The sequence below is a fragment of the Paludibacter propionicigenes WB4 genome (genome assembly GCF_000183135.1).
GTDB classification, from domain to species: Bacteria; Bacteroidota; Bacteroidia; order Bacteroidales; family Paludibacteraceae; genus Paludibacter; species Paludibacter propionicigenes.
Genome location: NC_014734.1, coordinates 980,415 through 1,038,085, shown reverse-complemented (window position 1 = coordinate 1,038,085; position 57,671 = coordinate 980,415). Strand labels below are relative to the sequence as shown.

Sequence of the window (57,671 nt, the reverse complement as noted above, 5' to 3'; positions counted from 1 at the left end):
CATTGCTGATTAAAGTAAATCCCGTTGGACCGGTTTGTCACACAGGCACCGATACCTGCTGGGGTGAAAAGAATGATGGAGACGTGGCTTTCCTCAAATATTTGCAAGATTTTATAACCGTTCGCTACAAAGAGATGCCCGAAGGATCTTACACTACGTCTCTTTTCAAAAAGGGTATAAACCGTATGGCTCAGAAAGTAGGTGAGGAGGCTGTAGAAACCGTTATTGAGGCAACCAACGGAACCGAAGAGGGTTTTATTTACGAAGCATCAGACTTGGTTTATCACCTTATCGTATTGCTTACTTCTAAGGGATACTCGCTCGACGATCTGGCTCGCGAACTGAAAAAAAGACATAAATAATTACAGTTTAATCAACAACAGATAACTACCACCAACTGAAAAACTGATATTTCCCATGGAAAATAAATTATTAATCAAATACGTGGACGTAGATATTTACCAGCAGGATTTGTTGGTGCTTAAAGATGTACAGCTTGAAATTCATTCCGGCGAATTTGTTTATTTGCTCGGTAAAGTAGGTAGTGGTAAGACATCATTGTTGAAATCCATTTATTCTGAGCTTCCTATAGAATCGGGCGTTGCAGGTGTATTGGGTTACGATTTACGCGATCTGAAAATGAACGATGCTCCATTTTTGCGTCGTAAGATTGGTATTGTTTTTCAGGATTTCCAATTGCTTACCGACCGCAGTGTGTATCAAAATCTTGATTTTGTTTTGCGTGCAACAGGTTGGAAAGAACAAGCCAATATTGAGGAGCAAATTGCCAATGTGCTTAATCAGGTTGGAATGTATGCCAAGCGTCATAAAATGCCGCACCAACTCTCCGGAGGCGAGCAACAACGTATTGTTATTGCCCGTGCGTTGCTCAATTCTCCCGAAATGATTCTGGCTGATGAGCCGACAGGAAATCTTGATCCTGAAACAGGAAACGAATTGATTGAATTGCTTTATAATATCCGTTTGTCAGGCACTACGGTGGTTATGGCTACTCATAATTTGGGTTGGCTTGATAAATTCCCGGGACGTGTTTTTAGATGCGATAATGAAAGTCTGGTGGAGTTGAAAAATAATCAGCCTGTCACACCCGAGACCGTAGATGCAGAGAGCGGTAACTAAAGATAATTTGTCATGAAAAATCTAAAATGTCCTCAGTGCGAGATTCATCGTTTCTTTGTCAAAAATGAAAAGGGTGAAACTGTATTGGTGACTATCAATGACCAATATGAAGTTGTGAAAGTGCATCCTGATGATTCGCTGGAAGGCTTCGATTTAACCATGCTTTACTGCTTGGGTTGTTCATGGTCAGGTTCTCCTAAATCGCTCCGAAATGGAGCTCATAAAAGGCGTTAAGGACAGCTAAACGCATGTATAATAAAAATCCCCACTACAAATTTGCAGTGGGGATTTTTTATATCCTAGGTAAACGCTAGATTTTATACACCCAACGAAGCGCGTACAGCTTCAATTTTTTTATTGGCAGCAGCATCGGCAGCATCGTAGTCGGCACGGCTTGTCATTGCACCACGCACCTCTATATAGAACTTAATCTTAGGCTCGGTTCCCGAAGGTCGAACTGATATTTTTGTTCCATCTTCTGTGAAATATTGCAATACATTGGATGTTGCAGGCATAATCAAGTCGCTCACTTTTCCACTATCAAGATCGGTCATTTTCAGTGAATCGTAGTCTTTTACTACTTTTACCTTAGAACCGGCAATTTCTTTCGGAGGATTGCTGCGGAAATCACGCATCATTTGTGCAATTTCTTCTGCACCGCTCTTACCTTTACGAACCACAGAAATTCCTTTTTCTTTTCCGTAACCATATTCCACGTAAATATCTTGCAGTAATTCGAATAATGTTTTTCCATTGTCTTTTGCCCAGGCTGCAATTTCGGCCATTACTGTACACGATGAAACAGCATCTTTGTCACGCGCAAACTCTTCGGGCAAAAAGCCGTAGCTTTCTTCTCCACCACCAATGTATTCCTTTTTACCTTCGTTTTCGCGAATCACGGCTGCAATCCATTTAAATCCGGTGAAGCAATCGAACATTTCCACACCGTTGCGTTCAGCAATTTGCTTGATAATTTCTGTTGTAACAATGGTTTTTACTATGTATTGGTTGCCATTCAGTTTGCCCAGCTCTTTCCAACGACGGATGAGGTAGTAAATAAACAGCAGGGCAGTTTGGTTACCATTTACCAGTATCCATTCACCCTTATCATTTTTTACGGCTATTCCAAGTCGGTCAGCATCAGGGTCGGAAGCCATAACAATATCCGCATCGGTTTCGATTGCCTTTTTTACAGCCATATCCAATGCTGCAGGTTCTTCAGGGTTTGGCGAAACAACGGTCGGGAAGTTTCCGCTCACTACGTTTTGCTCAGGTACGGCAATAATGTTGGTAAAACCGTATTCTTTCAGAGCGCGAGGAATCAGTTTTACTCCGGTTCCGTGAATAGGGGTATAAACTATTTTTAAATTGCTGTTGCGCTTGATAGATTCGGGCGAAAGCGAAAGCTTTTTGATATTCTCAATGAATAATTTATCAATTTCTTCTCCAATGATTTCGATAAGAGCCGGATTGCCTTCAAATTTAATATCGTCAACACTCGCAATTTTGTTTACTTCGGTAATCACATTTTCATCGTGAGGAGCTACCATTTGAGCACCGTCATTCCAGTAAGCTTTGTAACCGTTATACTCTTTCGGATTATGCGAAGCTGTGAGGATTATACCACTCTGACAGCCTAAATGACGGATGGCAAACGAAGCTTCAGGGGTGGGACGGAGGTCTTCGAATAAATATACCTTAATGCCGTTAGCCGAAAAAATATTCGCCGAAATTTCTGAGAAAAGTCGACTGTTATTGCGGCAGTCATGACCAATCACTACACTTAGTTGGGGTACGTCCGGAAACTGCGCTTTCAGATAATTACTCAAACCCTGAGTGGCAGCGCCTACAGTGTAGATATTCATTCGATTGGTTCCTACGCCCATAATACCACGTAATCCGCCGGTACCAAATTCTAAATCACGATAAAATGATTCAATCAGCTCACTTTTGTCCTCGGCTTCCAGCAATCGGCGAACCTCTTTTTTTGTTTCCTCGTTATAATTTCCATCAAGCCAGATTTGTGCTTTGGCTATCACTTCGTTAAGTAAAGTATTGTTATCCATATAATTTGTTATTTTTATATTCAGACTCAGAACAGAGCGCTAAAATACATAATTTTTTTGAAAAAACGGGTTGTTGATATGCATGTTCTTTCCATCTACAAGAACTTTTTTGCTTAGAATTTCAACTTTAAATTCAATTAATCCAACGTCTTATCACTCTATAAAGTTCGAGTGCCATCGTTGAAATTAAAATCTAAGCATTGATAAAAAAAGCCACCTTGCATTTTGTTGATGTAAAGTGGCTTTTATATTTTGAATTTATTGATTACTCAATTACATTGGGTTGTTCCAGTCCATAGCCTTTCTTTTTGTCTTCAGCCTTTAGCAAATAAGCAAAACCTATCGCCAAAACGCCGAAGCAGGCAAATATGAGCATCGGAATGGTGTAGTTATACTGAGTCAGCTGCTCCTGCTTTCCATCAATCACTCTGGTTATTGTTCCTATGATGCAGTATTTATCGAGAACCCAGCCAATCAACAAAGGAACCAGCATTAATCCCCAGTTTTGTACCCAAAAAGTCATTGCATAAGCTGTCCCAAGTTTACTCTCAGGTATAATTTTAGCGATAGCCGGCCACATCGCCGAAGGCACCAACGAAAAGGCAATTCCCAGTACCACAACCAGTCCTATAGCAATGGGGAAGCTATTAAGCGAAGGTATAGCAAATAATAAATGAACACAAACCAGCAAGATAGAGCCGAGGATCATGATTGAAGCGCCTTTTCCTTTTTTATCGGATATTCCACCGAACAGAGGTGTAAGTAAAAGTGCACTAAAAGGCAGCAAGGCCGGGATATAACCGGCAAAAGTATCGGTTACCGAGAACTTCTGTACAATCAGATTGGTGGCAAATTTGATAAAAGGGAAAACTGCCGAGTAAAACAATACACAAAGGATAGATATATACCAAAATGCCCTGTTTCTGGCTATGTCTGCTATGTCTGAAAATTTAAATTCTTCATCACTGGCAATTCCGGCATCCGATTCTTCTTTGTCTAATCGTTTGTCGATGACGTTAAAGAATAAATAAACAAGCAAACCTAAGCATAGCAATACGATGGACAATAAAACAGGTGCGCTTACATCTTTTGTCAGGTTGTACAATGGTTGAGGTGTAAACATGGCTAATGCGGTACCGATACGCCCTGTAGAGGTATTCAGTCCAATGGCCAAAGCCATTTCTTTTCCTCTGAACCAACGTACTACAGCTTTATTTGCTGCAATACCAAACATTTCACTACCAACTCCAAAAAGTGCAAACCCCAATCCTGCTACAACCGCCGATTTTGGTGTAAGCCCCAATACTTGCCACGAACCGATTGTCAGCTCATAGGTACCGTCAACATGTCCGGCTATAGCCCAATATTTAATTCCGGCACCTGCCAGCATAATTCCGATAGCTAAAACTCCGGTAAATCTTGTTCCTAATTTATCGAGTATCATCCCGCTGAAAACCATCATCAACAAGAATACATTAAACCAACCGTAACCACTGGTGAATAATCCGTAATCTGTTGCAGACCAATGGAGTTTGCTTTGAAGGTTTTGCTGTAAAGGCGCCATTGCATCGGGCAGGTAATACATGCACATCATGGTAAACGATACAAGTATCAGGACAACCCAGCGCGCTGATTTTGATTCGCGGAGTGAAGAAATTTTCTCAGCCATAAACTTTTTGATTAATAGAATTGTTTTTTACTTAAATGTGAATTTTGTTTTTTTAGCCTGCAAATCTACTCAAAAAAATCATTTCAATAGCTAAACTGCCATAATTACCGATAAATATGTAGTTTTATTTTCGGTACTATTTTTGAGCTATTTATTTCGGAAAATTCAATAAATCATTTTTAAATCCAAATCACGAATTGACCATTATTTACTATATTTGTCAAATCAAAACAAAGGAGAACCAAAAATATGTCAGTAAATTATTCAGAACAATTGCACAATGTGCTGTTATATAGCTCCCAAGAGGCCGAGCGTCTAGGAAATAATTACGTAGGGCCGGAGCATCTGCTTTTGGGAATCCTTCGAAACGGAAGCGGAAAGGCTATTGATATTTTAAATGTTTCACACATCAATATACTGAAGGTGAAACAAATTATCGAAAGTCAGATTCGCACAGACCTGGAACCTACGGGTGCAGAAATTCCAAACTTGAAAAGTACGGAGCGTATAAAAAAAATTATGGAGTTGGAAACCAAATCTTTATCGGCCGAAACTGCCGATACGGAACATCTTCTGCTAGCCATATTGAAAGAAAAAAATAATTTGGCAGGTGATATTTTACTTGCCGAACACCTTACCTACGAACAGGCGAAAGCCTTTATCGAAGCACCTAAAGATGTACCTATGATGGGCTCAAGCTTTCAGGATGAAGACGATGATGATGAAGATCCACGCCAAAAAAAGAGAGCAAATCCCTCGGCAGGTGCGAAGCAAAGTGACACACCTGCTTTGGATACATTTGGAACAGATATAACCAAAGCGGCTTTGGAAAACCGACTTGATCCTATTGTTGGGCGTACTAATGAAATAGAACGTTTGGCACAGATTTTAAGTCGTAGGAAGAAAAATAATCCGGTGCTTATCGGTGACCCGGGAGTAGGTAAATCGGCTATTGTAGAAGGTTTGGCGTTGCGTATCATTCAACGTCGTGTTTCACGTGTTTTGTTCGACAAGCGAGTTGTTTCGCTGGATATGGCATCTATTGTTGCCGGAACTAAATATCGCGGACAGTTTGAGGAACGCATCAAAGCCATTTTGAATGAATTATCAAAGAATCCGGATGTGATTTTGTTTATTGACGAGATTCATACGATTGTTGGAGCCGGTGGAGCTCCGGGTTCGTTGGATGCTGCCAATATGCTGAAACCTGCATTGGCTCGTGGCGAAATACAGTGTGTTGGAGCTACCACGCTCGATGAATATCGCCAAAGTATTGAAAAAGATGGAGCTTTGGAACGTCGTTTCCAGAAAGTAATGGTCGACCCAACTACGGCTGACGAAACTTTGCAAATTCTGGAAAATATTCAGGATCGTTATGAATATCATCACAATGTTCGTTATACCCCGGATGCCATTAAAGCTTGTGTGCGGTTAACGGACAGATATATTACCGATCGTTGTTTTCCTGATAAAGCTATTGATGCTTTGGATGAAGCAGGTTCGCGTGTTCATATCGGAACTGTTTCTGTGCCTGCAGAAATTGAGGAGTTGGAAAAGAAAATAGAAGAATTAAAGAAAGATAAACTGAAAGTACTTTCAGAACAAAAATATGAACTGGCCGGCCCAATCCGCGATCAGGAAAAACAATTGCAATATCAACTTGAAGATGCTGTAAAACGATGGGAAGAGGATGCTCAGAAACATCCGGAGACTGTTGATGAGGAACAAGTTGCCGAGGTAGTTGCCATGATGTCGGGGATACCGGTACAACGAATAGCACAGGCTGAAGGACTTAAACTTCGTCAAATGAAAGATGCTTTGCAAGGCAAGGTTATTGGTCAGGACGAAGCGGTCAATAAGATTGTAAAAGCTATTCAGCGTAACCGGATTGGGTTGAAGGACCCAAGCAAACCGATTGGTTCATTTATTTTTATTGGCCCTACAGGTGTTGGTAAAACACACCTTGCTAAAATATTGGCTGAATTTATGTTCGACAGTTCCGATGCGTTGATTCGTGTAGATATGAGCGAATATATGGAAAAATTCAGTGTTTCGCGCTTGATTGGAGCGCCTCCGGGATATGTTGGATACGAAGAAGGCGGACAATTGACTGAAAAAGTACGACGTAAACCTTATTCAATCATTCTGCTAGATGAAATTGAAAAAGCGCATCCCGATGTGTTCAACCTGTTGCTTCAAGTAATGGACGAAGGTCGGTTGACAGACAGTTTAGGTCGTCGTATTGACTTCAAAAACACTATTATCATTATGACTTCAAACGTGGGAACACGTCAGCTGAAGGACTTTGGTAAAGGAGTCGGGTTTAATACGCCTGCCGAAACGGCGATGGATGCGGAATTTTCGCGTGGTGTTATTCAAAAAGCCTTGAATAGAGCATTTGCACCTGAATTTCTAAACCGCGTGGACGATGTGATTATGTTTGACCAGTTAAGTAAAGACTCTATCAAATCTATTATTGATCTGGAACTGAAAGGTATTTTTGGACGTGTAACAGCTTTAGGATACAAGTTGGAGCTTACCCCCGAAACAAAAGATTATATTGCCGACAAAGGTTACGATGTTCAGTTTGGTGCCCGTCCGTTGAAACGTGCTATACAGAAATACCTTGAAGATGAACTGGCAGACGTAGTGTTGTCCGGTGAGTTAGAACCAGGTGATACTATTTTGATGGAGTTGGAACCGGAAACAAAAGTAATTAAAGCACGGATTGTGAAACCTACGATTGCCTTAATGGAATAAGCAATCCCTATAATTCAATGAAAAAAAGGCTGTTACAGAAATTAATCTGTAGCAGCCTTTTCTTTTAGCTTTTCCCGTATTTCGATTAGTTGGGCTAGTATTTTTTTCATTTTGGGCTCTAATGGCTCATTATCGTCGGAATGAATTATAAAATCAGCCATTTGTAGCTTCTTTTCTTCCGAAATTTGATGAGACATACGCGCTTTGACATGCTCGTGACTGATGCCATCTCTTTTTACCACCCGCTCTATGCGAATATCTTCAGATGCTGTGATAAGTATCACTTTATCAACCAACTTGTCGAAATTACTTTCGTATAATATAGCCGATTCGATAAACAGTATCTTTTTTGGATATCTGTTGGTAACCCAATTTTCAAAATCATCTCTGACAAATGGATGAACCACAGCACTAAGTTTGGCCAATAATTCAGGTTTTCCAAATACGATTTTCCCTAAAGCCGGACGATTTAGCCCCTGATCATCATATATTTCTTTTCCAAACAGGTCTTTCAGTTTTCGTCGCATCACTGAATGCTCATTCTGCAACCTTCTTGCCTCCAAATCAGTATCGTAAACCGAATAACCTTCAGCACGAAGCATGCGCGACAAGGTAGATTTTCCACTGCCAATTCCGCCGGTAATTCCTACTATCAAAGGTTTGTGCATGTGTATGAATGTTTGTGTGTTTTAATCATCTCTTTTCAATCATGAACAAAAAAACGAACAAAACAGTTCAATAGAAAAATTGTCAGACTTAAATTATCAGAAAGCTCAATTAAAATCCAAGACTAAAACCGATTGTTACAGTTGTATTTTTTCCTTGTAAAAAATCCGGAGTAAATAAATCCAGATAACCCTGAGCCGTTTTACGCACTTCGCCTACAATCGGCGTAGAAGTCACGTTATATCCTTGTATATTGCTGTAGGCCACATTTACAATAGCATAAGCATGGCTAAAAATTTCATATTGGGCATTAAACGTCAAAGTTTTATTGCTCCATGTTATATCACCTAACGAAGGTTGACTGATAATTTTATCTACCGCATGACCATCACGTACATAATTATACTCATTTCCGTGCTTAGCATTTACGTATGACAGATTTAAGTCTAGTCCGCGAACGGGTTTGTAACGCATTGCAAGATAAGTTTCTTTGGAATTGTCACCAAGGTAATTTCCTAAATTATAGCCGTTTGATGCCCAGGTAAGCGCCGGGATTGAGTGTTTATAATTGATGATATTTGTATTCGTAAATTCTGCAATTACGGATAGATTTTCTATCGGGAAATTACTGACATCAGCACCAATTTTATAGGAAATAGGATTTCTTTGTTCACTTTTTGGTGCAAATCTTCCCCAGCTAATTTCGTCGGCATATACTGAGGTAAAAAGATGCAGGTGTTTGATATTTCTTGAACTGAAATTTAAAAATACCTGAGAATTTTGATTTTCGAGGTTCAATCCTTTTGTAAGTGTATGATCTATTGATTTATAGAATGCAATAGGAATAAAATAACCCAGCTGTACGTTGTCTTCGGCATAAATGATTGAATTTCCAATCGACAGGTTCAATTTTTCGACAGGCGTAAAAGTAAACATATTGGCAGCGATGAATTTGTTTTTCATCCTATAATGTTTAGCTCCCAGATTATCCATATAATAACGGGTTGAATCTATTATATCGGAAACCAGCCAACCATGGAAGTATTGCATTTCGAACCATTTTGTCGGTTTCAAATGCAATGTCAGCATTGGAAATGATGGTGCCCTGCCCGATAGAATGTTTGATCCGTGATAATTATCTCCCCACATTACATTGTCTTTCACCAATCCGATGGAACCCCACTTCCAGGCGTACTTAATGCCACCGCGTGAATCGCTGAAATCACCACCGGAAGCAGATTCTTTATATTCATAACCCGGAAAGTCATTCAAATAGCCCGGACGTGCTAAAAGTGGTCCATCAACAGAGATATCGCGGAGACTTCCATAAACACTTAAATGCTCTCCAAACATTGCCTGAAACTCGGCTCCATACCACCGTTTAGTAATCGATCCGTTTGAATTTCGGGTAATGTGCATACCCAATAAAGGAGTTATCTTTACTCTGAATAAGCTGTCGCGATAGCTCAAACCCGGTTGAATGCCTGCAAAAGTTAGGTTTTCATTCCGACTGATGGTTAGGCTTGTAGATGGTAGCTTGTCTTGCTCCAATGCATATTCATTCAGAAAAAATCGCAATTCATCACGCTGTCTTTTATTCAGTTTGTCTTTTTTACTTTGCGCCTGTAAAAGTTTTTCTGCAATAAATGTTCTGGAATAGGGTTTGGCTACTGAATTCAGTTCGATGATATTATCGGTAGCTAACTCATCAAGATAATCATAAATTCTTGTATACGATATATGTTCGGGTATATCCTGAGCCGACAGAAATATGAAACCTAAGCAGAATAATATAGATAGAATCGTTTTTTTCATAAAATGAAGTTTGATTGGATTAAATTTTCATTGTAGATAAAAATTATCTCACATACATAATACTGGCCGACGAAGGTGCTACAATAAATGTGGTATTATCAAGCTGTGCGATACCGTTCAGATTGATTTTTCCATCGTGACACACCAAATTCCACTCTCCTTCAGGTATCTGAACAAGCACAGGTTTACGATTGCCGTTGTAAATTACGAGAATATCCTTCCAAACTTCGTCATTCACATGATTGGATAGCATAAATGCAACAACATTAGGTGTTTTCATATTGATAAACTTCAAATGCTGCTGAACCATTTCCTGTGTGGGCATACGAAATGCTGAATGGGCTTTACGCAATGCAATCAACCCTTTATAATATTCAAAAATGTCTTTGTGGGCAGTTTTTGAATCCCAGTTAATCTGATTGATTGAGTCAGGCAACTGGAAGGTGTTGTGTATTCCTTTTTTGGTACGGTAAAGTTCTTCTCCTGCATAAATAAACGGCACACCCTGCGACGTAAATACCACGGTTTGAGCTAATTTATTGAATCGAACGAGCTCTTCGTCGGTTGCGCCTGCTGGTCTTGATTCTTTTAGTTTGTCAACCAGACATAAGTCGTCGTGACACGAAACATAATTGATCGTTTGCGTTGGGTTATTTACATAAGGAGCTTTGGAATACAGTAGACCGGAATAGTTGATACTATCGTGTTGAGTGCCGCCAACTACGCCGAATTTCACGCTTTCTTCCAGGCTGTCAACTCCTGATACGAACCCGGGAATCAATGCATTTTTCCAGCTTCCTTTCAATGCGTCACGAATATCATCGCTAAATACTGCGATGTTGTCAAGCTTCTTAGCATTCTTCTTAACGGCGCGCTTAGCTTCTTCAAGCGGCGAATTTGCTGCTGTCCAACCTTCGCCATACATAAATATCGTTTTGTCTATTTTATCCAGCGCTGTGCGGACTGCATTCATGGTTTCGATATCGTGTATTCCCATTAAATCGAACCGAAATCCATCAACATGATATTCTGTCGCCCAATAAACCACCGATTCAACAATAAATTTACGCATCATACCACGTTCGGAGGCAGTTTCGTTTCCACAGCCGGACGCATTGGACCATGTGCTGTCTGGATTTTGTCGGTAAAAATAACCGGGAGCCAATAAGTCCAAATGAGAATTTTTCCCCATGGCTGTGTGATTATACACCACATCCATTACCACTCTGATTCCTGCTTTGTGGAGCGACTGAACCATTTCTTTGAATTCGCGAATGCGACAGGCAGGATCTTTGGGATTTGTGGAGTAACTACCTTCCGGAACGTTGTAGTTCAACGGGTCATATCCCCAATTGTATTTATTTTCAGCCGGTTTTGTTTCGTCTACAGAGGCAAAGTCAAATGAAGGTAACAAGTGAACATGGGTGATACCCAGTTCTTTCAAATGATCAATACCAGTCGATTCGCCAGCCGAATTTTTTGTACCTCTTTCAGTAAATGCCAAAAATTTCCCTTTGTGTTTCATTCCTGAATTCGGCGAAACAGAGAAGTCACGAACGTGAACCTCGTACAGCATGATGTCCGTAAAGTTTTTCAACGGTGGACGAACATCGTTTTCCCAGCCCGCCGGGTTGGTTTCGGCTAGGTCGATAATAGCAGCACGTTTGCCATTAACTCCGGTAGCTTTAACCCACATACCAGGAGTTTCGGCAAGCCAACGTTCGTTTATTTTGACCTGAAAAGTGTAAAATTTTCCTTTTAAATCCTCATCGATTTTTAATGTCCACGTTCCTTTTTCCGAGCGCTTCATATCATGAGTCTGATATGCTCCACCATCGTATCCGTTATCGTAAAGCAATAGCTTAACCTCAGAAGCTGTAGGAGCCCAAACTCTGAACTTAGATGACTGTGCCGAGTAGATTAGCTCCAAATCCGAACCTTCGTAAACAGGGTAATCATTAAAGCTTGCATAATGTGGTGTAGAATTGCATGCACACAACAATCCTGAAATCAGTAACATGATGAATGAGTTAGCTTTCATAAATACAAATAATAGAATTAGAATATGCTAAAAAAGCATTGTTTTTTGAAATCGATGAGACGGATATTTATTTTTTTACAATACCATTTCTTTTCAGCAAAGCATCAATAGTTGGCTCCTGTCCACGAAAACGCTTATAAAGTACCATAGGATGCTCGGTTCCTCCTTTTTCCAAAATATTTTTGCGGAATAAATCGGCTGTTTTTTTGTTGAATATTCCATTTTTTTCAAATACAGAGAATGCATCGGCATCGAGCACTTCAGCCCATTTGTAGCTGTAATATCCTGCGGCATAACCTCCTGAGAAAATATGACTGAAAGTCGTGCTCATAGCGGCATTCGGTATTACAGGGAATATCTGTGTTGATTCCATGGCTTGTTTTTCATACACCACTACATCACCTTCAAACGGCTTCTCAATTGTGTGCCAAGCCATATCAAGATACCCAAAGCTCAACTGACGCAGGCAGGCATAAGCTACATTATAGTTTTCAGAATCAATGATTTTCTGAATTAATTCGGCAGGTATTTTTTCACCGGTTTTATAATGAACGGCAAATCCATCCAAAAATTCTTTTTTAGAAGCCCAATTTTCCATTAGCTGCGAAGGTAACTCAACGAAGTCGCGATAAACGTTGGTTCCCGAAAGGGATTTATAGGTACACTTTGTAAGCATTCCGTGCAGCGAGTGTCCGAATTCGTGCAAAAGAGTGGTTACCTCATCAAACGTAAGTAAAGCCGGTTTTGAATCGGTGGGGCGTGTAAAATTCATTACGATGGTGACATGCGGGCGACTATCGGTTTTTCCTTCCATCCATTGAGGTTTGAAATCGCTCATCCAGGCTCCGGCACGTTTTCCATCACGTGGATGAAAATCTGTGTAAAGAACTGCTATGAAATTGCCTTTTTCGTCAGTTACGTCGTATGCATCAACTTCAGGGTGATAAACAGGTATATTGGTATTTTTCTTAAACTTGATACCGTATAGTTTTGTTGCCAGGCCAAAAACTCCTTTCTTCACATTTTCCAGTTCAAAGTAGGGTTTCAACATTTCGTCGTTAACGGAGTATTTCTCGTCTTTCAACTTTTCGGCGTAGTATGCCCAATCCCAGGCTTGCAATGTAAAGTAAGCACCATTTTTGTTTGCATAATTCTGAACTTCAGCGTATTCTTTATCGGCTGCAGGTCTGTAAGCGCTCAGCAATTTGCCCAGCAGATCATAAACATTTGCTTTGTTTTCTGCCATACGGTCTACAAGTTCATAGTCCGCGTAGGATTTATATCCCAACAGATTCGCTATTTTCAAGCGCGTGTTGGCTATTTTCTTTACAATTTCACGATTATCAAATTCTCCACCAATCATACATTTAGTGCTGTAGGCCATGTATATTTCGCGGCGAAGGTCTCTGTTGTCGGCATACTTCATAAACGGAACATAGCAAGTTGCTTTCAGGTTGAGCAACCAGCCTTCTTTGCCGGCTTTTTTAGCATTGGCAGCCAGCATTTCAAGTAAATCGGCAGGCAAACCGCTAAGCAAAGCTTTGTTGGTAATCAGTAAGCTGTAGTTATTGGTTTCTTTCAATACATTCTGACCATATTGCAGAGTCAGTAAGTTGAGCTCTTTCGACAATTCACGATAAACGACTTTGTCGGCTTCGGACAAGTTTGCGCCATTGTTGGCAAACTCATCGTATGTCGTTTTCAAAAGCATTTGTTGCTCCGGTGTGAGTTGCAATTTGTCTTTTTGCAAATAAACGGCTTTAATGCGGGCAAACAATTTCTCATTCAATCTAATAGAATTTGAATGTTCGGTCGTAAGCGGCGATATTTTTTCAGCAATATCCTGCAAGGCATCATTGGTTTCTGCACTTAGCAAATTGTAGAATGGTGCACTTACCTTATCAAGCAGCGCACCTGATTTGTCGAGAGCAACGATGGTATTTTCGAAAGTAGGAACTTGCAGGTTGTTGATAATGGCATCTACTTCGATAATATGTTGTTTCATTCCTTCCTGAAAAGCAGGAAAATAGTGCTCGGTTTTAATTTCGTTGAATGGAATGGTTTGATGAGGTGTTTTATATGTTTCAAAAAACGGGTTTCCTGCTAAAGCCGTTGTTGCTACAGAGATTGCTGACATAAGTAGTGTTATTTTATTTTTTTTCATTTTCCTGAATAATGAGATTTGAAAATTGGTTTTGATTGTGTTTACTGATTTCTTTAATTTAGGATAATGGGAATCAACTATTAAGATTAAATTATCCGAAATTTTGTCAAAAATACAGATAATTATTCAATGTTCCAAACTAATATAAAGCAAACCAGCGCAGTGCTATCGCTATGATTTATGAATCATTATTCATGAATAAAAAAAGTAGCACTATCGAAACTGGGACGATAGCGCTACTGAGTTATTAAAGTTTATTATTAACGGTCAAATTTGATGTAACGTGGTTCGCTTGGAACGTAGTCTTCATCATCCCACAATGAACTGGTAATCATTAGGTCTGCACTGTATCGGTTACAGGCAATGGGTACATTGTGAACACGGCATTGACGGAGCAACATCTGAATATCTGCTTCGTGTGGTTGAGCATTTAAGTCGTCGATAAGAAAAACGGCCAGATTTATTTGTTTGCGTACAACCAGTGCTGCAATTTCGGCATCGCCACCAAGTGGTCCGGAATTCATACACACTATTTCCGCTTCTACACCTTTTTCTTCAAATGCTTTTTGAATCAATCCTCCGGTAGTTCCGGTACAAATAAGTTTATGTTTCGATAACATATCGGCATTAAATACAGCCCATTCAACCATATCGGCTTTACGTCTGTCATGGGCAACCAAGGCAATTGTCAGTTGTTTATCCATATTTTCAATTTTTTCTCTGTTCATTTTACAAAGTTACGGTTTTTTCTTATTCAAACAACTGATAAAGCCAAAAGTTCAAGAAAAAACAGTCGTAAGGTTGCTTCATTTGTGAATTTTGTTTACTTTTGTTTTTAAACATTTCAATTTTATGAATAAAAAAATAACCCTTCTTTTTATCCTTTCTCTATGCGTTATGAGCCTTTTTGCTCAGCAGTCAAAACGCGAAATGCGAGCGGTATGGATAGCCACTGTTGCAAATATAGACTGGCCCAGCCAGCGTAATCTGACATCGAAAGCGCAACGCGAAGAAATGCGGGCCATGCTGGATGAGTTTGCAAAGAACAACATGAATGCCATTGTGGTACAGATAAGACCAACGGCCGACGCATTTTATCCTTCAGCACTGGAACCATGGTCGAACTGGTTGACCGGCAAACAGGGCGAAAGACCCAATCCATATTACGATCCGCTGCAATTTATTATTGAAGAGGCTCATAAGCGTTGTATAGAAGTACACGTATGGCTGAATCCGTACAGGGTTCTTAATTCGGATAACCTGGGTATTTTAAACAAGAATCATCTGTTTTACAAAAACAGAGATTTGTTTGTAAAGTATGGGGATAAGTATTACTTTAATCCGGGACTGGATGAAACACGCGAATTTCTGAATAAAGTGGTGGAAGATGTGGTAGAAAGATATGATATTGATGCTGTACATTTTGATGATTACTTTTATCCGTATCGGGTAGCCGGTGAGGAGTTTCCGGATGCTGCCACGTTTAAAAATAACCCACGTGGTTTTGCTCCGAATCAGCGCGACGACTGGCGCAGAAATAACGTAAATATGGTTATAAACGAGCTTCAAAAAACCATCAAAAGCCTAAAACCCTGGGTTGAATTTGGTATCTCGCCTTTTGGTGTGTGGCGCAATGATAATGTAGATCCGAAAGGATCGGCTACGCGCGCCGGAGTTCAGAATTATGATGATTTGTACGCCGACATTCTGAAATGGCTTAAAGAAGGAAGTATCGACTACGTGGCTCCTCAACTTTACTGGGAGATAGGCAAGAAAGTGGCCGATTATGAAATTCTGGCGAAATGGTGGAGTGAGAACTCGTTTGGCAAAAACCTGTATATTGGTCTTTATAACTCTCAGTTGGGTTTACCCGAGGCTAACTCGGCTTGGCGTAAAGGAAATGAATTAGTCAGACAGTTGCGCTTAAATAAAAATTATCCGCAGATAGACGGAGCTGTGTTTTATAGTGCGAAGGCGTTCGTGAAGAATAAGCTGGGATTAAACGATAGCTTGAAAACCAATTTCTATAAATATCCTGCTGTTTGTCCGGTTAACCGGAATATTGAAGGAGAACCTTCGGCTCAACCACAGAACATAAAAGTGTTGCGCGATGGTAAAGACGCTTTTCTGATGTGGGATGAAGTGGAAGAAGAAGGTGGTTGCCAGATAGCATATTACCTGGTTTACGCGTTCAAGGGTAAAAAGGTCGGTGACATGAATGATCCGGCTAATATCTTAATCAGAACAACCGAAAACTGTATAAATCTGCGTGACTTCGAACAAAAATTCAGAGGAAATTACACGTTTGTGGTTACTGCCATCAATCGGTATAAACACGAGAGTGTACCAACACAGGGAGTTACACGACGGATGTGATTCCGGTGTTCTATATAAAAACAGGCTGATTCGCTTTTATGTCGAATCAGCCTGTTTCTTTTTATATGAATCTATTGCTTAGTTGTATGTAGGTAAGCTGGAGTATTCTTTGGAGTAACGCAGGTGTTGATCGATATAGTTTTCGTTGTACGAAATCTTTACGTCGGTAATTTCGCCTTTGGTATTTTTTACCAGTGTATAAACAGGATTGACAAATCCGCGATACGGAGCCAGATTCAGCTTTTTATAACGTTCCAATACTTCGGCATGAAGTGCGTGATTTACTTTTACACCGTAGGTTTCCACCAGATTTTTTCCGCCTTCAAAGTCACCGGTCGATTTGATGCGCTGAATTTCTGCCAATAATTGTCCAAATAAAGTACGCAGTTTCTGGTAATCGTTTACTTTCACAAAAGTTTCTCCATCTCGGGTAACAAACTCAATCACATTTTCGGCTTTTCCCTTCTCAAATGCCCACGAAGCAATGAGTTGACGGTTACGCATGTGAGCTTCTTCAATATCTTTACCGGGTTGGATGCGGGTAAGCTGAGTCATCAAACCATTCATGATGTACGAATAGTATTCGGCTTTGAACGCTTCTTTGTCAGGCAACAGACCCAGTTCAACTATTTTCGGATCAGCCATGTAGTACAAACCAAATAAGTCGGCACGAGCTTCTTCGATGGTGGAACCGTAGGCTTTTAAAGCATCGGGATCAACACCCGGAAGTAATTTGCCGGAACCATGACCCAGACATTCGTGTAAGTCGGTGTGCAGGTTATTGGTGAGCGATGCAAATTCTTTGGCACGTTTGCGTTCCACGTCGCTCAACATAAATTCTTCGGCAAAACCATTACCCAACGATGCTTGATCGTAGGCTTCGGTAATGTTTTCGATGGTTACCGATTTCGAGCCGTATTCGTGACGAATCCAGTTGGAGTTAGGCAGGTTTACGCCAATGGGAGTGGCAGGATAGCAATCGCCGGCTAGGATGGTGGCTGTAATTACTTTGGCCGATACACCTTTTACGGTTTCTTTCTTGAATTTAGCATCAATTGGCGAATGATCTTCGAACCATTGTGCATTGGAACTAATAATTTGTGTGCGCTTCGTAGCCTCAATATTTTTGAAGTTTACGATCGATTCCCAACTGGCTTTCATACCCAGCGGATCGCCGTAGGTTTCAGTAAATCCGTTTACAAAGTCCACTTGTGAAGCCAGGTCTTTTACCCATTTAATGGAATATTCATCGTAGGTTTTCAGACTGCCTGTTTTGTAAAATTCAGTCAAACTGTTGATCACATCTTTTTGTTTATCGTTTTCGGCTACCGTTGCAGCTTTTTCCAGCCAACCTACTATGCGGGCAATGGCTTTACCGTAAAGTCCGCCTACTTTATAGGTTTTTTCTACCAACACCCCTTTTTCTTTTACCAGTTTGCTGTTCAGACCATACGAAACGGGTTCTTTATCGTTGGGGTTTTTCATTTTGTCGTAAAACGCTTCCACTTCGGCTTGGGTGATATTATCGCCGTAATAATTGTTGGCGGAGGTTTTAATCAAATCTACACCGGCTGCCTGATTGGTACGTTTTGGATAAACGGTAGGGTCGAAGAGGACAGGAGTGAGCTTGGTAATAAGCGCATCCACTGTTTCACCTTTCGACAGCGGAAGTTTTTTCGCATCAATACTTTTTACTGCTTTTTTGAAGAAAGCCGCCGTAAATCCGGGAACGAACTTATCTTCGGAATAATGATGATGAATGCCGGTACCCATCCAAACGCGTTTCAGGTAAGTGGTGAATTGCGCAAACTCTTCGGATTTTCGATCGCCTTTGTAGTTGATATACACCGCTTCCAGTGTGCGACGAATACACAGGTTATGCTTGTTGTTCTGATCGTACAGAATATCGTGACCTTCAAGCGCGGCCTGATTCAGAAAATAAATCAGTTCTTTTTGTTTCAGACTCAGGGTTTCGAAATCGGGAACGCGGTAACGCAAGATCTCAATATCGGCGAACTTATCTACCGTGTATTTGAAATTCTCAACAGGAGGCGTCGATGCACTTGTGGTTGCACCGGCCATTAGCATACTTGTCATACAAATTAGGGTTATTTTTTTCATTGTTTTACTATGAATTTAATTTACTAAAACGAATTCGCGAAACTATTGTTTTTGGGAATACAAAAATAGGGTATTTTCTACAATGTTGGTTATTGTACAAAAAAGGACAGGTCGCGACCTGTCCCTATGGATTACTTATTTGATAATTAGTCTTTGTTGATTATTCGTTTTTGCAGGGCTTCGATAATCATCATGGCCGACTGTTCGGGGCCAAAGAGCGAATTATCGAGCGTAAGATGATAGTTGCCCGACTGACCCCACGTGCGGTGTGTATAATGGCGGCAATAGTTCAGTCGTTCTTTATCTGTTTTCTCCATCTCCTTTTCAGCCAAAGCAGCATCGACGCCATACTCGTGGATAATACGGCGCATTCTGTATTCTTTATTGGCATGAATGAATACATTGAAACAGTTGGGATGGCTTTTTAAAACAAAGTCGGCACATCGCCCCACAATAACGCAGGATTCTTTTTGACTGATGTCGCGTATCACTTTACTTTGAACCATAAACAGGGTGTCGAGTAGGGGCATCTCTTCGTTTATGTAGGCATAATTCTGTTCGTACAGATCAAACAGCAGGCCGTTTGCCAGCTTTTGTTCATGCTCTTTTACATATTCGGGGGTGAAGCCCGATGCTGCTGCGGAGAGTTCGATAAGCTTTGTATCGTAAAAAGAGATTCCTAACTTCCGGGCTACTATTTCACCTATTTCATGACCGCCGCTACCATACTCCCGGGCAATGTTTATAATGAGTCGATCCGGTTGATCTGTTACAATGCTGGGTGTCGATCTGGTTTCTGTTGTTGCTTTCGGGGTAAGTAAGTTATCAATAAATGTGAGGTGCTTTCCGTAAAATTTGGCGATACTGCCTACCAGTAGAGCGGCGGCAACGGTTCCTTCGCGTATGCCCTGCAGGTTATGGAGAAAAACAAGGGAGCTCACAATGCCAATAGCTACGAGGGTGCTGTCCAGTCCCACTTTTACTTTTCCGAATTCTTTTTGAAAAGCTTTGGAGATGGCGAGCGACAATCCTTCGCCGGCCAGGTAGGTGACCTTTGCTTTTACTTCCAGAAAAACACCGAAAGCAATGATGACGCAACTAAGCAGACAGAGTATCCATTGCCACAGATAATTTGCAGGTTGAACTCCCGACAGGACAAACATGGCAAAATCGATAAAAAATCCGAAAAAGAAGGCTACCGGGAATTGCAGTAGTTGTATGGGCTGGTAGTTTTTTCGGAGTACCGCCATTTGCAGCAGAATGAGTACCACATTCATCACAATGGAGGCTGCACCTATGGTGATGGGGAATCCGAGACTGTAGACATAGGGAACGCACGATATGGGCGATGTGCCCAGATTAGCTTTTACCGACAGGGCAACTCCAAATGCCATAATAAAAAGCCCTGCTATCAGGGCTATGCTTCTTCTAAAAAGACCTTCTTTTTTCATCAAACTAATTTCCGTAACAGGTCAACCATTTAGGGGTTCTTCTGTTTTTGTTGCTGCAAAGTTAACAAATATCATTTAAACCCGCTGAAATAATGGCTTTATTAACCCTTGTTTTTTGAGGAAAGACTAAAATGCCTTATCGTGTTACAGATAGATTAATAACTATTCAATTATGAACCTTTTAAGCGGGGTCGATGTTAGAAAATAAAAATTGTGTTGTTTCAAAATTGAAATGAATACAATTATCATAAAACAGATACACTATGGATATTAATAAGATAAAACTAGTAATATGGGACCTGGATAACACTTTCTGGTCCGGCAGCATAAAAGAAGGCGGCATACAGTTGATTCCGAAAAATATAGAATTAATAAAATCATTGACTCACAGCGGTATTGTAAATTCTATTTGTTCAAAAAATACCTACGAAGTAGTAGCCGATAAGCTGAATGAAATTGAAATGTTCGATTACTTTGTTTTTCCGTCTATCGACTGGACTTCGAAAGGCCATCGGATGAATGATTTGATTAAAGATATGTCGTTGCGGGCAGAAAACGTACTCTTTATCGACGACGAAGTCACTAACATGGAAGAAGCCAAGCATTATGCTCCCGGCATTATGACTGCAAGTCCAGACGAAATAGAAGAGCTGATAGAGTTGGTGGCTACATTGGAAAAGAAAGATCTGAATCATAATCGGCTGAATCAATATAAGTTGCTTGAGCAGAAAAGAGCAGAGAAAAAAGAGTATAATAGTAACGAAGATTTTCTGTATGCCTGCAATGTTAAGCTCAATATCGTTGAGGACTGTATGCCTGAAATTGGGCGCATTCATGAATTATTGTCCCGATCCAATCAGCTGAATTATACCAAGAAAAGAATTTCTGAAGCAGAGCTCAAAGCCCTGCTCGAAAATCCCGATGCCTCCTGCGCTTACATTACCGTAAACGACAAATTCGGCGATTACGGAATCGTCGGATTTTATGCTCTGATAGCGAATAAGCTAGAACATTATCTTTTCTCCTGCCGTGTTATGGGGCTGGGAGCCGAGCAGTTTGTCTATTCCACGTTGAATTATCCGGCGTTGGAAGTGACAGGCGAAGTGGTGTCGCCACTGACCAAAGCTCCTGCGCCGGCATGGATTAATAATAATTCTATACAGAATCTAAATAAAGCAGTCCAAGCCGCAAATCCTGTTCCGAACGGGGAGAAATTTTTATTTAAAAGTCCGTGCGATTTTTCTCAAACAATTGCTTACCTGACAAATGATAATTTGTTCAGATGTGAATTCGACTATGTAGGCGCTGCCAGAAACAATGTTATTGCCGGTCATAATCATTCGGTGTTTTTGTCTCAGCTAAAAGATTATTCGCCAGCTGAGAAGCAGGAAATCCTTCGCGATTGCATTTTTTATGATGAGGAGATGTTCAACGGAACGATCTATACAGAGAAATATGATATTGTGTTTTTAAGTACATTCAACGATGCATTTGCAGGTATTTACCAAAAGAAAAATTCGAACATTCAGGTTACAGCCGGTTCGTATTTATATCCGCTAACCGATCAGAATTTCTGGCCGGGTCTTATTTCTGGAACGCTTTACAGCGCTAGTAATACATTTACGGAAGAATACCTGAAGGAATTTTCCGAAAAATATGAATTCAAGGGGAAGACTACTCCGGAAGATTATTGCAAGCGAATCAGTAAAATACTGAACGATTTAGATAAGGAAACAATATTGTGTTTAATTTTAGGCGTTGAGTTTCCTTGCGAAAAAAACACCGAACCATTCTATGTCGACAGGCATTTAGCCCATATTGAGCTGAACGAAGCTATTCGTAAGCTGGCAAAAAACAATAAGCGACTGAAATTGCTGGACATGAATGAACTTGTGAAAAGCCAAAACGATCTCACGGTCAATCTGAACGAATTCCCGTCGCGTATAAATTACGATTTATCTAAGAAAGTAATTTCGATAATCAATGAATCGGTACAGGTCGAAATCGGAAGCCGCTCGTCGCTGCTAGTGCACTTCGATGTGCTACTGAACAACGCAAAACAATTGGTAAGGAATATTATTCCAAAGGAAAGCGGTTTGTACGCCGGCATGAAAAATATGTATTTCATACTGAGCCGGAAAAGGCTTTGAAATGCAGTTATTATGTACAAAAATTATGATTACGTGCAGTGCGTTTAATTGCTGGTTGGATTCTGTTTCATGGCGGAGCTTATATAAAATGGAAGAAGCATCTTTAAACCGCCCCTAACCACGTTCGGCTGAGCTCACGTCGAAGCCTAAAGGGGACTTGGATTAGTATCGTCAGGCAACTTGCTTTTTTAAGTCCCCTTTAGGGGATTTAGGGGCGGTTGCTTCTTAAAAGCCAAAAAATGAAGTGGGGTTAGGAGTAAAGCCCCAATATGAAAAGTATTCTATTTTAATAAAGAGTGCGCGATGCAATAATTGTTTTTTCGTTTAACGGTTAAGTTTAATCGGATAATTTCTAAATCGCTATTTAAAGCTTAGGTAATCATTTTATTATGTTGTAAGCTCCGTGCTAATTTCTGGAATCAGCGTAACATGTGTTCAGAAATTAATTATCTTTGCTTCATGTTACAGAATTACATAGCTTCGTGTATACGTGCTCAGCTTCCGTTTGATCCAACCGAGCAGCAAACCCAACTGATAGAAGAACTTGGCGTTTTTTTGATGTCTACGGACAAGGATAAAGCCTTTTTGCTGAAAGGGTATGCCGGAACAGGAAAAACGTCGGTAGTGAGTGCGTTGGTGCGTGCATTCAATGAGCTGAAACAAAAGACCGTGCTGCTGGCACCTACCGGACGTGCTGCTAAAGTTATTTCGGGCTATTCTGGTTTTCCTGCTTTTACCATCCACAAAAAAATATACAGGCAAAAGTCCATGTCGGAGTTCCGCTTTCAACTGGCGGACAACCTGCATACTCACACGCTTTTTATTGTTGATGAGGCTTCCATGATTTCGAATACCGGTAGTGAAACAGCTTTCGGGTCGGGACGGTTGCTGGATGACTTGGTACAATTTGTTTATGGCAGTGATGGTTGCAGTCTGTTGCTCTTGGGCGATACAGCTCAGTTACCGCCCGTTATGCAGCCCCACAGTCCGGCGCTGGAGCGGGATAAGCTGCTGGGCTATGGACTAAAAGTGTACGACTTCACACTGACTCATGTGGTTCGTCAGGCTTTGGAAAGCGGTATTTTGCACAATGCCACCTTACTGCGTCAACAGTTGCTGGATGAACGAACCACGGAATTTCCTCGCTTTGAGCTCGAAGGTTTTTCCGATATCAGAAAACTCAGTGGGATGGAACTGATCGATGAAATTCAGCGGTCGTACGACGGAGTGGGAGTGGAGGATACCATTGTGGTGACACGCTCCAATAAACGCGCAGGTATTTACAATAATGGTATCAGGGCACGGGTAATGATGAAAGAAGACGAGCTGTCGGGAGGTGATTTACTGATGGTGACGCGCAATAATTACTTTTGGAACAAGCCGTATAAAGAGATTGACTTTATTGCCAACGGCGATATTTTGCAAATAGTGCGGGTTGGTAAGCATCATACTATCTACGATTTTCGGTTCGTCGATCTAACGCTTCGCTCGCTGGATTACGAGTGGGAGATTGATGCACGCATCTGGCTGGATGCTTTGCAGGCCGAGTCGCCGGCTGTCATGAACGAAATGACCAATAAACTCTTTGAAGCCGTACTCGAAGATTACCCCGAAATAACCACCAAGCGGGAAAAATATAAAAAAGTACTGGAAAACGAATACTACAATGCCCTGCAGGTAAAATTCGCCTATGCCGTAACCTGCCACAAAGCACAGGGCGGACAGTGGAAAAAAGTATTTGTAGATCCCGGGCAAATAGTCCAAGAGCAGCTTAACAGCGACTTTTACCGCTGGCTTTACACCGCGCTGACCCGTGCCAGTGAAACCGTATATCTGGTCAACTTCCCCGAAACCGCATTTTAAAATAAAATCAATATATTTACGTACTAATATTTTCGAAGAATAATTTCAAAAGCCGTAGTGGTAAAAGCGCATTCACTTGTCATATATAAAAATATGACATGTACATCGTTTCATCTGCTGCTTGTTTTTGTTTCTCGGACAAGTCTGAAACTGTATTAATTTAGAAATCACCAGGTATTGATGAAGCACATTATTGCAGCTCTGATTGTACTCTTTTTAATTGAAGTTTTGAATAATGCTATTCGTGCCCAGCAGGTTAGTACGCTCTATTTTATGGAGAATTCACCCGAACGAAACTATTTAAATCCCGCATTTCAGCCTCTCACCCAATTTTACCTCAGTTTGCCGATAATAGGATTTACCCAACTTGATGTGGGAAATAACTCACTTGCTCTGAAAGATTTTATTTATAGACGAAACGATCAGAACATTACTTTTCTGAATAAGAATGGAGATGTAGGTTCGTTTTACCGAAATATCAGACACAATATGGTTATCCGTACCGATTTGCAAACAAATCTGTTGACATTCGGCCTCCGACACGAGCAGACTTATTGGAATTTCTCCTTGTCCGAAAAAGTCAATGGGATGGCTGCCATCCCCAAAGATGCCTTCAAACTGGCACTCTACGGAACCCCCGATATAAATGCCAACAACTATAACTTCGCCACATTGCAAACCGATATGACTGCATATACCGAGTTGGCGGCTGGCTTTTCCAGACAGGAAGACGAGCAACTGACAATAGGCGCTAAGCTCAAATTGTTGCTGGGGAATGTCAATATTTCCAATACCAATAAAGCTGCACGTTTGTACGCAGGTATCGACAAATGGGTTTTAAATCTGAATGGCTCAGTCAATGTATCGGCTCCGGTAGCGTACAGGGTTGATAGTGGTTATCAATCCGTTTCGGTTTCTTCGAACAACAGAGTTGGCGATTGGTTGAAGCCGGCCGGGGTGGGAGCGGGTGTCGATGTCGGGGCAGTATATCGTCTGAACGACAAACTCACATTGTCGGGTGCTATAACAGATTTGGGATTCATTCGCTGGACAAAAAATACTCAGAATTTCAACTATACTTCCGATTTGACCTACGACGGCATAACTCAGCAAACTGCCAATGGAACTAATTTTCAGAACATAATAGACAAGATTACAACCGGAAATTATGTGTCCGACTCGCTGAATAATGTTCTGCAAACAGCCATTGTAAGCAGACGTAGTAACAATCATTATTTTACGGGAACTACAGCCAAAATTAATCTGGGAGCTGAATACGCCTTGTTCGATAATGCCCTGAGTTTAGGTTTGCTGTCGTTTTCCAGTATTTTCAAACGAACTATTACAGAAGAGCTTACCGCTTCAATCAATTACAGGCCGGCTCACTGGATAAATGCGTCACTCAGTTATTCTGCATTTAATGGGTGCTTTGGGTCGTTGGGTGCAGGATTGGGACTTAAAACCGGATTTATACACTGGCTTGTGGCTGCCGATTATATTCCGGCCGAGAGGGCTACATTTTCCCCATCGTACATCAGTCCGAATTATCCGACTTTTAAAATTTTGGCACCCTACAATATCCCCCGATTTAATCTGGCAATCGGGATGAGTATCGTGATTGACAAAACCGACGGCGAACGGAACAGTTCATCGGGTTTTGGTTCTTACAAGAAGAATAAAGGACCACGCAGCCATCATAAGAAAAGTAATTGTAATTGCGACACGGATTAAATACTTTTTGGCTTTCAATGGTATTGTTTGTAACTATATATTCACATAGCAATGAGTCAAGAAGCTCATTTAAGATAAAGTAATTTTTACCGAATTTATTATTTTAAATTAAAAGTTAAATATGTCGGTTTCAAGAATAAAAGATTGATTTCGAATATAGATTCGAACTATAATAGCTTGATAATTTGAATTTTGCCTCGGTGTTAAATCTTGATTAATTTGATATTTTCATCTATATTTAATTTCTAAACAAAATTTTTCCCGTATATTTGTCTATTTATTTATGAAAAAAGGTATAAATATGTAAAGCTGTTGCATATCGCCTTGCTAACCTGTTAATATAAAACATTAAAATTATAGATTTATGAAAAGGAAGATTGTATTTAGATTTCTTTTTTTTAGTGGAATATTCTTAGGTGTCTTTTCGTCCTGTAAGGAAATTGATTTGACCGGAATTTCCAATGAAGTTGCGATAGATGAATCGCTGGTTTCTCCCGTGGGCGAATCCTCTGTAACGGTCGATGATATTTTGCTGAAATTAGGCAATCAAAGTTACATTGGTACCGAGGGTAATGAAATTTACATTACAAACAAGGAAAGTATCGAATACTCTTTTAGAAATATTGATTTAAACAAGTATGCCCAAAGCAGAGTCATTCCTGTAAATCCTTGGAGCGCATTGCCAAGTCCTCAGTTTGTACCTGGTGGAACTACTATACCCAGTACTCCTATAACAAGCTTAATAGATTTAGGACTTAATAATCCATCGAACACAGGTGAACAAATTCAATCGGCTGAAATTACGACTGCCACTATTGGTCTTAGCCTTAATTTGACAAATGATATTAAGAATAGTATTAAGAACACGGATGTGAAAATTACCATTCAGTTTCCCAATGGGTCTATTACAGATGCACAAGGTAATGCGTATGTAATTCCTCCTTTCATTCCAAGTGCTTACGGAACTGTAAAGAATATTCAGTTGACTAATTTTATTATGAATACTCCCAACGGAGCCACGGGCATTCCGGTTATTGTAACAGTCGATGCTAAAACAACCTCCGGAGCTATGGTAAGTAATACTACGGCTTTTAACTGTACGCTAAGTTTTAATAATATAGCGTTTAAAGTCCTTCGGGGGCATTTTGCACCAGCTACCTATTCTAAAGATTCGCTTCGTGTAGATTTGAACTTACCAACTGCACTTTCAGGCTTGGATTTGAGATTTACTAATCCGGTAGCCACAATTACTGTCAATAATAATGTTGGAGCTAAACTTAGGTTTAATGTTGAATATGTAAAAGCATACGATAAAAATAACGTGGAAATAGCAAAAGCGAATTTTGCACCGGGAGTGGATACTTATAATAACGGTGACTCCCATGTTTTCCATCTGGATAGACCAACAACACCATACACTTCGGCAACATCCGTATTCACGCTTGATAAAGATAATGGCGCTACAAACCGGCTTTTTGCAAGTGGAAAAATACCAAGTGTTTTGGAGTATAAATTTACCTCGGGCGTTGATACAGACCCTGCGCTTGGTTTTCTGACTCCTGATGCTAAGATAACTGCAAATGTAGACGTTAAAATTCCATTGCAGTTAGATCCCGGAAGCTCAGTGGAAATGGTAGATAGTGTAAAAAATGTAGGGGTAAACCTAACATCGTCTATGAAAGATGTAACTATCAAAACCGGAACGTTGGTTTTAAACATTACTAATAGTTTTCCTGTCAACGCAACCTTTGAACTTATTGATTTAAAAGATGAGCAAGGTAATCTGATTTTAAAAGATCTGACAAGGATATATAATATAGATGCACCTGCAGAAGTTAGTGCCGATGGTACTGTGACTAAAACTAAGGTTCAACAATTACTGATTGAACTGAAAGATGGTCAGTTTGATGAGTTTAAAAAACTGAAAAACCTCAAGTTCAAGATTACGTTGGGTGATAAAGCTTCGACGAAATCAATGCACTTTGTTAAGTCGAACTTTATTAAGGTAAAAGCCGGTGTATTTGCAAATGGAACTATATCAGGCAACATTGGATCTACTAAAAACTAAACAGGGCAATTATGAAAAGAAGAAATATATATAAAAAAGCACTTATTCTTTGTGGATTTCTCTCTACACTTACTATCTCGGCTCAACAGGTAAACACCATGTATTTTATGGAAAATGTGCCGGTACGCAATAGTCTGAACCCGGCATTTCAACCGTTGAGCAATTTTTATCTGGGCTTTCCGGTATTGGGTTTTACGCAATATAGTTTAGGAAACAATTCTCTAACGCTCAAAGATTTTGCGTACAATGATGCGAATGGAAAACCGATCTGGTTTTTGAATAAAAATGGAGATAAAAACAAGTTTTTCAATGTGCTGAAGCCTACAACATTGATGCAGACTAATATGCAGCTGAACGTACTTGATTTTGGGTTCCGCACCGGCAGAGCTTACTGGAACTTTTCTATAGCCGAAAAGATGGAAGGACAGGTAGGGTTACCAAAAGATTTAATGAAGCTTTTACTCTATGGAACGCCCGATATGAATAGGAATTCGTATGACTTTACATCCTTCGGAGCTGATATGACCGTTTACACGGAAGTAGGACTGGGATACTCCAGAAAGGCAAATGACAAATGGACATTGGGGGGAAAAGTGAAACTTTTGCTTGGAACCGGAAACGTTTCGGGATCGAGCAGCGACCTGAAGCTAAATGCAGGTATAGATCAATGGAATTTAGTGGGTAATGGTTCTGTAAATTATTCATCGCCTATTGATTTAAATGGTAATAGCTTTCAAAACTTTGATCCGATAACCGACATATCTACCGGACAATGGCTAAAACCATCGGGTATGGGTGCCGGTATTGATTTAGGTGCAACTTATAAGCTTACAAATGACGTAACTTTATCGGCGGCAGTTACCGATCTTGGATTTATCCGTTGGAACAAAAACTTGAAGAAAATGGGTTACAACGTAGATTATAAGTTTACAGGCATTGATGGTTTAAATATTAATGACACTGATGTGAATCACAAGACTGATTCAATATTCACTGATTTTAAGAATGCTATACACGATACGATTACGAATAGCAAAGCATATACCAGCTATACATCTCCAAAGATTAATGTGGGTGTGGAATATGCTTTTTTAAATAATAAAATGAGTGTGGGATTATTGTCGCGCACATTGATTCATAACAAAGTGGCTTACGAAGAATTGACAGGCTCTCTTAATCTTCGTCCAGTCAGTTGGTTTGATTTATCCGGTTCGTATTCTGTATTAAACGGAAGATCAAGTAATATAGGTTTAGGCTTAGGCTTAAGAACCGGATTTATTCACTGGTTTGTATCAGCTGATTATGTGCCTGTGAAATATGCCACTGTTTCATTTAATAATAATTCTAATTCAACAAAAGCGCCTGTTCCTTACAATACTAAAAGTACCAATTTTGCTCTTGGAGTTAATTTTGTGTTTGGAAACAAGAAAGATGCCGATAGAGATGGTGTAAAGGATAGCAAAGATAAATGTCCTGATACTCCACGTGGTGTAAAAGTTGATAAGAACGGTTGTCCGATAGATACTGATGGTGATGGTGTTCCTGATTATCTGGATAAATGCCCTGATACACCAACCGAAGCTTATGGCTCTGTTGATGAACATGGTTGTCCGCTTGATACCGATGGCGACGGTGTACCTGATTATCTGGATAAATGCCCTGATACACCTAAAGAAGCTAAAGGTTTTATAGATAGTAAGGGTTGTCCAATTGATACCGACGGTGACGGAGTACCTGATTATTTGGATAAATGCCCTGATACACCTAAGGAAGCTAAGGGTATGGTAGATAAGAACGGATGCTTGCTTGATTCTGACGGTGATGGCGTTCCCGATTACCTGGATTTATGTCCGAATACACCTGCTGAAGCAAAAGCATTTGTAGATAAAAACGGTTGTACGCTTGATACCGACGGTGATGGTGTTCCCGATTATTTGGATAAATGTCCGAATACACCTATCGAAGCACGTGGAAAAGTTGATCAGAATGGTTGTCCACGTGATACGGACGGTGATGGAATTCCGGATTATCTGGATAAATGTCCTACAATAGCCGGTGTTGCCGAAAATGAAGGATGTCCCGCTATCAAAAAAGAAGTGAAAACACTATTCAAAAAAGCCTTGCAGGGAATTCAGTTCGAAACCGGTAAAGACAAGATTAAACCAAAATCATATCCTATTTTGAATCAGATAGCAGCTGTTATGACAGCTAACCCAACGTATCTTATTGAAGTTCGAGGGCATACCGATAATGTTGGAGATGCAAAACTAAATCAGGTTTTGTCGCAAAAACGTGCTGAATCCGTTCGTAAATATCTGATTGGAAAAGGTATTGATTCCAAACGAATGACAGCCAACGGATATGGCGATACGCTACCGGTTTCGACTAACAGCACGCCTGCCGGCAGAACATTAAATCGCCGCGTAGAATTTGAAATAACATTCGAGGAAGTGTCGGTGCAATAGAACAAATATTTAAATCAAAGGGAGTTGAAATTTCAAACTCCCTTTTTTATTTCAAAAAAAATGAAACAATCGATGGTAGTTTGCGAGTGTTTTAATACTTTTGTGCACCGAAATCGGCACATTGTATCGTGGCGGTATTAATTGCAAAAGCAATACTTGGATAAATATAATCAGAAATAATATAATATGGGAAGAGCGTTTGAATATAGAAAAGCGACTAAAATGAAACGTTGGGGTAATATGGCCCGCGTTTTTACAAAACTAGGTAAACAGATTACTATTGCCGTTCGTGAGGGCGGTTCGGAGCCTGATACAAATCCTCGTTTGAGGGTTTTGATTCAGCAATCCAAGAAAGAGAATATGCCCAAAGAAAATGTGGAACGTGCTATCAAAAAGGCAACATCGAAGGATGAAGCGGATTACAAAGAAATGGTTTACGAGGGGTATGGTCCTAACGGAATTGCGATTGTTATTGAAACTGCTACCGATAATCCAACGCGTACTGTTGCCAATATAAGAAGCTATCTGACCCGTCACGGTGGCTCATTGGGAACTTCGGGTTGTTTGCAGTTTTTATTCGATCATAAATGTGTTTTTAAAATTGCAGCTAAACCGGATGTATCGATGGAAGATTTGGAGCTGGAATTAATTGACTTTGGAGTAGATGAGCTGGTTGAAGACGAGGATGGCGGCATTGTTTTATATGGTGAGTTCCAATCGTATTCTTCTATTCAAAAATATTTGGAAGAAAACGGATTTGAAATTTTTAGCGCTGAGTTTGAGCGTATACCGAATGATATGAAGGAACTGAACGAAGAACAAAAAGCTCAGGTAATGAAATTACTTGATAAGATTGAAGATGACGAAGATGTTCAAAATGTCTTTCATAATATGGTTGAATAGAAACAAAACAACGACCATGTGTAGTAGGGCGTCCAATTAGGCAGCTTTTTGCTAATGTCTGGTATGTGATTGTGCGAAATTTGGAGATAGGTTTTTCTTAGTCAGAATTTCTATTTTTGCTAATACATTTTTTTTGTAAGTAACTTTAAAGTCAGACTATTAGGTCTGACTTTTGTCGTTTAGCCTTGGATTAATTGGTACAAACAAGATATATGGAGCAACGCCATTCGATTTGTTTGAGAATGTGCTATTAATAATTTTCCTCGCACCTATATTTTACAAATAATTACTCATTTTTCATCGATATCGCTTGTCCCAATCTTAATCTGTGTTCAATCTTTTTTTCTGTAGTTTGCCGCATTCTAAAATAAATATCAAAGCGGTTTAAAAATAGTATTTATACCGCTTTGAATTTATTCAGGGTAGGATTTTTTTGTGAAAGATATTTTCTGTGACAGGTTAATATGCTTGTAATTTAAATTACCTTTGCAGTATGAAACGGTTGAATATTTATAGCTTAATTTTACTATTGCTATCTTTAACGGGCTGTTCGCATACCCCAAAAGATTTGCAACGTGCGGAGCTACTTATGGAATCTGCTCCCGACTCGTCGTTACATATTTTGCAACATATTTCGCCGAATAGCTACATGCCGAATTCCAGTAAGGCTCTCTATGGCCTACTTATGTTTCAGGCGTTAGATAAAAACTTTCTCACCCTTACCCCAGACACTCTTATCAATTATTCTATAGATTATTACGAACGTGTCGGGAAAAAATCATCTCTGGCTGCTGCTTATTTGTATAAAGGGCGGATGTATAAATACGCTTTACGCTACGAAGATGCCACTATGTGCTTAATGAAAGCAGTAGATAATGCTGATAAAACCAAAGACTTTGCGTTGTTAGGAAGAATATATTCCGATTTAGGAACCATTTGCTTCAAGCAACAAGATTATATTAAGGCACGGGCGGAGTATAAGTACAAATATGAATATTTTACTAAAGCTAGTTTTAAATTACATGCATTAGAGGGACTATTAGATGTAGGCCGAACTTATTTTGCGGTGCACAAATACGATAGTGCTATGTTATATTACAAGCAAGCTTTATCTCAGGCTACCGATTCCATGTCAAAGGCGAGTTGTATGCAGGAAATTGCCCAAAAATATTATGTGGCAAAACAATATGATTCTACATTGTATTACTTACACCCCATTATTCATTATCCCTATATTGGTAATAATCGTGCTATTCGCTATTACCTGCTTGCTGACGTGTATTTTGATATAAGACAGTTAGATTCTGCCTGGTTTTACGCAACAGAAGCGATGAAATTCAAACCTGATATTAGTATTCGGCAGGGATGTTATCTCATTTTGAGAAATATTGCATTTCGTCAAAGAAAAATGAAGGATTTGGCTCATTATATGAATTTGTATAGTGCTTGTAGCGATTCAATAAAGAAAATTGAATCGCAAACTAAAGTGGCTGTATTAGAAAGGATACATCAGGATAACAAAAAATTAAGATGGGTAAAAGAAGCATTATTATTTTTGCTGGTTTATTCTGCACTGTGTTATTTCTTGGACTTACTATTCAGTATTATCTATACACTCAAAATAAAAAGAATAAGCAACTACACGAAAAGCAAATTCAGCAGGCACATTCTGTGCTGGCTAAGAAGCAAAGTAGCCTTGTTTTGGGTGTGCAACAAGAGATTATTCTTGAAAAACAGAAACTTGCTAATATCTGGAAGAAAACTACGCAGAGTGAGCGTGATGCTATGGTGTTACAAATCTATCAATCAAAACTCCATCTGAATGATTGGGCTGAATTTTCCCGATTAATGAACTATACTTTTAATAATTTAGTGAGTGTATTAGAAAGTTCATATCCCGATATCAAACATGCTGAAATTATTTGGTGTTGTTTACACTTGCTAGATGTAACTCTAGCCGAAAGAATGATTGTGCTCAATGTTTCAGCAAATAGTTTATACAAACTAAAGCAACGTCTGGCATTAAAACTCCAATTGAAAGGAGCTAAAATGCTTGATGAATATCTAAAACAATTTAACGATAAGCTTATTTAATAAGAGCTCAAGATCGAGATTAGTTTGTTGGAAATTAGATATCAATAAAAAGGATGATATATTTATTAATTTCAAACAATATTGCTATTTACGTCCTTATTTTATGTCATTTTATCACATTTTTTTCTTTTTCATTTCCTCTTGTCCAAAAATAATTGCTTTTAAAAATATATTAGTCTGTTTTTTAGCGATATATAGTTTTGCGTTTGTCCAAAAATAATTGACTATAAATTTTACCACTTATTAAATACAGACTAATTTAGTAGTGTAATTAATGAAAATTCAACAGCAGGTCAATTTACGATCTACATAATTTTACTGTCTGCTTAATTACACTCTTATTTATTTCTCTTTCAATCTATAATCTGCTATGCTAATTTTTACCTCACTCTCCATTAAGCAATGGAAAGTGATTGCTGTTTGATGAATTCCTTTGGCTTACATGATAAAATTTTAATGTAAAAGTTACGAGACTTGCTTTTAGATCTACTATAGCTTGATGGATGTGAATTGATTATTTGTTTGCAAAGTAAAAGAAATAAGTTTTGTAAACTATTTACCAATTACAACTGTCTTGCGTAACTTTTTTTAATATTGAGGTATTTGACAAATACGAATTTAAATAAATATATAATTAAAATTAAAAATGACGGTATGAAAAAAAAATGGTTTCTTTTTACAGTAGCTTCTTTGCTTTTAGTATCATGTAAAAGTAGTGATGAAGTAAAACCGGATGACGGAACAGGTACTCCTAGTTGGACTACGTATGAAGTTTTGGATACAAAAGCCGAACTAGGTTTTTATATGCTTGATAGAAATGTTGGAGCGACAGAAAAATACAATTCGAAAGCACCTAGCAAAGCTGCTATTGGCAATTACTACCAATGGGGTAAAAACACTCCGGTTAAGATTAGTGCAGATAGTAGTTCTATCACAAATTATGATAAAGAATGGAATGCACCTTCAGCAAGTGCGAAAGATTGGTCGAAAGCTGAAAATACACCATGTCCATGTGGATGGAGAATTCCGAATTTAGTTGAAATGAAAAAAATAACAGCTGCAGCATGGGCTGATTATGATGGACTGACCGATCAAACAGAGGCAGAGTTTAATGCAGCCAAAGCATTGTATAGTAAATTAGCATTGGCTAGAACCGGATACATTCGTATTGTTGGAGCTGATTCTACTGCTCGTGCAGCGGCTAAAGTCGGAGTTTATCTTCCCAAGGCAGCCTATATTTGGTCAGCAGCTCTTAATCCAGATACTCCAACATCTTCCAGAGCATTCAAGTATGCTTATACTTTAAGTGACAATTATGATATCATGTTGGGAAAGAAAGGTAATGAAAATGAAGTAAACGTTGCCATGCCTATCAGATGTATTAAAGACTAAAACTATTTTAGTCTGATAAATTTGTTGCTATTATATGCCAGACAGCTTTTGAATATCAATTCGAGGCTGTTTGGCTGTTTTTCTTATTATTGTTTCCCCTGATTTTTTACATTTATGAATAAGAACTTTGTCAGCAAACTTTTTCCCCGTTTTCTTCTTTTCTCATATATCATGGTAATTCTTCCATGTACGCTCATGGCTCAAGGCTCTTCAAATTTAAAAATAGCCAATTATAAGGGAGTTGTACTTGAACAAAAAACGAAAGAACCTATTCCGGGTGCAACGGTGAATCTTCCTCAGTATGGGATTTATACCATTACCGATTCAAACGGCATGTTTTTATTGAAACAAGTGCCTGTGGGAGTAACGGATATTAATATTCGTTTTGTTGGAATGATAAGTATTGTAAAGAAAGTGACTATTGGAGCCGAAAATAATTCTGAGTCAAAGTTTTATATGGGCGAAGCTGATTTTACCTTAGAAAAGGTGGTTGTGACAGCAAAAAGTAACCGAATAGGAGCTTCAACTTCTTCGTCTATTTCACGTACAGCTATAGACCATCTTCAAGCCACTAGTCTGACAGATATTATGGAACTTCTTCCGGGTCAGTTGGCTTCCAATCCAACACTTAATTCTCCAGGAAAAGCGTCGTTGCGACAGGTACAGTCAGATGCGCTTAACAGTATGGGAACTTCTATTGTCGTAAATGGATCACCCATTTCAAACAATGCCAATCTGCAAATTGGAAATACCGCAAAGGACGGTTCTTTGAATACCAGTTTCAGTTCGGTGGCAGGTTCGGGCACAGATATGCGACAAATAGCTGTTGACAATATTGAGTCTGTTGATGTGATCAGGGGAATACCTTCAGTAGAATATGGTGATCTGACTTCCGGAGTTATTATTATCAATCCGAAAGCAGGAGTCTATCCTTTACAAACTAAATTTAAAATAAACCCAACTTTGACTCAGGCTTCCATTGGAAAAGGTTTCAATCTTGGTAAAAAGGCCGGAAATATAAGTGTTGATTTTGATTATGCCAAGTCTCTGGTTGATGAGCGACGACCATCTCAAGGTTTTCAGCGGTTTACCGGAAATCTGTTATATTCTAAAAATTTCAAGAATAAATTAACCACAACTACAGGTTTGAGCTTTTATTCGGACTTGGATGCTCAGAAGTTAGACCCTTCCGATACACGATACCAACGTGAGCGTTCGTCAAAGAATACAGGTTATAAGTTCAATACCAATATAGCTTGGAATTGTGATAAGAATTTTTTAAAAGTAGTTCGTTTGAATTTGTCCGCTAATTATGAGGTACAAAAAGGCTATAATCAGGAAATAAAAGGAAATTTTGGATATATGGTTACCTCAGCAATGAAGGATGGAACTATAGCTTCAAATAGAAAAGAAGAAATTTTTGATGCCTTTGGCAATCAAATTACAAATATTGGCGATCATCAAGCCTCAACAAACATACTTCCCTATGAGTTTCTGACAAAAACAACTACTTACGGAAAGCCTCTTAATTTATTTGCAAAACTGACTTCTAGCTATTTTGTTGATTTTTGGAATATTAAGAACCGAATTGTAGCCGGTGCCGAGTGGAAAACAGATGTGAATTTTGGTCGAGGCAAAGTGTTTGATCCATTAATGCCACCTTCTAGTGGAGTTCGGATGAGACCTTACACAGATATTCCTGCTTTGAATCAATTCTCCTTGTTTGTAGAAGACAATGCAGAAAGAATTATTTTTGAACGAACATTCAAAATTCAATTAGGGGCACGTTTGGATGCCATTCAACCCGGAAAAGAGGAGGGAGAAACAGTGATTTCTCCGCGTGTAAATCTTTCGTACGAAATCATTCCATCCATTCTCAGCCTGCGTGGAGGATACGGGATTACTGCCAAAGCGCCTCCTTTAATGTTTCTATATCCGGAAAATGCATATTATGATTTTATCAACTATGATAACTCCGGATTGACCGGATTGACCGAAGCGCAAAAGCTAAGTATCGTCACAACAAAAGTTTATGATACAGATAATTCAAATTTGAAAATAGCTAAAAATAGCAAAAGCGAACTTGGGTTAGAGCTAAACTTGGGTCAAATGGTATTTTCAGTGACCGGCTATCATGAAAAACTAACTAACGGTTATTCTTTTGGTACCAGTATAAATAGCTATCATTTGTTTGATCTTGTAAAATATACAGGCGTTAATCGTGCGGGAACTTATCCTGAGTTAACCGTTGATAAAACCTCCAAAGTTGTGCTTAGCTACTACACGCCTCTTAATAATAAAGTTAATGATAACAAAGGGGTAGAGTTTGATTTTGACTTTGGGCAAATTAGAGCTATTCAAACTTCTTTTATCTTGAACGGCGCATGGATGCAGAGTAAGTTGTATTCCACTTCAAATTCATTTTATGAAAAAAGTCCCGATGCAAATGGAACGTATAAAAATATCGGAGTGTACGGAAGCGGCGATGGTAATTTGGATGAACGATTATCCACAAATTTGCGTATCATTCATAACATTCCGCGGATAGGTTTTGTCATCTCATTATCTGTACAAACCATATGGTCTGACATCAGCAAATATATTGGATTGGAAAATAAATACCCCATCGGGTATATCTCTGCTACTAATTTGCAATATACTACACTGGTAGCCGGCAGCACAATTGACCCAGATATCCAACGACAAATACTGGTCAATCGGGAGATAACAGAATCTTACAAACCACTAAGCCTGTTTAATCTAAGGCTGACCAAAGAAATCAAGAAGTTTGGTGGTTTTGCATTTTTTGTTAACAATCTCTTCAATAGCAACACTTTGGAGGAGAGTAAACGAAATCCAGGAAATTACACCTCGCGAAATCCTGAACAATTTTTCGGAACAGAAATTTGGTTTAAATTTTAATAGAATGAAAAAATACATCCTTTATTTATTGTTGATTGGCAATTGTATATTGTCTTCTTGTCGGAAAGACATAGCCATCGATTCTGCGTTTGCACCTGAAATAAATTTGCACCTGAAATATAAAATGTTCGGAGATACCAGCCCTTTTTCTAATCCTTTGTCCATGACGTTGACTAATACCACCGAACAAATTACCTATCAGTTCAAAAGCGATCTTTGGGGAAAATTCACGTTGGTTCAATTGCTTCCCGGAGAGTATACGATCAGTGTTACGGGAACTCTTACAGCCGCAGAAGTAACTCAGGTAACAGGTAAAAACGCTGTTGATGGATCCAATCTGATTGGATTTAAGTCCAGTGTGAATTTTAAACAGGGAGAAACGCCATTGTTGAGTGATATAGACTTGATTTTGCCAACTCAGAGTTCTCTGATATTTAAGGAACTATACTATTGTGGGTCACGTACTCCATCGAATGGTAGCTATCGAAATGATAATTTCTATACTATCTATAATAATTCAGATAATCCTGTTCTTCTGAACAATGTCTACATAGCTAACACCGAAAACTACGGGGGAATCGGTGTTACTGGACCTCTTTGGCCGGGTGAGACACAAGGAGAATATAAACATGTTTATTTGCAAGCTATTTGGAAAATTGTAGCTGGAGAAAATCCGGTATACATACAGCCAGGTCAAAGTGTCACGATAGCAACCATGGCAGCTCCCCACAATCAAGACAGCCAGTACAATCTTTCTTCGCCTGTTAATTTAATAGATGCTGATTATGAAGCCTATTCTTCAGATCCTTCCAACAAATATACGGATTTTCCGGCTGTCAATATGTCCAGAGCTTTTTGGCCGGACTATGGAGACCTCTGGCGCATCAGTGTGCTTGGACAAGGAATGGTATTGATCCAAGCTACCAAAGAAGAGTTCTCCGGTTTCGGAACTGTTACACTTCCAGAAGCTTTTCAAGATCCATTTGAAAATGAGGAGTATTGGTTATGTAAAAAAGTCCCGGTAAAGTTCATAATTGATGCGGTTGATTTAATTCAGAATAAGACTGTTACAAACACCAAACGTTTTCCTCCCATGTTGGACAGTGGTTTTGCTACCGTTGCAGGAACCTATACTGGCTCCAGTGTGATTCGAAAGATCATTGGCAACAAAAATGGAAGACTTATTTATCAGGATTCCAATAATTCGACCGAAGATTTTGAAGTAAGCCCGAAAGCTATTTTTAAATAAAAAAAGGATATGCGTTATACATCAATACTATACAAAGCTGCAATTTCTACAATTGTTTTACCAATACAACTTACAGCACAAACAAGAAACGATACTTTGCTTGGAAAGCCATATGCAGAGCTTTTTGAAATGCACTATTTTAAAGAAAGTGAATATCATTTGTCTTCAGACAATGCTTCCGGCCTATCACTTGGCTCGCGGATAAACTATTCCGATGTGAACCTCACCTACGAATATTCAGACGGAAATTATCACCGTCCCCAGCAAGCCAGTTCCTATAACAACTGTCTCTTTTCTGCGGAAGGAGCCGTCACTATGGGAAAGTTCTATGTTGTTGGTGGCTTCAATTTCAAAGAAGCTTTCGAGAAAAATGTTCAGTTTACATCTATTCTGAATCCCTACCGAGGTACACCTTATATCATAGCAGATAGCACTGGTGGAAATTGGAAAAAGCAAACATATGATATGTGGACAAGGATTGCTTCACCTATTTATTATCATTTTATTTCTTTTGGTCTTGATGGAAGACTAGCAGTAGGAAGGGGTGCAAAGAGTATTGATCCTCGTCCGCAAGCAAATTCAAATGCTATTCAGGTAGCTCCATCTTTCACCTTAATTCAGAAAAGACATTCCTTAGGGGGAAACTTTAGTTACAGACGTTTTCGTGAAAATAGTAACATGATTTTGTATGATACAGGAAATCCCCAAAAAATATACCTCATGAAAGGAATGGGACAATATACGCATGACTTGTTTAGCACGAACGAACGCGAACGCCAATATACCGGAGATGGCTTTGGTGGTGGCGTACAATATGGTTATAAATCGGATCGGATGAACGTGTTTTTGGATGGAATCTATGAAAACTATGTAGAAAATGCCAATGATATAGAAAACAATAAACCCCGTCAACGCGGACGATTGTATGAAAATAATTGGAAAGGACAACTGCATGTGGATTTCTATAACAAAGAATATTCTGTAAAACATGCATTATCTGTAGGTTATAATGAAACGAATCGTTCGGGTCGGGAGATTATTCAGATTTTTAATTCTTCGTCAGAAGTGAATGCCTGGGTGACAAGTTCAGAGGCTTCCCATCGATCTGTTGTTTCTCAGAAAGAATGGAAAGCCGGGTATAATCTTTATTTGTTTGATGGAACCACCACATCCTACAAATGGAAATTTTCTCTAAACGGAAAACTAACAGAATATATTGATGAGTACGTAGTGATGAATTCTTTTCTCAAATTCAACAGTTATACTGCTACACTCAATGCTTTAAGAAACTTCAATATAAAAAAAACAAACTTATTGCAGGTTGGTTTGGAAGGTAGTTTCCGGGGCGTGTGGAATGATAAGAACCGATATACTCCAAGGGAACCGCTGGATAAAACAATAGAAACCGAACTAGTAAATAGTGACGCAACAATACTGACTCAAAATTATGGTCAATTGCAGGCTCATGTTTTATATGGACACAATCTAAAAAATAAGACTTGTCTGTACGCGAAAAGTTCTTTCAGCCTATTGCGGACGGAAGATAAATTAAACAGAACCAATGTATCTGCATCTGTTGGATACAATTTCTAAAACAATAAAAATGAAATTATTAAAGATACTCCCGTTTGTGCTTTTACTTAGTCCAATGAGTTTACTGGCACAATCTTTTGTTTATTCTCCGGACGAGGTTATTCCTGTCGATGCTAAAACTATCAAGAAAACGCTTGACAATGGTTTTACATACTATATACGTCAGAATAAAGCTCAGGAGAATAAAGTAGAATTGAGATTGGTTATTAATGCGGGCTCTATTTTAGAAACCGAGAAACAACAAGGATTGGGGCACTTTTTGGAGCATATGTCTTTCAATGGAACCGAATCGTTTCCGAATGCTGAGTTGATAAAAACCCTCGAAGGTATGGGTGTTCGTTTTGGAAAAGATTTAAATGCCTATACTTCTTTTGACGAAACAATCTATTATTTACCTATTCCATCGGATAAGGTGAATGTAGGGTTAACCGTACTAAAAGACTGGGCGATGAATCTGACTCTTTCAGAAAAGGAAATTGAAAGAGAAAGAGGCGTTGTACTGGAAGAACTGCGGTTGGGGAAAAAAGCATCCACCAGAATTCGGGAGAAATATCTTCCGGTTCTATTGGCAGGTTCCCTTTATCCACTTCGCCTTCCTATTGGTAAAGAAGAAGTTCTGAAGCATTTTACGTCAGATGAATTGCGAAATTATTACAAAAAATGGCATCGTCCTGACTTAATGGCCATCATGGTGATTGGAGATATCAATCCAACCGAAATAGAAAAGGAAATTATTCAAAAATTCGGGGTGTATAAAATGCCGGAGAATAGCGAACCCCGCCCGGTCAATCCGGTGCCAGACCATAAAGAAACAAAGGTTGTGGTGGCTACCGATCCTGAGATATCAGGCTGTTCTGTAGAAATATCCTATAAACACAAGCCCCAAAAAACAATCACGCAGCAGGATTATGTTGAGCACAAAATATACCATGCGTTGTATTCTTCTATGATTAATGATCGTTTAAAGGAATTGCAAGAAACAGAGACTCCTCCTTTTTCGGAAGCTGAGTCAGGTTACTCAAATTATTTTCGTGAAGTAGATACTTATTCCAGTTATGCAAGATGTGCTCCTTCAAAAATATTGAATGCCTTTCATTCTCTGATTGTTGAAAATGAGCGAGTGAAACGCTACGGATTTACGAATAATGAATTAGAAAGAGCTAAAATGAAACTATTGTCCCGTTACGAAAGATGGTACAATGAGCGGGGAAAAACGGCATCTGATCTTTTTGCCGATGAGTATCAGGTTAATTATCTATCAGGTGAACCTATACCGGGCATTGAATATGAATATGAATTGGTAAAAAAAACATTACCGGGAATAAGAACAACTGATTTGAATAGTCTGGTAGCTTATTATATGACTGATAATAACCGAGTCGTTGTTGTTACTGGTCCGGAGAGTGCTTCTATTTCTTATCCAGACAAAAAAGAGTTTTTGACTTTGCTAGCTCAGGTGGGAGCTGAAAAGATTAAGCCGTATAGAGAAGATAAAGTTGTCAAAGAGCTCATGTCCAGCAAGCCAAAAGCAGGAACAATTATCAGTGAAAGGTCAATTCCGGAAACCGGATTGATAGAATGGAAACTATCCAATGGAGCCACTGTCGTATTCAAAAAAACAGACTTTAAGAATAATCAAGTTTTGTTCAGAGCTACATCGAATGGAGGTTTTAGCAACTATAATGCAAAAGATGACATGTCAGCACTTTATGCAACCAAGATTCAGGATAAGAGTGGTGTAAATGGTATTAATAATACTCAATTGAAAAGACTGATGGCAGGAAAAGATTTATCGTTAACTCAATCCTTGGTTTTGTATAATGAATCGATGTCAGGTAAATACGGGTTGAAAGACAGTGAAGCATTTTTTCAATTACTCTATTTATATCAAACTGCACCTTATTTTAATAAAAATGCTTTCAAACGATTGATGAATGAAGAGAAAACTGAATATGCTAAATTGCTTGATGATCCGAGCAGTTACTTCAATTATCAAGTCGAACAACTTATGAATAACGGCAATCCACGCCGGAACAGATGGCCGGTAAAAGAAAATCTCGATCAGGTAGATTTTAATCGAGCTGCTGCAATTTATAAAGCTCGTTTTGGTAGTGTTACCGGATTTACTTATGTATTTGTTGGCAATGTGGATATTGATTCTATCAAACCACTTGTTCTGACGTATATAGGAGGACTTCCCGGCAATAAGAAGAAACAGGGTTATGCAGAACAAAATTTCACGTCTTTATTAGGTCCAGCTACTTACACATTCAAAAAAGGAACAGAAGACAAAGCTGAAGTTTCCATTAAGTTCGTAAAACGAGCCATCTGGGATAAACAGAAAGCATATGCTTATAGTGCTTTTATTGAACTATTGAAAACCAGATTATATGAAAGTCTTCGCAGGGAAATGAGTGGCGTTTATGGCGTAAAAGTTTCAGGAAAAGTTAATCAAAACCATGAACCTGAAGCGTCATTATCACTTTCTTTTGGCACGAATACGGCATCTTACGAGGCTTTATACAAACGTGCAATTCTTGAAGTTAAACGTTTGATGTCGGATGGTCCCACAAGTGAAGAGCTGGAGCGAGTCAAAGAAAAGATGCGTGTAACACTTGCAACAGATATAAAAGAAAACGCTAGTTGGTTACTGGACATTTATTATGCCTACCGTTATGGAGATACGGTTATGACGATTGAGGAACGCAAGCAAACTATTGAGCAACTGAACTCAGAGAAAGTAAAAGAGGCCGCTAATGAATATATAGACCCTGATAAAGCATTGAAGTTTATTCTTCTGCCGGAAATAAACACAACCTCATCTTCACACTTACCGGAACAACAAAAAAACTAGTATCTTGTTGAAATATATAGGTTTTCCATAAGCTGTTGAAACAAAGACTAATCTGATCTGTGGTTTATCAAATATTTGCCGGTGGATTATTCCATAGCTCATGGATAAAGGCTTGTCTGCTAACTCTAAATGAAGGTAATCAATGAAAAGAGATTATTCTTCTATTACATAGAATAAAAAAATCCCGTCGAATGATTTTGTTCGACGGGATTACTATTTAATTATATTCCTTAATACTGCTCTTTTTCGTTGGGGAAATCGCCTGATTTCACATCTTCTACATAATGTCCAATCGCTTCATTCATTATGCCCTGAATGTTGGCATAGCGACGAAGAAACCGTGGTGAGAAGTCTTGATTCAGTCCTACCATATCGTGTAGTACCAGCACTTGTCCATCCACACCACCACCTGCGCCAATTCCAATAACAGGGATGGTAAGTTCATCAGCTACTCTCTGAGCTAGCTTTGCAGGAATTTTTTCCAATACAATTCCGAAACATCCTGCTTCTTCGAGCAAATGGGCATCTCTTATAAGTTTATCAGCTTCGCTGTCATCCTTCGCTCTTACGGCATAAGATCCGTATTTATTTATGGATTGAGGCATAAGTCCCAGATGCCCCATAACAGGAATTCCGGCACTAAGAATACGTTTAACTGATTCCAGAATTTCCTCTCCACCCTCTACTTTTAAACAGTCTCCATGAGTTTCTTTCATGATACGAATGGCCGAAGCGAGCGCTTCCTTGGAGTTACCCTGGTAGGATCCAAATGGCATATCGATTACAACCAACGCCCGGTTTACACCTCTGACAACCGATTTTGCCAGAAAAATCATTTGATCCAATGTGATTGGAAGCGTAGTGATGTTTCCACACATAACATTCGATGCAGAATCACCAACTAATATTATATCTACTCCGGCTCTGTCAACAATGGTTCCCATGGTGTAATCGTATGCTGTGAGCATACTGATTTTTTCACCACGTTGTTTCATTTCCAACAATCTTTGAGTCGTTACTCTTCTTGAGTCTTCACTGTGTATCGACATATTTATTCATTTTTGAATTGAGAGTGCAAAGATATAATATTATATTTTCAATCGGCAATTTGGAGTGTGAATTATAAAAAAGTATTGTTTTTTGTTCAGATAATGAGGTGGTTACATCGGACTTTGTGCCCGCTAAATGATATGTTTGATTTTTGAATCTGTTTTTCGCATTTTAAACTTATCTTTGCACTTTATTTTTAATACTTTAATGAATTAATTCAACCTGAATTTACAGGTAATGCTGTCGATACGTATAGGAGTTGTAATTTCCAAATATCGATTGACTTCTGTACTACAGTGGTAATAATTGTCTATTGTTTAAATGCTTGATATTGATAAATTTATTCAGAACTATCCTTTTCTTTCTGCATTCGTTTCTTTTATCATTGGGCTGTGTTTTATGCCTATGGTTCTGAATATTGCCAGAAAAAGAAATTTTGTAGTAAAGCCCAATAAAAGAACTTCGCACGAAGGCATAATCCCCAATGTGGGCGGAATAAATATATTTATTTCGTTTTTGCTGACAGTGTTTTTGTTCACATTCTCTATATTCAGCGAACTTCAATTTACGATTGTTGGCGTTTTTATTATACTGCTGGTAGGATTTGTTGATGATTTGATTGATATAAAACCAGCCTGGAAATTATTTGGGGAGAGTGCTTCTGCTTTTTTTCTGATTGTAGTTTCTGATATTCGTATGTCAAGTCTACATGGCTTTTTGGGCATATATGAGTTGCCGATAGGAGCAAGTTATTTGCTTTCATTTTTTGTTTTTATTTTGATCATCAATTCGTTGAATTTGATAGATGGTATTGATGGCTTGGCATCGGGGTTGGGGATATTGTATTGTTTGTTTTTTGCTGTTTATTTTCATTCGGTGTTGTTCATTAATTTGGCAATCTCGGCTTATGCCATGGTAGGTTCTTTGGCCGTTTTTTTTATATACAATGTAATATCCGGCAAACGAAAGATATTTATGGGCGATTCAGGTTCGTTGCTGCTGGGCTATATGATAGCTCTGTATGTGTTTGAGTTTTGTGACATAAATACTAAAGTAATAACTCCTGTATCTTTTCACATGTCAGCTGCTCCGGCTGTAGCTGTTTGTGTTTTGTCTGTTCCTTTATTCGATGCTATGCGCGTTATGCTTACCCGGATTATACATGGAATTTCACCTTTTCGTGCGGATAAAAACCACATACATCACTGGCTGCTGAAATCTGGTTTGACGCATCTTCAGGTGACGTTTTTGTTGATAATAATTTCAATTTTTTACATCGCGCTGGGCATTGTCGGGCGTAATTGGCCAATCGGACTATTGGTTGCGGTAGCTTTTTCAATAGCATGCGTGCTTACCTATATTTTATGGCGAGTAGTTGAAAGAAAAGTGTTGAAGTAATATAATGATTTAGTTTTTTAAGAGTAGAATTATCTCGAAAGTTTATAATATGATATCTGTAGAACAACTTACGGTTGAATTTGGCGGCTCGCCGCTTTTTGATGAAATTAGTTTTTTAGTAAATCCTAAAGACAGAATAGCCTTAGTAGGTAAAAACGGAGCGGGTAAAACCACATTACTCCGTATTTTTTCCGGAAAGCAGGCTCCTACGAAAGGAAAGATTTTAATTCCGAAGGATTTGTCCATTGGCTATTTGCCACAGCATATGATTCATAACGAAGGTACCACGGTGATGCAGGAAGCAGAAAAGGCTTTTGAGCACATTACCGATTTGCAGGCCGAAATTGAACGCATGAATGTGGAACTGGCCGAAAGAACTGATTACGAATCGGCAGAGTACCACGATTTGATAGAGAAGCTGACTCGGGATAATGAACATCTACAGATTATAGGCAACGGTAATTTTTATGGCGAAATAGAGAAAACATTGCTCGGACTAGGTTTTTTGCGTTCGGATTTCGATCGCCAGTGTTCGGAATTTAGTGGCGGATGGCGTATGCGCATTGAGTTGGCCAAGATCCTCTTGCAACGTCCTGACGTATTACTACTCGATGAGCCGACCAACCATTTGGATATAGAATCAATACAATGGCTGGAAAGTTTCCTGATTACTTGTGGAAGTGCTATTTTGTTGGTTTCGCACGACCGCGCCTTTATTGATGCAGTTACCACGCGGACTATCGAAATTTCGTTGGGTAAGATTTACGATTACAACGTAAATTATTCAAAGTATGTGCAGTTGCGCATCGAAAGGCACGACCAACAGGTAAGAGCCTACGAGAATCAGCAGAAACTGATTGCCGATACCGAGGAGTTTATTGCCCGTTACCGCTATCAGGCAACCAAGGCCGTTCAGGTTCAGTCGCGCATCAAGCAGCTGGAAAAACTGGAACGGTTGGAGGTTGATCAGGAAGATAATTCAAAATTAAGTCTTAAGTTTTCGCCTGCACCGCGGTCGGGAAGCATTCCTGTGGAGATTGAGCATTTGTCAAAAGCGTATGGAAACCAGTTGATTCTGGATAACATCGGGATGATTATCAACCGGGGAGAAAAAGTGGCTTTTGTAGGTAAAAACGGTGAAGGTAAAAGTACGCTCGTAAAATGTATTATGAGCGAAATAGAGTATTCGGGAATACTGAAACTGGGACATAACGTAAAAATCGGTTATTTTGCTCAAAATCAGGCTTCGCTGCTCGATGAAAACAGAACTGTTTTTGAAACGATTGACTACGTGGCGGTGGGCGATATTCGAACCAAGATACGCGATATTCTGGGCGCATTTATGTTTGGAGGCGAAGCTTCCGACAAGAAAGTGAAAGTACTCTCAGGGGGTGAACGCAGCAGGTTGGCTATGATTCGCCTATTGCTTGAACCGGTCAATTTGTTGATTCTGGATGAGCCTACCAATCACTTGGATATGCGCTCGAAGGATGTATTGAAAGAAGCTATCAAAGCTTTTGATGGAACGGTTATCGTGGTTTCGCACGACCGTGAATTTCTGGATGGACTGGTAACTAAAGTGTATGAGTTTGGCAACAAAAAAGTACGCGAACATTTAGGAGGCATCTATGAATTTCTTCAGTATAAAAAGATGGATACCTTGCGAGAACTGGAGGTTGCGACTTCGCTTAAAGCCACAAGCGATGCTGTAGAAAAACCGGTTTCGGAGAACAAGATGAGTTATGAAGCCAGAAAGGAGCATAACCGGAAAATAAGAAAAGCCGAAAAAGCAGTGGAAGAAGTTGAAAAGATGGTTTCGGCGCTGGAAGACGAAATTGCTGCCATGGTTAAGCAACTCGAATTGCCAGAATACGCATCCGATAATGATTATATTATGCTTTATCAGAAAAAACAGCGTGAAATGGAACAGAAAGTGTACGAGTGGGAAATACTGAGCGAAGAGGCCGATAACCTGAAAGCTGAAGTCGCCGATTAAGTTCTGTAAGGCACTTTGTTGCTTTCTATGAAGTTTCTTTGCTAACGAAATACTTCTCCGAAACACCTGAGTATGGCTCTGAAAACTTTGAAGACGGTTCGGAAGAGTTCGAAGACTTCATTGCAGAGTATAAAGGTATCCCCTCGGAGCATAAAGATGACCCCTTAGAGCATAAAGGCATCCCCTTAGGGCAAAAAGATGACACTTCAGAGCATAAAGGACTATGAAATAGGTAAAACCTATGCTGCTGAAGTTGTAAAGGCTTAAGCTGTGCACATTAGAAATATAAAAACAAGATTCAATAAATTATGCCAAACTTATACCTTATTCCAACTTCGCTGGGCGAGTGTGATTTTAGTAGAATTCTTCCCGCGTATAATACCGGGATTGTTACAGCCTTGCGGTATTTTATAGTGGAAGATGTGCGTACAGCCCGTCGGTTTCTCAAGAAATCGAACCCTGCCATTGATATTGACAGTCTGACTTTCTATGTTCTCAATCAGCATACATCGCCCGAGGAATTGAGCGGATTTCTGAAACCAATGTTCGACGGAAACGATATTGGCGTATTGTCCGAAGCCGGATGCCCTGCCATTGCCGATCCGGGTGCCGATGTGGTGGCTATTGCCCAACGGCACAATTTTACGGTAGTTCCGCTTGTTGGTCCATCGTCCATTTTGTTGTCGCTTATGGCGTCGGGTTTCAATGGACAGAGTTTTGCTTTTGTCGGTTATCTGCCCATACAGCCCGACGAACGTTCCAAAGCCTTAAAAAAACTGGAATCAAGAGCATATTCTGAAAATCAGTCTCAGATCTTTATCGAAACGCCTTACCGCAATATGAAGATGCTGGAAGAAATTCTCCGGGTTTGTCAGCCTGCTACCCGGTTATGTATTGCTGCGGACATTACTTTGGAAACCGAATTTATCAAAACCAATACGGTGAAAGAATGGAAAACGAAGCTTCCTGAATTGAGCAAAAGACCTTGTATCTTTATACTTTATAAATCCTGATCCGGTCTGATATATTCACTTCTTCAAGAAAATATAAAATCTGCACCTTTTTCAATTATATGCTTTATCTTTGCGCGACTTTTTAGGCAGAAGAAATGCTAAGATAAAACACACCGAATGAATAAAAAAATAGAGCCCAAGCCTCTTACGCTTCAGTCTTTGATTGATTATTCTGTAAAGAATTTTTCTACCCAACTTTCGGTTTCATTCGTTGATGGTAAACCTATCACCTACAAAGAGCTTGGTCGGCAAATAGAGGAACTCTCTAAACTGTTGTACTCTTTCGGTTTACGAAAAGGAGATAAAGTAGCCTTGTTAAGCCACAATATGCCCAACTGGGTGGTTGCTTACTTCGCTGTAGTTTCCAAGGGGCTGGTTATAGTCCCTGTTTTGCCCGATTTTACCCGTGTAGAGATAGAAAACGTATTGCTACATTCCGAATCGAAAGCATTGTTTATCAGTGAAAGATTGCTTACGCGAATAGAAGGGCTGGAATTGCCATTGCTGGAAGCTACAATTCTGCTTGATAATTTTTCGATACTTAACGGATCTTCTGACACTGAAGCTAAAGCAGTTGATTGCTCCAAAATCATCGTCGAAGAGGAAGATACTGCTGCCATAATTTACACCTCGGGCACTACCGGAAGATCAAAGGGTGTTGTGCTTTCTCACAAGAGCATAACATTCATAGCCATGCAATCGGATGCATTTCAGTCCATATCCAAAGCCGATGTGTTTCTGTCATTGCTTCCCCTGTCGCATACGTATGAAAATTCCATCGGGATGCTGTTCCCCATTATGTATGGTGCATCCATTTATTATCTTGAAAAACCTCCCACTGCTGCTGCATTACTACCGGCTTTAGCTAAAATAAGGCCTACTATGATGCTCTCCGTACCTTTAATTATGGAGAAACTCTATAAAACCCAAATTCAAAGTAAGTTCGCCAGCAACCAATTTAAGCGGATGATTTATAAAACGCCGCTTTTCCGTAAAATCATCCATCGTATTGCCGGTAAAAAACTGTATCAAACTTTTGGAGGCAGGCTAAAGTTCTTTGGCATTGGAGGAGCTAAACTCGATTCGCGTGTGGAGCGCTTTATGAAAGAAGGTAAATTTCCCTATGCTATTGGTTATGGTTTAACCGAAACTGCTCCTTTGCTGGCGGGCGCTGGAGTTCAACAAACAAAATTACAGTCAACCGGTTTTGCTGTTCCGGGCGTTCAGCTAAAGATAAATAATCCTGACAAAAAAGGGGTAGGAGAGATCTGGGCAAAAGGACCCAATGTGATGAAAGGTTACTATAAAAACCCCGAAGCGACAGCAGAAGTGCTTACCGCAGACGGTTGGTTTAAAACCGGAGATTACGGACGGTTCGATTCGCGTAAAAGGCTCTACATAAAGGGTAGAATTAAAAATACGATAGTCGGTGCAAGCGGTGAGAATATTTATCCGGAAGATATCGAAACGATTATCAACAATCATAAGTTGGTTGTAGAATCGCTTGTATTGGAAGAAGATGGATTTCTGGTAGCCAAGGTATTGCTGGATATCGAAGAACTTGAAAAAGTTATCGGTCACTTTAAATCCGTTATCGAAGACAAGAAGGAGAAACACAAGGCATGGAAAGCCAATTTTATGAAAGAGCTGAACGAGAAGCTGAACCGTGTATCTCAGATTAATCGTATCGACATCATGGATGAGCCTTTCGAAAAAACAGCTTCTCAGAAGATTAAGCGGTTTTTGTATTCAAAACAGCATAAATCGGAACATAAAAAAAAGAGCGAAATGATTCGCTCTTTTTTTATGCCCTCATGGCTCTGTCTATGCTTCGTTTATCCTCTTTCTCTTTCAAAGACTGTCGCTTATCGTATGTTTTCTTTCCTTTGCCAAGTCCTATTTCCAGTTTGGCTAATCCTTTGTCGTTTATAAACATTTTGGTGGGAATGATCGTGTTACCCGTTTCCTTGGTTCCTCGAATGAGTTTGTTTAGTTCTCTTTTGGTAAGCAGTAGCTTGCGGTCTCTGCGCACGTCGTGATTATTGTAAGTGCCAAAAAAATAGGTGGCAATATGCATGTTTCTTACCCACAATTCATTGTTGATAAAGGTGCAATACGTATCGGCCAAACTGGCTTTTCCATCCCGGATGGATTTTATTTCAGTTCCGTATAGTTGAATTCCAGCCAGATACTTGTCGAGTATTTCATAATCGAAAGTAGCCCGCTTGTTTCTGATAAGTATATTTGATTTTTTGAACATCGAATTTTATAATTTGCTCAACAAAAGTACATCAAAGAAATGAATATCCCAATATATTCGGGTAACTTCCGTTTTTGAGCTCAAAAAGCATTTATCCCCTTTATACCAAAGTTTTATTTAATTTATGAATTATCCTTTTAAAAATATCTGTATATTTGTTGCCCGTTAAAATAAATGCAATAGTGCTTTGATGTTGAAAAAATAAGGATACGACTGTCAAGTATAATCCTTTAATTATTAATTGAATAAATATGGATTCTGATATAAAGTTGACAATTACAGGGTTGGTTTACAATCAAACAGTTGTGGGGACTTATGGGCTGGTATTGAGCGAAGAGCTTGGTAACCGGCGTTTTTCGGTGATGATTGGCGAACCTGAGGCGCAATCTATCGCATTAAAGATGAACAACAAGAAATCTCCCAGACCGCTAACTCATGACTTAATCAAGAGTTTGCTCGGGGTGTTTGAGGCCGAATTGCAGAAAGTGTTGATCTATGATATGGTGAATGATGTGTTTTATTCAGAACTTTATATCAAAAAAGATGATAACGTTCTGATTATTGACGCCCGCACTTCGGATGCTGTGGCGTTGGCAGTGCGTTCGGACTGTCCGATATACATTAAATCGGAAATTCTGAATATTGTGGGAACCGAAGTAGAGCCACAGGCACAAGAGGAAGTAAAAAAGGTGAATTTACCCGAAAATAATGAAGACTTAACCGACGAAGATTTGGATTTATTGCCGTTGACAGCCTTGGAAGAAATGCTCGAAATGGCTATAAATAAAGAAAAATACGAATTGGCTGTCACTATACGTGATGCCATTAAAAGACACTCCGACTCAAAATAAACCACGCAGTTATTATTTCAAAAGCATAAACAACTTAAGTAAAACAAGAAATCATGAATTTAAAGTTACGTTTGATAATACTGAATTTTCTTCAGTTCTTTGTATGGGGTGCCTGGATGATGACATTGGGGCATTACGGCTTTGTTGAAAAACAATGGAATGGAGCTGAATTTGGTTTGGTGTTTTCTACCATGGGATTTGCATCACTCATTATGCCAACATTGTTTGGAATTATTGCAGATAAATGGCAGGCTAAGTACGTTTATGCTATCTTGCATTTACTGTTTGGAGCGACGATGTGTTTTCTGCCGCTTATTGATGCGCCGATGCCGTTTTTCTGGGTTTTACTCGTGGCTATGAGTTTTTATATGCCGACTATCGGTCTTAATAATTCGATTGGTTTCAATGTGTTGAAAAACGAGGGAAAAGATCCTACAACATATTTTCCTCCTATAAGGGTTTGGGGCACAGTAGGTTTTATTGTAGCCATGTGGATTACCAATCTGTTTACCAAAGAGTGGGGCTTTGGGCAAAGCATAAAAGTGTCTTTTTTCATTGCAGCGATAATGGCTTTTGCGCTGTCTCTTTTCTCGTTCATATTTTTGCCTGTCGTAAAGAAAGAACCAAAAAGTCTTGCTGCCAGAACGTTGGTGCAGAAATTAGGGTTAGAAGCTTTTGTGCTGTTTAAACAAAAAAAGATGGCGCTGTTCTTTGTCTTTAGTTTAATGTTGGGAGCTGCACTTCAATTGACCAATGCCTACGGTGACAGCTTTCTGCAGGATGCAGATGTGTTTCCGAAAGGGGGCATAATCAATAATTTTTCAACCATAATTTTGTCTATTTCTCAAATTTCGGAAACTCTTTTCATTTTGGCTATTCCTTTCTTTATGAAGAGGCTGGGTATCAAAAATGTTATGTTGCTCAGTATGCTTGCCTGGGTATTGCGTTTTGGTTTATTTGGTTTGGCCGGAAATACCAACATAGGTTTCGCATTGATAGTGTCTTCGTGCATTATTTACGGAATGGCATTCGATTTTTTCAATATTTCAGGAGCATTGTTCGTTGAGCAAAACACAGACTCATCTATCCAGTCATCGGCGCAGGGAGTTTTTATGCTAATGACCAATGGAGTTGGTGCCGTATTAGGAAATATTATCGCCGGATTCGTTATTGCCAAATGGTTTGAGAATCCGATAACACATGCTAAAGACTGGCCCGGAATATGGTATTCTTTTGCCGGATATGCATTGGTAGTAGCTATTCTATTTTCCGTATTATTCAGGTATAAACACAATCCGAAAGAAGCATGAGTTTGATGTAGCGTAAAGTCGCTACTATTAAACAGATAAAAAAACTGCTGTAAAGAATAATCCTTACAGCAGTTTTTTTTGTAGATTATTTTTAAGCTTTTCAGAACGGCACTTCATCGTTTCGTCCACCTCCAAGCAAAGGATTGGAAGCAGGCGGAGTACTTAAAACGCCATCTCCGTAGAAATTAGTTCCGGCTGGTTCATTCATTTTGGATGAAATAACCTGATAACCTGCATTGAAAGGATTGTCATCTTTGTCTCTGTCATCTTTATTCATGAATTTTGCGTATTGCCCTTTAAACTTCAGTTGTACATCGCCTGTTGCACCATTACGGTGTTTGGCAATAATGATTTCGGCAATTCCCAATAGCGAGTTTCCCTGAGCATCTTCGGTCAGATGATAGTACTCCGGTCGGTGGATAAAGCAAACCATGTCGGCATCTTGCTCGATAGCACCGGATTCACGCAAATCCGATAATTGAGGACGTTTTCCCTCCAGACCCGAGCGCCCTTCAACACCACGATTGAGCTGCGAGAGTGCAATGATTGGAATATCAAGTTCTTTTGCCAGTCCTTTCAGCGAGCGGGAAATAATACTTACCTCTTGCTCGCGACTACCGAAACTCATACCACTGGCATTCATCAACTGCAGGTAGTCAATAATCAGACATTGTACTTTATGCTCTTTTACCAGCCGGCGTGCTTTACTTCTGAGCTCAAAAACCGATAAACTGGGAGTGTCGTCCACAAAAATGGGAGCATCAATCAATTCTTTTATGTCCTTGTCCAGTTTGTTCCATTCTTCTTTGTCCAGTTGTCCGTTTTTTACTTTTTCACCTTCCAGTTCGCATACGTTCATTATCAAACGGTTTACCAACTGAACGTTGGACATTTCGAGCGAGAACAGTGCAACCGGTTGATTATAATCTACCCCCATGTTTTTAGCCATAGAGAGCACAAAAGCTGTTTTCCCCATCGCTGGACGGGCTGCAATGATAATCAAATCGGATTTTTGCCAACCTGATGTTATCTTATCGAGGCTGTGGAAGCCGGTAGCCACACCGCTGGCACCTTGTTTCTCGGCCGCTGCCTGCATACGGTGAATGGCTTCTTCTATAACCGGATTGATCTGCGTAACGTCTTTTTTCAGGTTGCGCTGCGATACTTCAAAGAGCATTCCTTCTGCTTCCTGCATTAAGTCATCCACATCCGATTTGTCGTCAAAAGCTTTGGTTTGTATTTCAGTAGAAATCCGTATCAGCTCTCTGGCAAGAAATTTCTGCGTAATGATACGTGCGTGATACTCCAGGTGAGCTGCCGACGAAACTTTGGCTGTAAGTAATGTAATGTAATACGGTCCGCCTACCTCGTCGATATTTCCGTTTTTTCGCAATTGCTCAGTAACCGTGTGCATATCAATCGGCTCCTGTTGCATAGCCAGCGTAGTTATAGCCTCATAAATCTTTTGATGCGCTACTTTGTAAAAGCATTCGGGCTTTAGAATTTCAGAAATGAGAGAATATGCATCTTTCTCAATCATTATTGCACCCAACACAGCCTCTTCAAGTTCAGGAGCCTGTGGTGGAAGTTTACCAAATTCATTAGCGGGAATTGGAGTAGGTGTTGTAGGTTTTTTGCTATAATTGCGTTTTTCAGCCATTTTGATAGGTAAAGTTACTCGTTTAGAAATTTGTTTTTGTGAGTTTCAAAAGTACTAAAGATTTTCGATAGTTTCATATTAATTTTTTCAACAACTTATTCACATGTAAGCTCAAATTATCCTGTAATATTTATCCTCAGAATGATAAAAAATGTTTATCTTTGAATTATGTTTTCTCAAAAACTTATACGAGATTTATACTCTTTATCCAAATGCTTACATATCCAAACGCAAAAATAAATCTGGGGCTCAATGTCGTTGAAAAACGTCCGGATGGTTATCATAATATCGAAACGATTTTTTATCCCATCGGTTTGTCGGATGTCCTGCAGGTTGAAGTTTCAGAAACATGTACTGATTACAGCTTTTCTTCCTCGGGTATTCAGATCGACGGTGATCCGGAAGATAATCTGATTGTGAAAGCTTATCATCTTTTGCGTTCGGGATATCAGTTTCCACCCATAGATATTTCGCTGATCAAGCAAATACCCTTTGGAGCGGGTCTGGGTGGCGGTTCGTCCGATGCGGCTTTTATGTTGGAGACGCTTAATGAAATGTTTCAGCTTAAAATTACACCCGGAAGACTGGAAAAAATAGCGGCTAAACTGGGGGCAGATTGTCCGGTGTTTATAAAGAATAAACCGGTATTTGCTACAGGTATAGGTAATGTCTTTACACCAATAAAATTATCTTTGAAAGGTTATTTTCTTTTGCTCGTAAAACCGGATATCCATGTGTCGACTCCTGTGGCCTATTCGATGATAGATCCACAAAAACCGGAAGTGTCTCTTTCGGAACTTATTCTCAAGCCAATTTCCGAATGGAAAAATGTGGTAAAAAATGATTTCGAAAAATCAGTTTTTGCTAAATATCCCGAAATTGAAAATATAAAAAATACACTGTACAATATGGGTGCTATTTATGCTTCCATGTCGGGTTCGGGCTCGTCGGTTTATGGAATTTTTGAATCGGCGCCTCCAAAAACAGAGGTGTTTCAAGACTACTTTGTAACTGGTGGTGAACTTGACTGATTTATCGTGCAAATTATTCTTTTGTTTGAGTTGTAATATTTTGATTTTCAATAATATGTTTGGGTTTATATTGTGTGTTAAAATACATTTTTGTAGAGTGTGATTTTTTAGCAAAAGGCTTGCCTAATCCAATTAAAAGTAGTACTTTAGTGCGATTTTTTAGATAGAAATAAAATTAAAAAATAGATGATTGATCAAGACAGAATTATTAAGGTAAACATTGACGAAGAGATGAAGTCTTCGTACATCGATTATTCCATGTCGGTGATTGTATCCCGTGCATTACCTGATGTGCGTGATGGTTTTAAACCGGTTCACCGCCGAGTTTTATTTGGGATGAACGAATTGGGAAATAACTCCGATAAACCCTATAAAAAATCTGCAAGAATTGTTGGGGAAGTAATGGGTAAATACCACCCGCATGGTGACTCTTCCATTTATGGTACATTGGTTCGTATGGCTCAGCATTGGTCTATGCGTTATCCTTTGGTTGACGGACAGGGAAACTTTGGTTCGGTAGATGGTGATAGTCCTGCTGCAATGCGTTATACCGAAGCACGTTTGCGCAAATTGTCTGAGGATATGTTGGTTGACATAAATAAAGACACAGTTGATTTTCAGTTGAACTTTGATGATACACTGAAAGAACCTACTGTTTTGCCAAGCCGTATTCCCAACTTGTTAGTTAACGGATCTTCGGGTATTGCTGTAGGTATGGCTACCAATATGGCTCCTCATAATTTGAGCGAAGTAGTTGATGCAACTATTGCTTACATTGATAATAACGACATTGAAATTTCGGAAATTTTAAAATATATCAAAGCTCCCGATTTCCCGACAGGTGGCATCATCTACGGTTATGCAGGAGTAAAAGAAGCTTTTGAAACAGGACGCGGACGTATCGTTGTTCGCTCTAAAGTAGAAATTGAAACTGATGCTCAGGGACGCGAAAAAATCGTCATCAACGAGATACCTTATCAGGTAAACAAAGTGGAGCTAATCAAGGCCGTAGTTGCTTTGGTTGAAGATAAAAAAGTGGAAGGTATTGCACATATCAACGATGAATCGGACCGTGAAGGAATGCGTATCGTAGTGGATGTTAAACGCGATGCCAATTCGAGTGTAGTGTTGAACAAACTGTTTAAGTACACTGCTTTACAATCGTCTTTTAGTGTAAATAATATTGCATTGGTTCATGGTCGTCCACGCATGTTGAACGTGAAAGATTTGATTCATTATTTCGTAGAACACCGTCATGAAGTAGTTATTCGCCGTACAAGATTCGAGCTTGGTGAAGCCGAAAAACGTGCTCATTTATTGGAGGGTTTTATGATTATTTTGGATAATCTTGATGAAGCAATTCAGATTATTCGTGATTCAAAAACTCCCGATGAAGCCCGTACTCGTTTAATGGAACGCTTCGGATTGTCTGAAATTCAGTCTCGTGCTATTGTAGAAATGCGTTTGCGTCAGCTTACCGGCATGGAGCAGGATAAACTTCGTGCAGAGTATGAAGAAGTAATGAAGTTGATTGCACACTTGAAAGAAA

General features: G+C 39.3%; 37 protein-coding genes and 1 pseudogene (2 of these 38 cut by a window edge). 26 read left to right on the top strand and 12 right to left on the bottom strand.

Features of this window, described 5'->3' with window-relative positions:
- The 3 genes in view from hisIE to PALPR_RS04225 are tightly spaced (at most 55 nt apart) and all read left to right on the top strand, a layout consistent with a single transcriptional unit that may run on beyond the window.
- Positions 1 to 362, top strand: the 3' portion of a protein-coding gene (hisIE, locus tag PALPR_RS04235) for a bifunctional phosphoribosyl-AMP cyclohydrolase/phosphoribosyl-ATP diphosphatase HisIE (RefSeq protein ID WP_013444378.1). Its footprint begins 232 nt before the window's first position; the window shows 362 of its 594 coding nt (coding positions 233-594); its start codon lies off the left edge, out of view; the stop codon is at positions 360 to 362.
- Positions 363 to 417: 55 nt separating this feature from the next.
- A complete protein-coding gene (locus tag PALPR_RS04230) occupies positions 418 to 1,140 on the top strand; it encodes a cell division ATP-binding protein FtsE (protein ID WP_013444377.1) in 723 nt (240 codons plus the stop codon).
- 12 nt (positions 1,141 to 1,152) lie between these two features.
- The gene (locus PALPR_RS04225) at positions 1,153 to 1,374 is read left to right on the top strand and encodes a hypothetical protein (protein ID WP_013444376.1); all 222 of its coding nucleotides are present in this window, start codon (positions 1,153 to 1,155) and stop codon (positions 1,372 to 1,374) included.
- An 83-nt stretch (positions 1,375 to 1,457) separates the two neighbouring features.
- On the opposite strand, the gene PALPR_RS04220 is transcribed toward PALPR_RS04225, so the two are convergent.
- Both PALPR_RS04220 and PALPR_RS04215 read right to left on the bottom strand, forming a co-directional pair.
- On the bottom strand, positions 1,458 to 3,206 hold the full coding sequence (locus PALPR_RS04220) for a phospho-sugar mutase (RefSeq protein WP_013444375.1): 1,749 nt from the start codon (positions 3,204 to 3,206) through the stop codon (positions 1,458 to 1,460).
- A 265-nt stretch (positions 3,207 to 3,471) separates the two neighbouring features.
- Positions 3,472 to 4,875 (bottom strand): MFS transporter, encoded by a 1,404-nt coding sequence (locus PALPR_RS04215; protein WP_013444374.1) that lies wholly within the window; start codon positions 4,873 to 4,875, stop codon positions 3,472 to 3,474.
- 249 nt (positions 4,876 to 5,124) lie between these two features.
- Between PALPR_RS04215 and PALPR_RS04210 the strand changes: the two genes are divergently transcribed.
- Entirely contained in the window at positions 5,125 to 7,635 is a 2,511-nt protein-coding gene (locus PALPR_RS04210; RefSeq protein ID WP_013444373.1) for an ATP-dependent Clp protease ATP-binding subunit, read from the top strand.
- A 41-nt stretch (positions 7,636 to 7,676) separates the two neighbouring features.
- On the opposite strand, the gene coaE is transcribed toward PALPR_RS04210, so the two are convergent.
- The 5 genes from coaE to PALPR_RS04185 all read right to left on the bottom strand — a co-directional run bounded on the left by coaE (position 7,677) and on the right by PALPR_RS04185 (position 15,025).
- Positions 7,677 to 8,303, bottom strand: coding sequence for a dephospho-CoA kinase (coaE, locus tag PALPR_RS04205; protein WP_013444372.1), 627 nt, complete (start codon positions 8,301 to 8,303; stop codon positions 7,677 to 7,679).
- Positions 8,304 to 8,412: 109 nt separating this feature from the next.
- Positions 8,413 to 10,116, bottom strand: coding sequence for a capsule assembly Wzi family protein (locus PALPR_RS04200; protein WP_013444371.1), 1,704 nt, complete (start codon positions 10,114 to 10,116; stop codon positions 8,413 to 8,415).
- 43 nt (positions 10,117 to 10,159) lie between these two features.
- Complete coding sequence (gene pulA, locus PALPR_RS04195; protein WP_041620214.1) at positions 10,160 to 12,157, bottom strand: type I pullulanase; 1,998 nt, start codon at positions 12,155 to 12,157, stop codon at positions 10,160 to 10,162.
- Between the two features lie 67 nt (positions 12,158 to 12,224).
- Positions 12,225 to 14,321 (bottom strand): M3 family metallopeptidase, encoded by a 2,097-nt coding sequence (locus PALPR_RS04190; protein ID WP_049776942.1) that lies wholly within the window; start codon positions 14,319 to 14,321, stop codon positions 12,225 to 12,227.
- A gap of 260 nt (positions 14,322 to 14,581) precedes the next feature.
- Positions 14,582 to 15,025, bottom strand: coding sequence for a methylglyoxal synthase (locus tag PALPR_RS04185; RefSeq protein ID WP_041620664.1), 444 nt, complete (start codon positions 15,023 to 15,025; stop codon positions 14,582 to 14,584).
- Positions 15,026 to 15,173: 148 nt separating this feature from the next.
- Here PALPR_RS04185 and PALPR_RS04180 point away from each other — a divergent pair, with 148 nt between their 5' ends.
- Positions 15,174 to 16,697, top strand: coding sequence for a glycoside hydrolase family 10-like protein (locus PALPR_RS04180; RefSeq protein ID WP_013444367.1), 1,524 nt, complete (start codon positions 15,174 to 15,176; stop codon positions 16,695 to 16,697).
- Between the two features lie 78 nt (positions 16,698 to 16,775).
- Here PALPR_RS04180 and PALPR_RS04175 read toward each other — a convergent pair whose 3' ends face one another.
- On the bottom strand, positions 16,776 to 18,818 hold the full coding sequence (locus PALPR_RS04175; protein WP_041620211.1) for a dipeptidyl-peptidase 3 family protein: 2,043 nt from the start codon (positions 18,816 to 18,818) through the stop codon (positions 16,776 to 16,778).
- Positions 18,819 to 18,964: 146 nt separating this feature from the next.
- The gene (locus tag PALPR_RS04170) at positions 18,965 to 20,269 is read right to left on the bottom strand and encodes a cytidylate kinase family protein (protein WP_013444365.1); all 1,305 of its coding nucleotides are present in this window, start codon (positions 20,267 to 20,269) and stop codon (positions 18,965 to 18,967) included.
- 263 nt (positions 20,270 to 20,532) lie between these two features.
- Here PALPR_RS04170 and PALPR_RS04165 point away from each other — a divergent pair, with 263 nt between their 5' ends.
- The 13 genes from PALPR_RS04165 to PALPR_RS04105 all read left to right on the top strand — a co-directional run bounded on the left by PALPR_RS04165 (position 20,533) and on the right by PALPR_RS04105 (position 43,553).
- Positions 20,533 to 22,419: an HAD-IIIC family phosphatase gene (locus PALPR_RS04165; protein ID WP_013444364.1), complete on the top strand. Its 1,887-nt coding sequence runs from the start codon at positions 20,533 to 20,535 to the stop codon at positions 22,417 to 22,419.
- Between the two features lie 459 nt (positions 22,420 to 22,878).
- Positions 22,879 to 24,282, top strand: a complete 1,404-nt coding sequence (locus PALPR_RS04160) for an ATP-dependent DNA helicase (protein ID WP_013444363.1) — start codon at positions 22,879 to 22,881, stop codon at positions 24,280 to 24,282.
- A 180-nt stretch (positions 24,283 to 24,462) separates the two neighbouring features.
- The gene (locus PALPR_RS04155) at positions 24,463 to 26,013 is read left to right on the top strand and encodes a DUF5723 family protein (protein ID WP_013444362.1); all 1,551 of its coding nucleotides are present in this window, start codon (positions 24,463 to 24,465) and stop codon (positions 26,011 to 26,013) included.
- 364 nt (positions 26,014 to 26,377) lie between these two features.
- Positions 26,378 to 28,081 carry a hypothetical protein gene (locus PALPR_RS04150; RefSeq protein ID WP_013444361.1) on the top strand — a complete coding sequence of 568 codons (1,704 nt, stop codon included), beginning with the start codon at positions 26,378 to 26,380 and terminating at the stop codon, positions 28,079 to 28,081.
- An 11-nt stretch (positions 28,082 to 28,092) separates the two neighbouring features.
- Positions 28,093 to 30,546, top strand: coding sequence for a DUF5723 family protein (locus PALPR_RS15290; protein ID WP_013444360.1), 2,454 nt, complete (start codon positions 28,093 to 28,095; stop codon positions 30,544 to 30,546).
- Positions 30,547 to 30,732: 186 nt separating this feature from the next.
- A complete protein-coding gene (locus tag PALPR_RS04140; protein ID WP_013444359.1) occupies positions 30,733 to 31,449 on the top strand; it encodes a YebC/PmpR family DNA-binding transcriptional regulator in 717 nt (238 codons plus the stop codon).
- 493 nt (positions 31,450 to 31,942) lie between these two features.
- Positions 31,943 to 33,271, top strand: coding sequence for a tetratricopeptide repeat protein (locus PALPR_RS04135; RefSeq protein ID WP_148226423.1), 1,329 nt, complete (start codon positions 31,943 to 31,945; stop codon positions 33,269 to 33,271).
- 26 nt (positions 33,272 to 33,297) lie between these two features.
- Entirely contained in the window at positions 33,298 to 33,543 is a 246-nt protein-coding gene (locus tag PALPR_RS04130; protein WP_148226422.1) for a hypothetical protein, read from the top strand.
- 654 nt (positions 33,544 to 34,197) lie between these two features.
- On the top strand, positions 34,198 to 34,935 hold the full coding sequence (locus tag PALPR_RS04125; RefSeq protein WP_041620205.1) for a fibrobacter succinogenes major paralogous domain-containing protein: 738 nt from the start codon (positions 34,198 to 34,200) through the stop codon (positions 34,933 to 34,935).
- Between the two features lie 114 nt (positions 34,936 to 35,049).
- Complete coding sequence (locus tag PALPR_RS04120) at positions 35,050 to 37,857, top strand: TonB-dependent receptor (protein WP_013444358.1); 2,808 nt, start codon at positions 35,050 to 35,052, stop codon at positions 37,855 to 37,857.
- Between the two features lie 4 nt (positions 37,858 to 37,861).
- Complete coding sequence (locus PALPR_RS04115) at positions 37,862 to 39,106, top strand: DUF4876 domain-containing protein (protein ID WP_013444357.1); 1,245 nt, start codon at positions 37,862 to 37,864, stop codon at positions 39,104 to 39,106.
- 9 nt (positions 39,107 to 39,115) lie between these two features.
- Positions 39,116 to 40,699: a DUF6850 family outer membrane beta-barrel protein gene (locus PALPR_RS04110; RefSeq protein ID WP_013444356.1), complete on the top strand. Its 1,584-nt coding sequence runs from the start codon at positions 39,116 to 39,118 to the stop codon at positions 40,697 to 40,699.
- A 10-nt stretch (positions 40,700 to 40,709) separates the two neighbouring features.
- On the top strand, positions 40,710 to 43,553 hold the full coding sequence (locus PALPR_RS04105) for a M16 family metallopeptidase (protein ID WP_171805018.1): 2,844 nt from the start codon (positions 40,710 to 40,712) through the stop codon (positions 43,551 to 43,553).
- A gap of 230 nt (positions 43,554 to 43,783) precedes the next feature.
- On the opposite strand, the gene panB is transcribed toward PALPR_RS04105, so the two are convergent.
- Positions 43,784 to 44,602: a 3-methyl-2-oxobutanoate hydroxymethyltransferase gene (panB, locus tag PALPR_RS04100; RefSeq protein ID WP_013444354.1), complete on the bottom strand. Its 819-nt coding sequence runs from the start codon at positions 44,600 to 44,602 to the stop codon at positions 43,784 to 43,786.
- Positions 44,603 to 44,924: 322 nt separating this feature from the next.
- Between panB and PALPR_RS04095 the strand changes: the two genes are divergently transcribed.
- The 4 genes and pseudogenes from PALPR_RS04095 to PALPR_RS04080 all read left to right on the top strand — a co-directional run.
- A complete protein-coding gene (locus PALPR_RS04095) occupies positions 44,925 to 46,001 on the top strand; it encodes a glycosyltransferase family 4 protein (protein WP_013444353.1) in 1,077 nt (358 codons plus the stop codon).
- A 49-nt stretch (positions 46,002 to 46,050) separates the two neighbouring features.
- The gene (locus PALPR_RS04090; protein ID WP_013444352.1) at positions 46,051 to 47,997 is read left to right on the top strand and encodes an ABC-F family ATP-binding cassette domain-containing protein; all 1,947 of its coding nucleotides are present in this window, start codon (positions 46,051 to 46,053) and stop codon (positions 47,995 to 47,997) included.
- A 308-nt stretch (positions 47,998 to 48,305) separates the two neighbouring features.
- Complete coding sequence (locus PALPR_RS04085; protein WP_013444351.1) at positions 48,306 to 49,010, top strand: SAM-dependent methyltransferase; 705 nt, start codon at positions 48,306 to 48,308, stop codon at positions 49,008 to 49,010.
- Positions 49,011 to 49,127: 117 nt separating this feature from the next.
- A pseudogene (locus PALPR_RS04080) lies at positions 49,128 to 50,303 on the top strand (AMP-binding protein); the annotation flags it as partial.
- Positions 50,304 to 50,814: 511 nt separating this feature from the next.
- Here the strand turns inward: PALPR_RS04080 and smpB are convergent.
- On the bottom strand, positions 50,815 to 51,270 hold the full coding sequence (smpB, locus tag PALPR_RS04075) for an SsrA-binding protein SmpB (RefSeq protein WP_013444349.1): 456 nt from the start codon (positions 51,268 to 51,270) through the stop codon (positions 50,815 to 50,817).
- A gap of 251 nt (positions 51,271 to 51,521) precedes the next feature.
- Here smpB and PALPR_RS04070 point away from each other — a divergent pair, with 251 nt between their 5' ends.
- Positions 51,522 to 52,121 carry a bifunctional nuclease family protein gene (locus PALPR_RS04070; protein ID WP_013444348.1) on the top strand — a complete coding sequence of 200 codons (600 nt, stop codon included), beginning with the start codon at positions 51,522 to 51,524 and terminating at the stop codon, positions 52,119 to 52,121.
- 53 nt (positions 52,122 to 52,174) lie between these two features.
- Entirely contained in the window at positions 52,175 to 53,431 is a 1,257-nt protein-coding gene (locus tag PALPR_RS04065) for an MFS transporter (RefSeq protein WP_013444347.1), read from the top strand.
- A 100-nt stretch (positions 53,432 to 53,531) separates the two neighbouring features.
- Here PALPR_RS04065 and dnaB read toward each other — a convergent pair whose 3' ends face one another.
- A complete protein-coding gene (gene dnaB / locus PALPR_RS04060; protein ID WP_013444346.1) occupies positions 53,532 to 55,091 on the bottom strand; it encodes a replicative DNA helicase in 1,560 nt (519 codons plus the stop codon).
- A 212-nt stretch (positions 55,092 to 55,303) separates the two neighbouring features.
- Between dnaB and ispE the strand changes: the two genes are divergently transcribed.
- A complete protein-coding gene (ispE, locus tag PALPR_RS04055) occupies positions 55,304 to 56,122 on the top strand; it encodes a 4-(cytidine 5'-diphospho)-2-C-methyl-D-erythritol kinase (RefSeq protein ID WP_013444345.1) in 819 nt (272 codons plus the stop codon).
- Between the two features lie 186 nt (positions 56,123 to 56,308).
- Positions 56,309 to 57,671 carry the 5' portion of a DNA gyrase subunit A gene (gene gyrA / locus PALPR_RS04050; RefSeq protein ID WP_013444344.1) on the top strand. The gene runs 1,256 nt beyond the window's last position, so only the first 1,363 of its 2,619 coding nucleotides appear in the window; it begins with the start codon at positions 56,309 to 56,311; its stop codon lies off the right edge, out of view.

Bases quoted from the DNA above. Each gene is read 5' to 3' on its own strand.
- PALPR_RS04230 (WP_013444377.1), top strand. From the start codon at position 418: ATGGAAAATAAATTATTAATCAAATACGTGGACGTAGATATTTACCAG.
- PALPR_RS04225 (WP_013444376.1), top strand. From the start codon at position 1,153: ATGAAAAATCTAAAATGTCCTCAGTGCGAGATTCATCGTTTCTTTGTC.
- PALPR_RS04220 (WP_013444375.1), bottom strand. From the start codon at position 3,206: ATGGATAACAATACTTTACTTAACGAAGTGATAGCCAAAGCACAAATC.
- PALPR_RS04215 (WP_013444374.1), bottom strand. From the start codon at position 4,875: ATGGCTGAGAAAATTTCTTCACTCCGCGAATCAAAATCAGCGCGCTGG.
- PALPR_RS04210 (WP_013444373.1), top strand. From the start codon at position 5,125: ATGTCAGTAAATTATTCAGAACAATTGCACAATGTGCTGTTATATAGC.
- coaE (WP_013444372.1), bottom strand. From the start codon at position 8,303: ATGCACAAACCTTTGATAGTAGGAATTACCGGCGGAATTGGCAGTGGA.
- PALPR_RS04200 (WP_013444371.1), bottom strand. From the start codon at position 10,116: ATGAAAAAAACGATTCTATCTATATTATTCTGCTTAGGTTTCATATTT.
- pulA (WP_041620214.1), bottom strand. From the start codon at position 12,157: ATGAAAGCTAACTCATTCATCATGTTACTGATTTCAGGATTGTTGTGT.
- PALPR_RS04190 (WP_049776942.1), bottom strand. From the start codon at position 14,321: ATGAAAAAAAATAAAATAACACTACTTATGTCAGCAATCTCTGTAGCA.
- PALPR_RS04185 (WP_041620664.1), bottom strand. From the start codon at position 15,025: ATGGATAAACAACTGACAATTGCCTTGGTTGCCCATGACAGACGTAAA.
- PALPR_RS04180 (WP_013444367.1), top strand. From the start codon at position 15,174: ATGAATAAAAAAATAACCCTTCTTTTTATCCTTTCTCTATGCGTTATG.
- PALPR_RS04175 (WP_041620211.1), bottom strand. From the start codon at position 18,818: ATGAAAAAAATAACCCTAATTTGTATGACAAGTATGCTAATGGCCGGT.
- PALPR_RS04170 (WP_013444365.1), bottom strand. From the start codon at position 20,269: ATGAAAAAAGAAGGTCTTTTTAGAAGAAGCATAGCCCTGATAGCAGGG.
- PALPR_RS04165 (WP_013444364.1), top strand. From the start codon at position 20,533: ATGGATATTAATAAGATAAAACTAGTAATATGGGACCTGGATAACACT.
- PALPR_RS04160 (WP_013444363.1), top strand. From the start codon at position 22,879: ATGTTACAGAATTACATAGCTTCGTGTATACGTGCTCAGCTTCCGTTT.
- PALPR_RS04155 (WP_013444362.1), top strand. From the start codon at position 24,463: ATGAAGCACATTATTGCAGCTCTGATTGTACTCTTTTTAATTGAAGTT.
- PALPR_RS04150 (WP_013444361.1), top strand. From the start codon at position 26,378: ATGAAAAGGAAGATTGTATTTAGATTTCTTTTTTTTAGTGGAATATTC.
- PALPR_RS15290 (WP_013444360.1), top strand. From the start codon at position 28,093: ATGAAAAGAAGAAATATATATAAAAAAGCACTTATTCTTTGTGGATTT.
- PALPR_RS04140 (WP_013444359.1), top strand. From the start codon at position 30,733: ATGGGAAGAGCGTTTGAATATAGAAAAGCGACTAAAATGAAACGTTGG.
- PALPR_RS04135 (WP_148226423.1), top strand. From the start codon at position 31,943: ATGAAACGGTTGAATATTTATAGCTTAATTTTACTATTGCTATCTTTA.
- PALPR_RS04130 (WP_148226422.1), top strand. From the start codon at position 33,298: ATGAACTATACTTTTAATAATTTAGTGAGTGTATTAGAAAGTTCATAT.
- PALPR_RS04125 (WP_041620205.1), top strand. From the start codon at position 34,198: ATGAAAAAAAAATGGTTTCTTTTTACAGTAGCTTCTTTGCTTTTAGTA.
- PALPR_RS04120 (WP_013444358.1), top strand. From the start codon at position 35,050: ATGAATAAGAACTTTGTCAGCAAACTTTTTCCCCGTTTTCTTCTTTTC.
- PALPR_RS04115 (WP_013444357.1), top strand. From the start codon at position 37,862: ATGAAAAAATACATCCTTTATTTATTGTTGATTGGCAATTGTATATTG.
- PALPR_RS04110 (WP_013444356.1), top strand. From the start codon at position 39,116: ATGCGTTATACATCAATACTATACAAAGCTGCAATTTCTACAATTGTT.
- PALPR_RS04105 (WP_171805018.1), top strand. From the start codon at position 40,710: ATGAAATTATTAAAGATACTCCCGTTTGTGCTTTTACTTAGTCCAATG.
- panB (WP_013444354.1), bottom strand. From the start codon at position 44,602: ATGTCGATACACAGTGAAGACTCAAGAAGAGTAACGACTCAAAGATTG.
- PALPR_RS04095 (WP_013444353.1), top strand. From the start codon at position 44,925: ATGCTTGATATTGATAAATTTATTCAGAACTATCCTTTTCTTTCTGCA.
- PALPR_RS04090 (WP_013444352.1), top strand. From the start codon at position 46,051: ATGATATCTGTAGAACAACTTACGGTTGAATTTGGCGGCTCGCCGCTT.
- PALPR_RS04085 (WP_013444351.1), top strand. From the start codon at position 48,306: ATGCCAAACTTATACCTTATTCCAACTTCGCTGGGCGAGTGTGATTTT.
- smpB (WP_013444349.1), bottom strand. From the start codon at position 51,270: ATGTTCAAAAAATCAAATATACTTATCAGAAACAAGCGGGCTACTTTC.
- PALPR_RS04070 (WP_013444348.1), top strand. From the start codon at position 51,522: ATGGATTCTGATATAAAGTTGACAATTACAGGGTTGGTTTACAATCAA.
- PALPR_RS04065 (WP_013444347.1), top strand. From the start codon at position 52,175: ATGAATTTAAAGTTACGTTTGATAATACTGAATTTTCTTCAGTTCTTT.
- dnaB (WP_013444346.1), bottom strand. From the start codon at position 55,091: ATGGCTGAAAAACGCAATTATAGCAAAAAACCTACAACACCTACTCCA.
- ispE (WP_013444345.1), top strand. From the start codon at position 55,304: ATGCTTACATATCCAAACGCAAAAATAAATCTGGGGCTCAATGTCGTT.